This is a genomic window from Mycobacterium sp. E3298 (assembly GCF_001666895.1).
GTDB lineage: Bacteria > Actinomycetota > Actinomycetes > Mycobacteriales > Mycobacteriaceae > Mycobacterium.
The window spans coordinates 1-41,735 of sequence record NZ_LZJB01000373.1; the positions used below are offsets into that span (position 1 = coordinate 1).

The following is a 41,735-nucleotide window of genomic DNA, read 5'->3' on the forward strand; positions in this document are numbered from 1 at the left end:
CGGGCGGCGGCGTTGCTGGGCACCGCCGGGGCGCCGGTGCGCGTCGGCTTCCGGCTCGGCGAGCCGGCGGTGGGCGAACTCGGCGTGCGCGACGGCCGGCTGGTCGACCGCGCCTTCGCCGACGACCTCGCGCTCCTGCCGGTCGACTCGATCCCGGTGCCCGGGCCCGTCGGCGTCCTCGACGCCCTGGCTGCGGCCGCGCTGGCCCGCAGCGTCGACGTGCCCGCCGAGGCGATCGCGGAGGCGGTCGCGTCCTTCCGGGTGGGCCGGCACCGGGCGGAGGTGGTCGCGGTGGCCGACGGCATCACCTACGTCGACGACTCCAAGGCCACCAATCCGCACGCCGCCGAGGCGTCCGTGCTCGCCTACCCCCGCGTGGTGTGGGTGGCGGGCGGATTGCTCAAGGGCGCGTCGGTGGACGCCGAGGTCGCCCACCGCCGGCTCGCCGAGCCGGAAGCCGACGCGCACCGGCGCCCCGGCGGTGCCCAGCAACGCCGCCGCCCGGGCGTCGTCGAGCCCCACCACCGCCACCCGGCCGCCCAGCACGCGCGCCTTGGCCGCCGTGTAGTCGGCCATGGTCGAATGCCAATCCAGGTGGTCCTCCGCGATGTTGAGCACGACGCCCGCCTCGGGCCGCACCGAGGGCGCCCAGTGCAGCTGAAAGCTGGACAGCTCAACGGCCAGCAGGTCGGCCGGCTGCTCGAGCACGTCGAGCACCGGGTCGCCGATATTGCCGCACAGCACGCTGCGCCGGCCCGCGGCGGTCAGCATGGCATGCAGCATCGACGTCGTGGTCGTCTTGCCGTTCGTGCCGGTCACCACCAGCCAGCGGCGCGGTGGCCCGTAGTAACCCGCCGTGTCCAGCCGCCAGGCCAGCTCCACGTCGCCCCAGATCGGCACGCCCTCCGTCGCGGCGGCGGCCAGCAGCGGCGTGTCCGGCGAGAACCCGGGGCTGGTGACCACCAGGGCGTACTGCGCAAGGCGCTCCGCGGACGTCGACGTCGTCATCGTCGCCACGCCGCTCTCGGCGTAGCGCCGCAACGTGGCCGGGTCGTCGTCGCACAGGGTCGGCACCGCGCCGAACCGGATCAGCGCGGACAGCACCGCCTTGCCGGTCACCCCGCCGCCGGCCACCAGCACCGGCGCGCCCGGCACCAGAGGCTCGAGTCCGGGCACGTCAGGCACCGATCGCGCCCAGCCACTCACCGTAGAAGAGGGCCACGCCCAGCCCACACGTGATCGCCGTGAGCAGCCAGAAGCGAATGATCACCGTGGTTTCGGCCCAGCCCGCCAACTCGAAATGGTGGTGGAACGGCGCCATCCGGAACACCCGGCGACCGGTGGTGCGAAACGCCAGGATCTGCAGCACCACCGAGGTGACCTCGGCGACGAACAGCGACCCCAGCACGACGGCGAGGATCTCGGTGCGGCTGGTGACCGACAGGCCCGCGATGATGCCACCCAGCGCCAGCGAGCCGGTGTCCCCCATGAAAATCTTTGCGGGAGCGGCGTTCCACCACAGGAAGCCGATGCAGGCGCCCGCGGTGGCGGCCGCGACGAGCGCCAGGTCCAGCGGGTCGCGCACGTTGTAGCAGCCCAGGCCCGGCGCCGTCACGCACGCGTTGCGGTACTGCCAGAAGGTGATCAACACGTAGGCGGCGGTGACCATGGCCATGCACCCGGCGGCCAGGCCGTCCAGACCGTCGGTGAAATTGACCGCGTTGGACCACGCGCTGACCACGACCACGCAGAACAACACGAACAGCGCCGGAGTCAAAGTGACGGTGGCGATTTCGCGCACATAGGACAGGTCCGAGCTGGCCGGTGTCAATCCGCTGCCGTTGCGGAACTGCAAGACCAGCACCCCGAACAGCACCGCGGCGGCCACCTGCCCGATGGTCTTGGCCGTCTTGTTCAACCCGAGGTTGCGCGACCGGCGGACCTTGATCAGGTCGTCGAGGAAGCCGACGCCGCCGAGCGCGGTCGCCAGGCCCAGCACCAGCAGGCCCGACGCGGAGACGCCCTCGCCGTCGAACGCCAGCCCGGCCAGGTGGGTCCCGAGGTAGCCCGCCCAGATGCCGGCGAGGATCGCCACGCCGCCCATCGACGGCGTGCCCCGCTTGGCGTGGTGGCTGGGCGGCCCGTCCTCGCGGGTGTGATGGCCGAAACCCTGCCTGGTGAACAGGCGAATCAGCGCCGGCGTCAACAGGATTGACACCGCGAGCGCGATGGCGACGGCGATCAGGATCTGCCTCACGAGCCGGTCCCCCCGTCGCCCGATGGTGACGACCCGCTTCGCCCGGCTTCGCCGCCCTCGCGATCGACGCCAGCCAGGGCGTCGGCCAGCGCTCCCAGCCCCGCCGCGTTGGAGGCCTTGACCAGGACCACGTCGCCGGGCTGCAGCTCGGCCCGCAACAGCGCCAGCGCCGCGTCGGCATCGGCCACGTTGACCGCCTCAGCTCCCCACGAGCCCTCCATGACCGCTCCGTGGTGCATGGCGCTCATCGACCTCCCACTTCCCACGACGACGAGTCGAGACACATCTAAGCGCACCGCCAGGCGGCCGATGCGATCGTGTTCGGCCACCGCGTCGTCGCCGAGCTCGGCCATTTCGCCCAGCACCGCCCAGCTCCTGCGCTTCTCGCCTGCGCGGTGGGCGATCCAGGCCAGCGCCTGCAGGCCGGCCCGCATCGAGTCGGGGTTGGCGTTGTAGGCGTCGTCGATCACCGTCACCCCGTCCGCCCGGGTGGTCACGTGCATCCGGTGCCGCGACACCGGCCCCGCCTGCGCCAGCGCGGCGGCGACCTGGTCGACGGTCGCGCCGCACTCCAGCGCGACCGCGGCGGCACACAGCGCGTTGGTGACCTGATGGTCGCCGAACACGCCGAGCTCAACCGCGACCGCGCTGTCCATCGCGTGCAGGGTAAAGCGCGGCCTGGCCAGTTCGTCCAGCGACACTCCGTCCGCCCAGACGTCGCTGGGACCCGCGTCGGTGCGGCTGGACCGGCTGACCCACACCACCCTCGCCCCGGTGACGCGGGCCATCGCCGCCACCACCGGGTCGTCGGCGTTGAGGATGACCACACCGGACGGCGGAACCGATTGCGGCAGTTCGGATTTGGTCCGCGCGATGGCCTCCCGTGAGCCGAACTCGCCCAGGTGGGCGGTGCCGACGTTGAGCACCACCCCGATCGCGGGCGGGGCGATCTCGGCCAGCGCGGCGATGTTGCCGGGATGGCGGGCCGACATCTCGAGAACCAGGTAGTCGGTGTCCCGCGTCGCGCGCAGCACCGTCCAGGGGTGGCCCAGCTCGTTGTTGAACGACCCGGGCGGGGCGATGACCTCGCCCAGCGGCTCGAGCACGGTCTTGACGAGGTCTTTGGTCGACGTCTTCCCCGACGAACCCGTGATGCCGATGATGGTCAGGCCGCCGGCCACCAGCTCGGCGGCCACCGCCTTGGCCAGCCTGGCCAGCGCGGCGAGCACGGCCGCGCCCGAGCCGTCGGTGTCGTGTTCGAGCACCCCGGCCAGGCCGCCGCCGCGGCTCGCCCGCTGCGGGGGCACCACGATCGCCGGCACCCCCACCGGCCGGGCGGCCAGCACGGCCACCGCGCCGGCCGCCGCCGCCGCCCGCGCGTAGTCATGCCCATCGGCGTGCGCCCCCGGCAGCGCGAGGAACAACCCGCCGGGACCCACTGCGCGCGAATCGAATTCGACGGTTCCGGTGACGCGGAGCTCGGCGGCGGCCCGCGGTGAAATGTCGGCCAGCGTGCCGCCCACCAGCTCGGCGATCTGCGCGACGGTGAGGTCGATCATGACCGAGTCTCACGGGGCCGACGGGCCCGCAACGCCTCGGACAGCTCCACCCGGTCGTCGAACGGACGGGTTTCGCCGGCGGCGCGCTGCCCGGTCTCGTGCCCCTTGCCGGCGACCAGCACCACGTCGCCCGGTTGCGCCCAGGCGACGGCGTGCCGGATGGCCGCGCGCCGGTCCCCGATCTCGACGACCTCGGCCGCACCACCGCTTTCGGTCGCACCGGACAGGATCTCGCGGCGGATGGCGGCGGGGTCCTCGCCGCGGGGGTTGTCATCGGTGACGACGACCAGGTCGGCCAGCTCAGCGGCGGTCGCGCCCATCGGCGCCCGCTTGCCCGGGTCGCGCTCGCCGCCGGCGCCGAACACCACCGCCAGCCGGCGACCCGGCCGCGCCAGGGTGGTCAGCACCGCGCGCAGCGCGCCGGGCTTGTGGGCGTAGTCGACCAGCGCGAGGAAATCCTGGCCACCGTCGATGTCTTCCATGCGCCCGGGCACCCGGGTCTCCAGCAGTCCCGGCGCCGCTTGCTCGGGAGACACCCCCACCGCGTCCAGAAGCGCAAGCGCCACAAGGCAATTGGCGACGTTGTAATGCCCCGGCAACCGGATGCCGACCCGGTGGCGCACGCCGGCGGGGTCGATCGCGGTGAACTGCTGTCCCCCCGCACCCATCGGCATCACGTCCATGGCGCGCCAGTGCGCGGGCTCGCCGGCGGCGCTGACGGTGATGGCATCCCCGGCCCGCGCCGCCATGGCGCGCCCGGCTTCGTCGTCGACGCAGACCACCACCCGCCGGGCCCGCAACGGTGACGCGGGGTCGAACAGCTTCGCCTTGGCCTCGAAGTAGTCGGCCATGGTGGGGTGAAAGTCGAGGTGGTCCCGCGAAAGGTTGGTGAAGCCGCCCACCGCGAAGCCGGTGCCGTCCACCCGGCCGAGCGCGAGCGCGTGGCTCGAGACCTCCATGACCACGGTGTCCACCCCGCGCTCGGCCATCGCCGCGAACATGGCCTGCAGCGCGGGCGCCTCCGGCGTGGTCAGCGCGCTCGGGACGTCGGCGCCGTCGATCCGGATGCCGATCGTGCCGATCAGCCCGGCCTTGCGGCCCCCGGCGCGCAGCCCGGATTCGACCAGATACGTCGTGGTGGTCTTGCCCGAGGTTCCGGTGATCCCGATGACCGTCGTACGCTCCGATGGGTTCCCGTACACCGTGGCGGCCAGGGCGCCGAGGACCCCGCGGGGCGCCGGATGCACCAGCGTCGGGACGGTCGAGGCCGACGCACCCATTTCCGCGACGCCGGCGGCGTCGGTGAGGACCGCGACGGCGCCGCGTTCGATCGCCTCGGGGGCGTACCGCGCCCCGTGGGTCGAGGCGCCCGTCAGCGCGGCGAACAGGTCGCCGGGCCGCACGTCCTGGGCGCGCAGCGTGACGCCGGTGACGGGCACGTCGGGCACCGCCGCGCCCCGGTCCGCGGGCACCGCCCCGACCTGGGCCGCCAGCGCGGGCAGGCGCGCGCCCGCCACGGCGCTGGGGCGCAAATCAGTGGGCACGGCACACCTCCCGTCCACGCACGTGGTCCTCATGATCGGCCATGACACCCTACCGAGAGGCGCCTGCCAGCCAGGTGGGCTCATCGATCGAGTGTGCGTTGAGGGCGGGATTTCGGCCCGAATCCCGCCCTGGACGCACACCCGACGTCACTGCACGACAGATTGGCCGGCGGTTTCCGGTTGGCTACGTCGCCTGCAGGGTCAGCGGCGGACCCGGGTCCGGCGACAGCGGCACGTTCTCCCGCTGCATGAGCCAGCCGGCGATGTTGTGGAACAACGGGGCCGCCGAGTGGCCCGGCGTACCGTCGGCGTTGCGATCCGGGTTGTTCATCATGATCCCGATGACATAGCGCGGGTTGTCGACGGTGGCCATGCCGGCGAAGGTTATCCAGTAGACGTTGTCGAAGTAGCAGCCGCAGGCCGGGTTGATCTGCTGAGCGGTGCCCGTCTTGCCGGCCATCTGGTAGCCGGTCACCGCGGCGGAGGGCCCGGTGCCCTGCTGGTAGCCCATCGGGTCGCGCTGCACGACGGCGCGCAGCATGTTGCGCACGGTTTGGGCCGTCTGCGGCGAAACCACCCGCACGCCCTCGGGACGCGCCTCCTCGGTCCGGGTGCCGTCGGGTGCGATGGTGGCCTTGACGATCCGCGGCGGGATGCGCACCCCATCGTTGGCGATCGTCTGATACATGCCGGCCATCTGCAGCAGCGTCATCGAAAGCCCTTGCCCGATAGGCAGGTTGGAGAAGGTGCTGCCCGACCATTGGTCGATCGGCGGCACCAGCCCGGCGCTCTCACCGGGCAGGCCCACGTTGGTGCGCTGCCCGAGCCCGAATTTGCGGACCATGTCGTAGAAGCGTTCCGGCCCGACGCGTTGCGCGAGCATCAAAGTGCCGACGTTGGAGGACTTTCCGAACACGCCGGTCGTGGTGTAGGGCATCACGCCGTGCTCCCACGCGTCGTGCACGTTGACGCCGCCCATGTTGATCGAGCCGGGCACCTGCAGCACCTCGTCGGGGTTGGACAGGCCGTACTCGATGACCGAGGACGCGGTGATGACCTTGTTCACCGAGCCCGGCTCGAACGGCGAGGACACCGCCAGGTTGCCCAGCTGCTTGTCGCCCTGGCGCCCGATGTCCTGGGACGGGTCGAAGGTGTTGTCGTTGGCCATCGCCAGAACCTCGCCGGTCTTCGAATCCAGCACGACCGCCGAAACATCATGTGCGCCGGACAGATTCTTGGCCTGCTGCACCTGCTGCTGCACGTAGAACTGGATGTCGTCGTCGAGCGTCAGCTGGACCATCGAGCCGTTGACCGCCCGGTGCCGGTTGCGGTAACTGCCGGGGATGACGACGCCGTCGGATCCCCGGTCGTAGGTGACCGAGCCATCGGTCCCCGACAGCACCGAGTCCAGCGACTCCTCCAGCCCCAGCAGCCCGTGGCCGTCCCAGTCAATGCCGCCGACGATGTTGGCCGCCAACGACCCGCCGGGGTACTGCCGCAGATCCTGCCGCTCCGAACCGACTTCGGGATACTTGTCGGAGATCGCGCTGGCGACCGCGGGGTCGACGGCGCGCGCCAGATAGACGAAGTTCTCGTCGCTCTGCAGCTTCTTCAACACGGTCGCGGAGTCGGGCTTGTTGCCCAGCCGGGTGGCGACCTCTTTGGCGATGTCCCGCAGCCGCTGCTGCGGGTCGGGGGCCGCCGAGTTCTTGCTCTTGGCCTCGTCGAGTTGTTTGCGAATCCTCTTGGGCTGGAACGTCAACGCGCGCGACTCGGTTGTGAACGCCAGCTGATCCTTGTTGCGGTCGACGATGCTGCCGCGCACGGCCTTCTCGACGTCGGTGACCTTGAGCTGGCTCGCCGCCTGGGCGCGCAGCGTCGGCGCGTTGGTCACCTGCAGGACGAACAGCTGGACCGCCGCCACCACGATCAGGAGCCCGATGGCCGCGTTCCCGGCCCGATGCCGGAATACGAACGACGCGCCGCGGCTGCCCGCCTGAACGAGCTTGCGGGTGCGCCGCTCCCGAGCGGAGTGCTCGGTCGCCGCGGCCTCCGGACGGTCGGCCGCGCGGCCCTGCCTGGCTTCCTTGGCTTTCCGGAATCGCTTCGGCTCCCGGACGTCCTGGGCCTGCTGTTGCTTCCCGCGGCGCTTCGGCTGGCGAACCTCCTTGGCTTCCTGCGCTTTACGGGGACCACGGCTCGGCTGCGACCGGCGGGCGCGCATCGAGTCGCCGCGGCTCACCGGGGCGCACCCGGCGTCACGGCGGGACCGGGAGCCACCGGTTGCGGCGCCAACACGGGGGCTGCGGGCACGACGGGAGCCACCGGCGGGGGAACCGCGGGGGCCCGTTGCACCGGCACCGGAACCTCAGCGGGCAGCGGTGCGGGCACCTGCCCGGGCGGCGGAATCGGCAAGCCGCCCAACGGCACCGGCACCTCGGCGGGCCCCGGAGCGGGCGTGATCACCGCAGGCGCGGGCAGCCCCGGCACCGGCACGCCCGGCACGGGCAGCGCACCCGGCACGGGCAGCGCAGCGGGCGCCTGCCCGGCTGCCGGTGCCCCCGGTATGCCCGGCGGTTGCGGCCCGGTCTGCGCCAGGTGCTGGCCGCCGAGCGTCGACGATCCGTCCGGTGCACGCAGCAGCGCCTCGGGACCGGACCGGGCCGGCGCGGGCGCCGCGGGGTCGGGCTGCAGCCGGACCGGGACCTCGGCGGGCGGCGCCGGCGGTGCGGGGGGCACCGGCGGGCCTTGGTCGGGAAGCTTGCTGTTCAACGGTGGTGGCGGCACCCCGTCAGCCGGCTTGGGCGTGCCGACGACCACCCAGTTCCCGGACGGGTCCTGGACCAGGTGCGCGGTGTCCCGCGTCGGGATCATGCCCTGTTTGCGGGCCGCCTCCGCCAGTGCCGGTGCGGATTCCGCCTCGCGCACATCACGTTCCAGCGCTTCTTTCTGCTGTTGCAGCAGCCGAGTCTTCTCGCGGGCGTGGCTCAATTTGTAGGAGCGCTCCGCGGAGTCCGTGGACAACCACAGGGTGAGACCCAGGCCGAGGCCCAGCGCGCCGATGACCAACACGACGAACGGGACCTTGGCCGCCAGGGTGCGGGGCCGCAGGTCGATCGAGGCCAGCCGGGTCGCCAGGCGCTCGCTCAGGCGTGGGCGAACGACCTTGGGCGCCTTGGCCTTCCGTGCCTTAGCCCGCGCCTTCGCCTGGCTCGTGCTCTTGGGCCGCGCGGGACGCTCGGCGGGCCGGGCGATGGGGCCGGTGAGCGGTCCGGATTTGGGCGCGCGGCTCTCCCGGGTGGGCGCCGCGCTCCGCCCCGGCCGGGTGCGGCGGGCCGAGCCGGGCTCGGCGGCCGAGCGCCTGCTGCGCCGGGCGGAACCGTCGCGCCCGCCGCGGCGATTCGGCGTCTCCCGCTTTGCTTTCATGCGTCGCCCTTTCCGGTTGCCTGCTGGACCCGTTGCACGGCGCGTAGTCGCACCGCGGCGCTGCGCGGATTGCGTTCGACCTCGGCGGCGTCCGCGCGTTCGGCGCCGTGCGTGAGCGACCGGAATCGCGGCTCGTGGCCGGGAAGCTCGACCGGCAGATCCACCGGCGTGCGGGACGCGACCGCTTCGGCGAACAACCGCTTGACGATCCGGTCCTCCAGGGACTGGTAGGCCAGCACCACCATGCGCCCGCCGACGGCGAGCGCGTCCAGCCCGGCCGGGATCGCGCTGCGCAAAGAGTCCAACTCGTCGTTGACCGCGATCCGCAGGGCCTGGAAGGTGCGCTTGGCCGGGTGGCCCCCGGTCCGCCGGGCCGGGGCCGGAATCGCTTGGTAGAGCAGGGCTACCAGCTCCGCGGTCGACGTGAAGGGTGCGCGGGCGCGCTGGCGCACGATCTGCGCGGCGATCCGGCGCGCGAACCGTTCCTCGCCGTAGCGGTGCAGGATGTCCGCCAGCGCGGCTTCGTCGTAGGTGTTGAGGATGTCGGCCGCCGTCAACGGCGACTCGGGATCCATCCGCATGTCCAGCGGCGCGTCCTGCGCGTAGGCGAAGCCCCGCTCGGCGCGGTCGAGCTGCATGGACGACACCCCGAGGTCGAACAGCATCCCGTCGAGCGATCCGACTGTGTCGTAACCGGATTCGGCCAGTGCCGCGGTGAGGCCGTCGTAGCGGCTGTGCACCAGCGTGACGCGGTCGGCGAATCGCGCCAACCGGTCGCCGGCGATTTCCAGCGCGCTGGGGTCGCGGTCGAGTCCGATCAACCGCAGCCCGGGCAGGTCGGTCAGGAACCGCTCGGCATGCCCGCCCGCGCCCAGGGTGGCATCGAGCAGGACGGCCCCCGACCCGTCGGCATGGTGACGGGTCAGCGCGGGGGTCAGCAGTTCGACGCAGCGCTGCAGCAGGACGGGTACGTGTCCGAAGTCGCCCGAATCGTCAGCCACCGCAACGCCTCCCCGGGTCCGGCGAGACGCCCCTGCATCGAGGTCCCTGTCCGAAGGCACGAACCTGGCGTTGGGGAAGTACGCCAGGGTCGGTTCGGGCAGAGGCCACGTTGCACGGGCGTGCGCCTCAGATGATGTCGCCGAGTGCTTCATCGCTGGCCGCGGAGAAGTTCTCTTCGTGGGTCTGCTGGTAGTCCTGCCAGGCTTGCGCATCCCAGATCTCGAGGTAGTCGACCGCTCCGATCACCACGCAATCCTTGGAGAGGTTCGCGTAGCGGCGGTGGTCAGCCGACAGTGTGATGCGGCCCTGCGCGTCGGGATGCTGCTCGTCGGTGCCGGCGGCGAGGTTGCGCAGGAACGCCCTGGCGTCGGGGTTGCTCCTCGACGCCTTGCTCGCCCGGCGCGCGAGCTGCTCGAATTCGCCCCGCGGGTAGACGGCGAGGCTGTGGTCCTGGCTCTTGGTGACCATCAACCCCCCTGCCAGCGCGTCGCGAAATTTGGCGGGCAACGTGAGCCGCCCTTTGTCGTCGAGTTTGGGCGTGTAGGTGCCGAGAAACACCGGCTCACCTCCCACTCGGGGTCACCCAAACACTGTGGCCACCATACCCCACAATCCCCCACTTCGCCCCATTCCGAGAGTGTCGTGGCGGACTTTTCCGGGTTATCCGCCACCCATGGGCGCACATGCCATCGCACCCGGACCCACCGGGCCCCGCCTCGCATTCCAGTAGAAGGTAGGAAACCGCAGCTCAAAGCCGCACAGGCCACGATGTGGGGCGAAGTGGAGGCACTCGGTGGGGCGCGGTGGGGCTCAACTCCTGCGCCAAAGCACGGTTGCGGCTCGATCCGGCCTCAAAACCGCATCACCGGCCCGGCGATACTCAGCCGAGCCGGATCAATCTGTGACGATGACGGCGCGCCCGGCTACGAAACAGACATGAAAAAGGGGGAGCCCGGTGGCTACCCCAGATTCGTTGGCGAGACCGCTAGTCGTCGAAGCGGCGGCGGAACCGGTCTTCCATGCGACTGGTGAACGAACCCCCGCCGCCCTTGTTGCGGCGCTGCCGCAGCGAGCCGGGCGCCGAGCCGGGGTGGTCGGGGCGGCCGGACAACCGTGGACCCGTGATGGCGAACACCACGCCACCGAACATCACGATGAACCCGAAGACGCTGAGAATCGGGAAGTTTCCGATCATGGTGGCCTTGAACGCCACCCCGGAAACCAGCATCGCGAGGCCGATCACGAACAGGGCCGCGCCCTGCAGGCGGCGGCGCGCGGTGGGCGCGCGCAACCCTCCGCCGCGGACGCTCGACGCGAACTTGGGATCTTCGGCGTAGAGAGCGCTCTCGATCTGATCGAGCATCCGCTGCTCATGATCGGAGAGTGGCATTCGTCCCTCCTTGCCGACAGTTGACGCGTATCTATCGATAACACGCGGATGCCCGTTGTAGGGCAACTAACTGAAATGATACGAGGTCAATCTGCGCCATACCACTGGTTCGGTGGCGATTCTATCCTGGCCCCGGCCGTGCCCCCGTCGGAGCCGGAACGGCCGTGCGCTACAACCGGCTTCCCCAGCCGGGATGGGTGGGCGGTTCGTTGCCGCGACCGCCCGCCCGACGGCCTCCCCGCGCGTCCGATAATGGCGGTGGCGGCGCGGGCCGCGCGACAACGTGAACGCCGGCATGCGAGCACAGGGTGAGGAGGACACCGCGAGTGGCGATATTCCTCATCGATCTGCCGCCCACCGATATGGAGCGCCGTCTGGGCGAGGCCCTGAAGGTGTATGTCGACGCGATGCGGTACCCACGCGGCACCGAGAACCAGCGCGCCGCGATGTGGCTCGAGCACATCCGCCGGCGGGGCTGGCAAGGGGTGGGCGTCGTGGACGCCGAGCCGGCCGAGGGCGCGGACGGGGCGGTCCCGTCGGTGGCCGAATTGAGCAACGCCCCGCTGCTCGGCATCGCCTACGGGTACCCCGGGGCACCCGGGCAGTGGTGGCAGCAGCAGGTCGTCCTCGGACTGCAACGGGGCGGCCGGCCGGCGCAGGAGATCGCCGGGCTGATGAACAGTTACTTCGAGTTGACCGAGCTGCACATCCACCCGCGCGCGCAGGGTCGCGGCCTCGGCGAGGCGCTGGCCCGGCGGCTGCTCGCCGGTCGAGCCGAAGAGAACGTCCTGCTGTCCACGCCCGAGACCAACGGCGAACCGAACCGGGCCTGGCGGTTGTACCGCCGGCTGGGCTTCACCGACGTGATCCGCGGCTACCATTTCGCCGGCGACCCGCGCGCATTCGCGATCCTGGGCCGCAAGCTCCCGCTGTGATCGCCGGATCGCGGGCGCGCCCGGGCGGACCCGCGCTGGCGGCGCGCCGAATCTGGCACGATGACCTGGTGCGCGCCAGCCTCTCCCCGCCAAGATCCCGCGGATTCACCGCTCGGCGCCGCCGCCTGGTGGCCATCGCGATGCTGCTCATGCTGGTGCCGCTGGCCACCGGCTGCCTGCGGGTCAGGGCGTCGCTCACCGTCTCCCCCGACGACCTGGTGTCCGGGGAGATCGTCGCCGCCGCTAAACCCAAGACGCCCAAGGACACCGGCCCCCAGCTCGACAGCAACAACCTGCCGTTCAGCCAGAAGGTGGCGGTGTCGAACTACGACAGCGACGGCTACGTGGGATCGCAGGCGGTGTTCTCGGACCTGACGTTCGCCGAGTTGCCGCAGCTGGCCAACATGAACTCCGATGCGCAGGGGGTGAACCTGTCCCTGCGGCGCAGCGGCAACCTGGTCATCCTCGAGGGCCGCGCTGACCTGACCTCGCTGACCGATTCCGAAGCCGACGTCGAGCTGACCGTCGCCTTCCCCGGCGTGGTGACGTCCACCAACGGCGACCGGGTCGAGTCCACGGTGGTGTCCTGGAAGCTCAAGCCGGGCGTCGTGAGCACGATGACGGCTCAGGCCCGCTACACCGACCCGAACACGCGGTCATTCACCGGGGCGGGCGTGTGGCTGGGCATCGCGTCGTTCGCCGCGGCCGGCGTCGTCGCGCTGCTGGCCTGGATGAACCGCGATCGTTCCCCGCGGTTCACCGCACCGCGGGACCAGCCGCCGAGCTAGCTGTACTGGGCGGGCGACCAGTACGCCAGCATCTCCGCGAACGTCTGGAAGGCGGGCGCCGACACCCCGTAGGTGGCCTCGAGGTGGATGCTCAGCGGGAACCCCAGCTCGGCCACCCCGTCGATCACGCGCTTGTAGAGGTCGGTCATGAGCTGACGCTTCTGGGGCGGTTCGCTGGCGGCCAACCGCTTGACGAACTCCTGCTCGTCGGCCACCGCCGCGTTACCCGGGTCCTGAATCAGCCAGTTGATCAGGCCGACCCGGCCCTCCATCTTGGGGACGAAGCCGAAGGACAGCAGGATCTCCGGCCGGTGATCGGTGGTTTCGGCGAATTCGCGCAGGAAGCCGACGATCGCGTCGGAGTACAACAGCTGGGTCATGCCGTAGGTGGCGCCCTGATCGCACTTGAAGTTGAACCGGCCGTGCTCCCCCTCGCGGGTGGGTATCAGGATGACGCCGCGGTTGGGCACGAGCTCACGGTAGATCGACAGGGCGTCCGTGGGCGCGACGCCGGAGCCTTCGCCGTCGTTCATCGTGCGCGGGACGCCGACGAAGACCACGCCTTCCATCCCGGCCGCGCGCAGATCGGTCAGCCGCCGCCGCAAGGTCGGCTCGTCGGAGAAGGCGGTGACCTGGGTGCACAGGCCATGGAATCCCGGCAGCTCGGGCTTGACCATGGACCAGAAGTCCAGCACGTCGAGTTTGGGCTTCATCACGATGGGACGGTCGTCGTCCTCAGCGATGATGCCGGGGATCATCACGTGCCGCAGCCGGCCTGCCAGACCGGTTTCCGCCGAGTACTGCACCACCTTTCGCGCGTCCTCGAGCGCCCGCTCGCGGCCTTCGTCGGCGTTCGGCGGCACCAGCTCGAGCGCAATGGTGTTGAGTGTCACGCGGCTTCTCTCCATCCGACGATGCTTGGGGCGTCTCCCGGCCGCACAGCGGGCGGCTCCGACACCCCGCCAGCATAGGCGTGGGGGTGCCGCCCGCTTGCGGGGGAACAGTGCGGCGGTCGAAGCGATCAGCGCCACGCCAGGTTGCAAAGGTCCCCGGTGCCGCGCCGAATACACTGGTCGGGCCTGCCACACCAAGCACGTCGAGCAGAAGGGGGCGCGGCGCTGAGCTCGAAAGCCCCAGCAGCAGCGGCAACCGTCGAGTTGACCGGCGCGATCACCGATCGGCTCCGGCGGTATCTGCACGACCGGCGCGCGGACACCGCCTACATCGGTAGCGACTACGAGGTGCTGGTCGCCGCCCTGGAGAGCTTCGTGCTCAACGGCGGCAAACGGCTGCGACCCGCCTTCGCCTACTGGGGCTGGCGCGCCGTGGCCAGCGGGGAACCCGATTCCGAAGTGCTGCTGCTGTTTTCCGCGCTGGAGCTGCTGCACGCCTGCGCGCTGGTGCACGACGACGTCATCGACGACTCCTCCACCCGCCGCGGCCGCCCGACCGCCCATGTCCAGTTCGCCGACCTGCACCGCGGCAGGCGCTGGCGGGGTTCGCCGGAGCAGTTCGGCATGTCGGCCGCGATCCTGCTCGGCGACCTCGCGCTGTCGTGGGCCGACGACATCGTGTTCCACGCGGAACTGCCGCCCGACGCCGTGCGGCGGGTACAGCGCGTGTGGGCCGAAATCCGCACCGAGGTACTGGGCGGTCAATTCCTGGACATCGTCGCCGAAGCCAGCGCCGCCGAGTCGATCGCCTCGGCGATGAACGTCGACACCTATAAGACCGCCTGTTACACGGTGTCGCGACCGCTGCAGCTCGGGGCGGCCGCCGCCGCCGACCGGCCCGACGTGCAGGACGTCTTCGGCCGGTTCGGGACGGACATCGGCGTGGCCTTCCAGCTCCGTGACGACGTGCTGGGTGTGTTCGGTGACCCGGCGGTGACCGGCAAGCCGTCGGGTGACGACCTGCGCTCGGGCAAGCGCACCGTGCTGCTGGCCGAGGCGCTGGAGCTGGCCGACGGGTCGGATCCGTTGGCGGCCAAGTTGTTACGCGACTCGATCGGGGCGCAGTTGACCGATGCCGAGGTGGACCGGTTGCGCGGGGTAATCGAGTCGGTGGGCGCCCTGGCCGCGGCGGAGGGCCGCATCGCCGAGCTGACCCAGCGGGCCCTGGCGGCGCTCGCGGCCGCGCCGATCAACGCGGCGGCCAAAGCGGGGCTCTCCGAGCTGGCCAGAATGGCCACCGACCGGTCCGCCTGAGCCGATGACGACGCCGACGCACACCCCACCGTCCGACTCGCCGGAAGCGAAACCGGCTGGCGCCGGGTGGTTTTCACAGCTGCGCGCGTTCGCCGGCGCGGCGGAGTCCGGACCGGCGAAGCTGGGCATGCTCGGTTCGGTGCTGATCCTGGTTGGCGGCCTCGGCGCGGGCAGCACCCGCCAACACGACCCGCTGCTGGAGTCGATCCACATGTCCTGGCTGCGTTTTGGCCACGGGCTGGTGTTGTCGTCCGTGGTGTTGTGGGCGGGCGTGGGCCTGATGCTGATCGCCTGGCTGCGCCTGGGCCGGCGCGTGCTGGCCGGCGAGGTGACCGAGTTCATGATGAAGGCCACCACCGGCTTCTGGCTGGTGCCGTTGCTGCTCTCGGTGCCCGTCTTCAGCCGGGACACCTATTCGTACCTGGCGCAGGGCGCGCTGCTGCGCGACGGCCTCGACCCCTACGCGGTGGGGCCGGTCGCCAACCCGAACAGCTTGCTGGACAACGTAAGTCCCATCTGGACGATCACCACCGCCCCCTACGGCCCGGCATTCATCCTGGTGGCGAAGCTGGTCACCATGGCCGTCGGCAACAACGTGGTGGCCGGAACGGCGCTGCTGCGGCTGTGCATGCTGCCGGGGCTGGCGCTGCTGATCTGGGCCACCCCGCGGCTGGCCCGGCACCTGGGCACCGACGGATCGACGGCGCTGTGGATCTGCGTCCTCAACCCGCTGGTGCTCATCCATCTGATGGGCGGGGTGCACAACGAGATGCTGATGGTGGGCTTGATGGCCGCCGGCATCGCGCTGAGTTTCGCCGGGCGGCACGTGCTGGGCACGACGCTGATCACGGTGGCCATCGCGGTCAAGGCCACCGCCGGAATCGCGCTGCCGTTCATGGTATGGGTCTGGACCCGCCACCTGCGCGACCGCCGCGGATACCGGCCGGCCACGGCGTTCGCGGCGGCCACGGCGATGTCGCTGTTGATCTTCGGCGTCGTGTTCGGCATCCTGTCGGCCGTGGCCGGGGTGGGCCTGGGGTGGCTGACCGCGCTGGCCGGTTCGGTGAAGATCATCAACTGGCTCACGGTGCCGACCGCCGCCGCCAACATCATCCACGCCGTGTTCAACGGGTTCTTCGTGGTGCACTTCTACCCGATGCTGCGCATCACCCGCCTCGTCGGAATCGCGGTCATCGCGGTGTCGCTGCCGTTGCTGTGGTGGCGCTTCCGGCGCGACGACCGCGCCGCGCTGACCGGCATAGCGGTCTCGATGCTCGTCGTGGTGCTGTTCGTGCCCGCGGCCCTGCCGTGGTACTACTCCTGGCCATTGGCGGTGGTCGCCCCGCTGGCGCAATCGCGACGGGCGATCGCGGTCATCGCCGGGCTGTCGACGTGGGTGATGGTGATCTTCAAACCCGATGGCTCGCACGGGATGTACTCGTGGCTGCATTTCTCGCTGGCCACCGTCTGCGCACTGATCGCCTGGTACAGCCTGGACCGCGCGCCGGACCGGCGGGCGGGCGCGGCGGACGACGCGCTGGAAAAGGCGTAGTGCCGGCTCAATAGGCCGGCTCAGTAGGCCCGCTCAGTAGGCCATGGCCTGCGCCCGCCGCACGACCTCGCGCGCCTGGTGCGCGTGCAGGGCGTCGACGGGGCGGGCATTGCTGACGGCATCCCGGCTGCCGTCGCGGGTGATCGTCAGCGACGGGTCGGGGGTGAACAACCACCGCACGATCTCGGTGTCGTGGTAGCCGCCGTCGTGCAGGATCGTCAGCAGCCCCGGCAGGCTCTTGACCACCTCACCGGACTTGGTGAAGAACACCTGCGGCACCACCACGCCGCCGTCCCGCTTCACCGCGACCAGGTGGCCTTCCCGAAGCTGCTGCTGCACCTTGCTGACCGAGATCCGGAGCAATTCGGCGACCCGCGGCAGGTCGTAGGTGGGCTCGTCGGGGTCCAGAACATCGTCGCCGGCAGGAACACTGCTCACGGCGCAAGTGTAGGCCTTGCCACGCGGATTGAACCCAAGTTCCGGCGTCCAATCACACCGCCGCACCTACGATGGCCCCGTGGCCGAAGCTGAATCGCCCGGGTCGTCCGGCCGTCCCGGCCCGCACCGTCGCCCGGCCGACGCCGGCGCCGCAGACCCGCTGGACAACGCGTTGCTGGACGGCCGCTACCTGGTGCAGTCCAAGATCGCCAGCGGAGGCACGTCGACGGTGTACCGCGGCCTCGACACCCGGCTCGACCGCCCGGTGGCGGTGAAGGTGATGGATTCGCGCTACGCGGGCGACGACCAGTTCCTGACCCGCTTCCAGCGCGAAGCCCGCTCGGTCGCTCGGCTGAAGGATCCCGGCCTCGTCGCGGTCTACGACCAGGGCCTGGACTCCCGGCACCCGTTCTTGGTGATGGAGCTGATCGAGGGTGGCACGCTGCGCGAGCTGCTGGCCGAGCGCGGTCCGATGCCGCCGTACGCCGTGGCCGCGGTGTTGCGCCCGGTGCTGAGCGGGCTCGCCGCGGCGCACCGGTCCGGGCTGGTCCACCGCGACGTCAAGCCCGAGAACGTGCTGATCTCCGACCAGGGTGAGGTCAAGATCGCGGACTTCGGCTTGGTCCGCGCCGTCGCGGCCGCCGGAATCACTTCCACGAGCGTCATTTTGGGAACCGCGGCGTACCTGTCGCCCGAGCAGGTGCGCGACGGCGACGCCAGCCCGCGCAGCGACGTGTACGCCGCCGGGATCCTCACCTACGAGCTGCTCACCGGGCGCACCCCGTTCACCGGCGACTCGCCGCTGTCGATCGCCTACCAACGGCTGGACACCGATGTGCCGCCGCCCAGCGCGGCGATCGACGGCGTGCCCCCGCAGTTCGACGAGTTCGTCCTGCGCGCGACGGCGCGCGACCCGGCCAACCGCTACGCCGACGCGATCGAGATGGGCGCCGCCCTCGAGGCGATCGCCGAAGAGCTTGCGCTGCCGGACTTCTCCGTCCCCGCGCCGCGCAACTCCGCGCAGCACCGGTCGGCGGCGCTGCACCACAGCCGCATGAGCCAACGCCCGGTTGCCGCGCCACCGCCGGCGGCGGCTCCGGTCCGCCACCCCACCCGCCAGTTGACCCGCGGCCCCGAGGACTGGTCCGAGCCGCAGCGCGCACCAGTGTCGGACGACGAGCCCGAGGAAGCCTACGAATACCAGCCTGTCACAGGCGAATTCGCGGGCATTCCGATCGGCGAGTTCGCCTACGCCCGCCAGCGCGGGCGGCGCTTGGTGCTGATCTGGGTGGCCCTGGTGCTGGCGCTCACCGGGATGGTCGCCACCGCGGCGTGGACGATCGGGAGCAACCTGAACGGGCTGTTCTAGTCGCGCAACATCTCGGCGACCAGGAACGCCAGCTCCAGCGACTGCTGGGTGTTGAGCCGCGGGTCGCAGGCCGTCTCGTACCGCCCCGCCAGATCCAGGTCCGAAATGTCTTGCGCCCCACCGAGGCATTCCGTGACGTCCTCGCCGGTGATCTCGACGTGGATGCCACCGGGGTGAGTGCCCAGCGCGCGGTGCACCTCGAAGAAGCCCTGCACCTCGTCGACGACGCGGTCGAAGTGCCGCGTCTTGTAGCCGTTGGACGACTCGTGGGTGTTGCCGTGCATGGGGTCGCACTGCCAGATCACCTGATGGCCGGTGGCCTGAACCTTCTCGACGATCGGGGGCAGCAGGTCGCGCACCTTGTTGTTGCCCATCCGGCTCACCAACGTCAACCGGCCCGGCTTGTTGTTCGGGTCAAGCCGTTCCACGTATTCGACGGCCAGCTCCGGGGTCATCGTCGGGCCGATCTTCACGCCGATCGGGTTGGCGATCACTTCCGCGAACGCGATGTGCGCGCCGTCGAGCTGGCGCGTGCGCTCGCCGATCCAGACGGTGTGCGCCGACAGGTCGAACAGCTGCGGTTCGCCGTCCTCGCTCTCCGACAGCCGCAGCATGGCCCGCTCGTAGTCGAGCACCAAAGCCTCATGGCTGGCGTAGATTTCGGCGGTCTGCAGGTTACGGTCGGCCACCCCGCAGGCGCTCATGAACTTCAGGCCGCGGTCGATCTCGTTGGCCAGCGCCTCGTACCGGGCGCCCGCCGGCGACGTCCGGACGAACTCGCGGTTCCAGTCGTGCACCAGGTGCAGCGACGCCAGCCCCGAGGACGTCAGCGCCCGCACCAGGTTCATCGCCGCGCTGGCGTTGGCGTAGGCGCGCACCAGCCGCGACGGGTCGTGCTCGCGGGCGGCCGCATCCGGGGCGAAGCCGTTGATCATGTCGCCGCGGTAGGACCGCAACCCCAGGGCGTCGATGTCCGCCGACCGCGGCTTGGCGTACTGGCCGGCGATGCGGGCCACCTTGACCACCGGCATGCTCGCGCCGTACGTCAGCACCACGGCCATCTGCAGCAACGCGCGGATGTTGCCCCGGATGTGGGGCTCGGTGTTGTCGGTGAAGGTCTCCGCACAGTCGCCGCCCTGCAGCAGGAACGCCTCGCCCCTGGCGACCTGGGCCAGCTGCTCCTGCAGCCGGAGGATCTCCGAGGGCACCGTCACCGGCGGCACGCTCTCGAGGACGGTCCGCATCGCCGTCGCCTGGTCGGCCGGCCAACTGGGTTGCTGGGCGGCCGGCTTGGCCAGTGCGGCGTCCAGCCGGGCCCGCAGGTCGTGCGGCAGCGGCGGCAGCGCCGGTAGCTGGTCGATCGGGATGTCGACGGTCCAGTTCATCGGTCCATGGTAACCGGGCGGCGAGGGTGACTGATCAGGGCGAACGCCGTTCGGACGGGCTCAGGCCGGCTCCCCGGTCGCGTCGCCGCCAGGACCGTCCGCGTCCGCCGCGGTGATGAGCCGGTATCGCCGCAGCTGGTCGCGGGCGTCGACTAGCGCGTCGTGGGCGTCGCGCGACCGCGGCGGCATCGGCGGGCACCCCCGGTCCTCCCACAATTGCCGCAGGTCCCGGGTGAAGCGGGGCAGCGCGCGCGGCAACTCGGGCATCGTGCCCCACAGCTGGCACAGGGCGACGTGGTCGTAGGCGCCGATCCACGCCCACAGCTCGATCGGGTCGGCCCCGTCGACGCCTAAGAAGTCCTCGAGGTCCGCGCGGATCTGCCTGCGTGAGCGCCACAGCTTCGACGCCGGGGACGGCAGCTTGGGCAGCACGTTGGCGCGCACCCAGCCACCGGCGCGCTCGGGATCGAATTCCGTGGACACGGCGTAATACTCGCGCCCGTCCTCGGCCACCACCCCGATCGAGATCAACTCGATGGTGCGGCCGTCCTCGATGAACTCGGTGTCGTAGAAGTACCGCACCTTGAAAGCCTATGAGTAGCCTATCTGCTGATCAGGATGGGCCCGGTCGGCGGCGGCGCGGGGTGCACCTCGTGGTCCAGCTGGGCGTCGACGACCCGCTCGTCGGGCATCCCGGGGGTGCCGGCGATCGCGCACTGCAGGTACAGCTTGGCCCGCACCACGGGGCGACGCAGCGTCCGTTCCCGCTGCAGCGCGCGGCGCATCTTCTCCGGCTGTGCGGTGTATCGCCAGCGGGCCCAGGGCGCGTGCGGGCGCGACAACCGGATCGCGCCGATCACCAGCAGGACGACGATGAACATGCCGAGCAGCCCGGTCCACACCTTGCCCTTGAGCACCACCACCACGGCCAGCGGCAGCGTCAACACCAGGCCGCCGGCCACCGCGGCACGCAGCGGCCACGAATCGGTGCCCTCCCAGATCGGCAGGAAGAACATCAGCGGGTGCAGCCCCATGATCAACAGGCCGGCCACCCCGACCGCGGCGAAGACGGCGTCCACCGACGTCCGACCGTCCTCCGACCAGTAGACGTCCGACAGGTGCAGGATCAGCGCGTACTCGTCGAGCACCAGGGCCGCGCCTATCCCGAAAAATATTGCGGACAGGGTGAATTCGGGCTCGTGACCGTCGATGGACAGGGTGACCAACGTCAGCCCGGACAGCAACACCAACACCACGCCGAACGTCACGTGGTGGATGTGGATGCCGCCGACATGGACGTTGCGCGGGTGCCACCATCGGGCCGGCCGGCCCGCGTCGGCGCGGTGCCGGATGAGCCGCACGAACGTCCGCGTGACGAAGAAGGTCAGGATGAACGCCACCAGGCAGCACAGCAGGGGCAACCGGCCGCCGCCGAGGATGTCGTTCGCGAACCAGTGCGTCACCCGCAGAACGAACCAGTGGAGCACTCTTGAAACGTACGCCTGTGGGCGTCCGCCCCGCGGGAGCCGCGCTGGGCCACCTCGCACGCCCAGGCACCCATTACGCTGTTGTGCGACATGAGTAGATCGCGGACGCCCGGCGCGGGCAGCCACCCCGGGCGCGTCCTGTTGTGGTGCGGGCTCTGGCTGCTGGCGGCGGCGGGGCTGGGCTATGTGGCCTGGCAGCTGTTCGGACACACGCCCTACCGCATCGACATCGACGTGTATCAGATGGGCGCGCAGGCCTGGATGCAGGGGCATTCGCTGTACCACGGCGATGTGTTGTTCCACACACCGATCGGGCTCAACCTGCCGTTCACCTATCCCCCGCTCGCCGCGATCGTGTTCTGCCCGTTCGCCTGGCTGCACATGCCGGCCGCCAGCGTCGCGATCACGGCGCTGACGCTGGTGTTGCTGGTCGTGTCGACGCTGATCGTGCTGACCCGCCTCGACGTCTGGGCCGCGTCGACGGCGCTGCCCGGCCCGGCGTGGCTGCGCCGCTGGTGGCTCGCGGTCGTCATCACCGCGGCGGCGACGATGTGGCTGGAACCGGTCACGTCGAACTTCGCCTTCGGCCAGATCAACGTCGTGCTGATGACCCTGGTGATCGCCGACTGCGTGCCGCGCCGCACACCGTGGCCGCGCGGCCTGTTGCTGGGCCTGGGCATCGCGCTCAAACTCACGCCGGCCGTGTTCCTGCTGTACTTCCTGCTGCGCCGGGACAACCGCGCCGCGGTGACCGCGCTGATGTCCTTCGTGGGGGCGACGGCGCTCGGTTTCGTTCTGGCGTGGAGCGATTCGTGGGAGTACTGGACGCACACGCTGGCCCACACCGACCGGATCGGCGAGGCCGCGTTGAACACCGATCAGAACATCGCCGGGGCGCTGGCCCGCATCGGGCTGGGCGAGCAGCAGCGCTTCCTGCTCTGGGTGGCCGCCTCGCTGCTGGTCCTGGCGCTGACGGTGTGGGCGATGCGCAGGGTGCTGCGGGCCGACGAGCCCGTGCTGGCGGTCGTGTGCGTCGCGCTGTTCGGGTTGGTGGTCTCGCCGGTCTCCTGGTCACACCACTGGGTGTGGGGGCTGCCGACGGTCGTGGTGCTGGCCGTGCTGGCCTGGCGGCGCCGCAACGTGGCGCTGGGCGTGGTCGGCGCGGCGGGGGTGGCGCTGATGCGTTGGTCGACGATCGACCTGCTACCCAAGCATCACGAGGCGGCGGCCGTCTGGTGGCGGCAGCTCGCGGGGATGTCCTACGTCTGGTGGGCGCTGGCGGTCCTCGTCGCGGCCGGGCTGACGGTCACCGCGCGCACGCCCGCGCGGGATTCCGCCCCGCAGCGATTGACGCCGGTGACAGCGGTCGGCTGATCGCGACGGTTCAGCCGACGGCGGTTTCGGGAATCCGCGCGGCCTCGCCGGTCGATCCCTGACCGGACGCCCCGTTGCGGTTTTCCTTGACGCTGGCGGCGTAGATGTCGACGTACTCCTGGCCGGAAAGCCCCATCAGCTCGTAGATCACCTCGTCGATGACGGCGCGCTCGATGAAGCGGTTGCCGGCCAGCCCTTCGAAACGGGAGAAGTCCATCGGCTTGCCGAAGCGGACGGTGACCCGCCCGAAGCGCAGCATGTTCGAGCCGGGCGGGTTCACGACGTTGGTGCCGATCATCGCCACCGGGATCACCGGCACCCCGGTGTGCAGCGCCAGCCGCGCCAGACCGGTCTTGCCCTTGTACAGCCGGCCGTCCGGCGAACGGGTGCCCTCGGGGTACATGCCCAACAACTTGCCCGCCGACAGCAGCCGCTCGGCGGTGTTCAGCGCGGCCTGCGCGCTGTCGGCGTCGGTCCGGTCGATCGGCACCTGGCCCACCGCGGTGAAAAACCAGCGCTGGAACCAGCCCTTCAAGCCGGTTCCGGTGAAGTATTCGGCTTTCGCCAGGAAGGTGATCCGGCGGCGCACCACCAACGGCAGGTAGAAACTGTCCATCACCGCTAGGTGATTACTGGCCAGGATCGCCGGGCCGGAACTCGGAATATGTTCCAGGCCTTCAACTTTCGGCCTACCGAGCAGGGCCAGCAACGGGCCGAGGAGTATGTACTTGAATAGCCAGTACCACATGGCCCTCCCTCTCGCCCGCCCGCCGGTGTTCTGCGCCAACTGTACCCATCGCGTGGGCGGCGGACCACCTCCGGCGCGGCCGGGTCACTCCTCGACGGTGACGGGGATGGGCTGATACCGGGTCCTGGTCGTGGCCTCGGGACTCGCCGGCCCGGCGCCACCGTCGTCGGTCGGCCCGTCGGGCGGCGGTTTGGCCGCGCCGTTGATGTCGTCGAGCATGGCGCGCACGACCTCGAGCAGGGCGATGCTGTGGTCGGCGATGACGGTGATCAGCGGGTGCTGATCACCGGTCGCCAGCGCGGCCAGCGCGCAGACCGGGCACCACACCTGCTGACACTTGCCGGTCCCGACTCCCCGGCCCGCCGTCAGCGCGGCCGCCGTCCGCATCGCCGGATCGATACCGTCCAGGATCGCCTGGGCGAGCCTGCGCAGCTCCGGACCGATTTCGGAATGACCCCCACTCACTTAGGCCACACCTCCGGGTCTGGTCGAAATCGGACTGTCAGCTCGCTACCGCGCAGGTGGGCGTCCAGCACCGTGCACCGTCGCAGCACGGATGCCAGGCGAACCCTGCGCCGCAACCCGCCCGCGCTGATGATCAGGTCGTCATCGACGCGCCCCAACGTCAGCCCCGACGGATCGAGTTGCGGCAACGCTAGCCGCATCCGGTAGATCGAACCAAGTCCCGTGCCGGATTCCAGGTCCACCGTCGGACGCAGCGGTCCCGGCGGGGGCGTTCCGCCACGGCGGCGGGCGTTGTCGAGCAAAGCGCCCAGCGCCTTGGGGCCGATCGGCTCGCCGGACAGATGCGGAGTCATGACCAGGGCCACCTCACCGATGGTGGCGTCGAGCTCGTCGAGAACACCACGTTGTTCGGAAATGCGTTCGGCGTACCAGTAAAACGCGGGGTGCTCCGGCAGGTTGCGGTATTCGTAGGACTCGTCCTCGGCCAGGACCTGGTTGACGATGAGTTCCTCGACGCGCACCCCCATCAGGGCCAGCGACCCGAGCGTCCTTGCCGCCTCGGCCGCAACCACCCGCTCGGGCGTCAACACCAAATGCGCGCTGACTAATTCGCCGTCGGTCAAAAGGGCACCGAGCCCCTCGACGCTTGCGCTGATGCGCTCCAGCAGTTCCACCGCCGCCGCGGACCGCGCGTCGTCGGCGCCGACGGAGAGCCGGCGATGGCGCGGCCACGCCCGCTCGACGTACAGCCCGAAGGTGGCGGGCAAGGTCAACATCCGCAGCGCGTCGGCGGTCGAGGCGCAGTCGACGACGATGCGGTCCCAGGCGCCGGAGCAGGCCAGCTCACCGACGGCGTGCAGGCCGAGCACCTCCTGGACCCCGGGCAGCGCCGAAAGCTCTTCTGGGGCAATGGTACTCAGCTCCGAGTCGGGAAATCGCCGATCCAGCGTGTCGACCACGTCGCGCCACCGCACCTCGAGCAGGACCAACGTGTCCAACGCCAGCGCGTCCAGAAAACCACCGCCGGCCTGGGCGTCATCGGCGAGGACCCGAACCAGTTCGTCCTGGCTGGGCGGGACGGGAACACCGAGCACGTCGCCCAGCGAGTGCGCCTGATCGGTGGAGACCACCAGCACGCGCTGGCCCGCGCTCGCGGCGCTGACGGCCGTGGCGCAGGCCAGCGTGGATTTTCCTACCCCGCCCTTACCAACGAAGAGGCTGATCCGGGCCGGGGTGGGCGCCGGCGATTGGCTGGACTCACTCAGCCCTCGACTCGTTTCTTCAGATCCTTCAACGCGGTGTCGGTCAGCCGGCGTTCGGCCTTGCGCTTGAGCAGGCCGATCATCGGGACGGCGAGGTCGACCGAGAGCTCATAGGTCACCTCGGTGCCAGATCCCTTGGGCGCCAACCGATATGTGCCTTCCAGCGAGCGCAACAGCGAGCTGGAGACCAGTGTCCAACTGACCGATTGCCGGTCCTTGGGCCACTGGTAGGCCATGACCAAGGTGTCCTTGAGCACGGCGGCGTCCAGCACCACCCGCGCGACTTTCGGGTTGCCGTCGGCGTCCGTCTCCTGGACCTCGGCCTCGCGGTACTCCGAGATCCATTGCGGGTAGGAATCGATGTCCGCGATGACGTCCATCACGGTGCCCGGGTCGGCCTCGATGTAGATGGTCTGCGACGTTTTTTCCGCCACCTGGTGCTGCCCTCTCTCCCGCAAGCGGTCGACGCCGCCGGCGGGGAACTACCGTGCGGGTCTGACCCCCCGGGCCTACGGCCCGAAACGGTACTCTCCCTGCAAGCCTGACCCGGCTAAACTACCGGAGAAACTCCGACCGGACGTGACCGTTCCAGTGTCGTCTTGACCTCGAAGGCCATTTTCTTGCCCGCCACCCGACGGCGGTGTGTCATTTTCGCCAGATTGAGCTTGGCCAGCTGCCAGGCCGCCACGCCGGTCGGCTCGGCATGCAGGAAGTAGTGCAGCACAACCCCGTCCAGTGACGGCTCCAGCCAGATCTCCATGGTGCCGGTCAGCGCGCCGGTGATCGCCCACCGGATGCCTTTGTCGGCCCGGTCCTCGACGACCTGCAGCCGCAGGTCCGGCCACCAGCGACGCCAGCACGACCGGTCGGCGACCGCGGCCCCGACCCGCGCACCGTCGGCGGCGATGAACGTCTCGTCCGCGATCTGGATGCTGTTCACCACCCCAGCTTCACACAGCTCTCCCGAGGCCCCGCAGACTGCCACCATTCCTGCATGAACGCGCGGATTAGGCTGGACCACAACCAGCCGTCCCCCCGGACCGTCAGCCAAGCCAAAAAACGAGGTCAGTAAGAGTGCGTGAGTACAGTGTCCCCGCCCGTTTCACCGTCGGCGAGCACGACAACATCGCGGCCATGGTCTTCGAGCACGAGCGATCAGATCCCGGCTTCGTCATCTTCCGCCGTCAGGTCGACGGCGTCTGGACCGACGTCACCTGCGCCGAGGTGGCCACACAGGTTCGCTCCGCGGCGCTGGGCCTGATCGGCCTCGGCGTGCAGGCCGGCGACCGGGTCTCCATCTTCTCGGCCACCCGCTACGAGTGGGCGATCATCGACCTCGCGATCCTGTCCGTGGGCGCCGTCACGGTGCCGATCTACGAGACGTCGTCGGCCGAACAGGTGCGCTGGGTGCTGCAGGACTCCGAGGCGGTGCTGGCCTTCGCCGAAACCGACGCGCACGCCGCGATGGTCACCGAACTCACCGCCGAGCTGCCCGCGCTGCGCCGCGTGCTGCACATCGACGGGTCGGGCCCCAAGGCACTCGACCAGCTCGCGGAGGCCGGCGCGTCGGTGGAGCCCGCCGAGCTCACCGCCCGCCAGGAGGCGCTGCGCGCCGACGACCCGGCGACGCTGATCTACACCTCCGGCACCACCGGACGGCCCAAGGGCTGCCAGCTCACCCACTCCAACCTGCTGTACGAGACGCGGGGCGCCAAGGAGTGCCTGCCGACGCTGCTGGACGAGGGTCAGCGGCTGCTGATCTTCCTGCCGCTGGCCCACGTGCTGGCGCGCTCGCTGACACTTTCGGCGTTCGCCAACAAGGTGACCGTCGGGTTCACCAGCGACATCAAGAACCTGCTGCCGATGTTCGCCGTGTTCAAGCCGACGGTCGTGGTGTCGGTACCGCGGGTGTTCGAGAAGGTCTACAACACCGCCGAGCAGAGCGCGGTCAACGACGGCAAGGGACGCATCTTCGCCGCCGCCGTCCAGACCGCGGTCGACTGGAGCCAGGCGCAGGACCGCGGGCGCACCGGGCTGGTGCTACGCGCCAAGCACGCGCTGTTCGACCGGCTGGTCTATCACAAGCTGCGCGCCGCGCTGGGCGGGGAATGCCACGCGTCGGTCTCGGGCGGCGCCCCGCTGGGCGCGCGGCTGGGCCACTTCTACCGTGGCGTCGGGCTGACCATCCACGAGGGCTACGGCCTGACGGAGACCAGCTCGGCCATCACGGTCAACCAGGTCGGCAACGTGCGGATCGGGACGGTCGGAACGTTGTTGCCGGGCAACAGCATACGCATCGCCGAGGACGGCGAACTGCTGGTCCGCGGCGGCGTGGTGTTCAGCGGCTACTGGCGCAACGAGCAGGCCACCAACGACGCGTTCACCGACGGCTGGTTCAGGACGGGTGACCTCGGCGCGCTCGACGAGGACGGCTTCCTGAAGATCACCGGCCGCAAGAAGGAGATCATCGTGACCGCCGGCGGCAAGAACGTCGCCCCGGCGGTGCTCGAGGACCAGCTGCGGGCGCACGCGCTGATCAGCCAGGCCATGGTGGTGGGCGACGCCAAGCCGTTCATCGGCGCGCTGATCACCATCGACCCCGAGGCGTTCGGCGCGTGGAAGGAGCGCAACCACAAGGCGGCCGGCGCGTCGGTGGCCGACCTGGTCAACGACCCCGACCTGGTCGCCGAGGTGGACGCCGCCGTCAAGCACGCCAATCAGTCCGTGTCGCACGCCGAGTCCATCCGCAAATTCCGCATCCTGCCGGTCGATTTCACCGAGGACACCGGTGAGCTGACGCCGACGATGAAGGTCAAGCGCAACGTGGTGGCCGAGAAGTTCGCCTCCGACATCGACTGGATCTACGAAAAGGAATAGCTAGCCGCGCCCGGCAGCGGTGGGCGACCATCCCGTTCTCTCCGGTTCGAGGTGGCGCACTGCGGACCGCCACCGCTTGCGAGCGTCACGCCAGCATGACGGGGGGCGTCGAGCGTCACGCCAGCGTGACGCTCGAGCGGCTAGGCGCGCAAAAGCTCGGCCAGCCGGGCGGCGAGCGTGTCCCACCGCCAGTGGGCCTGCACCCACTCGCGTCCGGCCGCCCCCATTGCCGCGGCCCGGTCCGGATCGCCGAGTACCTCGGTGACGGCGTCGGCGACGGCGTCCGGCGACCGTCCATCGACCACCAAGCCAGTCTTGTTGTGCTGCACGGCTTCCGGTGCCCCGCCGGAGTCGCCGGCGATCACCGGCTTGCCGGTCGCGGACGCCTCGAGGAACACGATGCCCAGGCCCTCGACGTCCATGCCGGCGCCGCGGGTGCGGCACGGCATCGCGAAGACGTCGGCCAGCGCATGGTGGGCGGGCAGTTCGGCGGCCGGCACACCCCCGGTGAACGTCACGTGCTCGGCGACCCCGCAGTCGCGGGCCAGCTTTCGCAGCGAGTCCAGGTAGGGACCGCCGCCGACGATCACCAGGGCCGCGCCGTCTACGCGTTGCCCGATCGACGGCAGCGCCTTGATCAGGGTGTCCTGGCCCTTGCGCGGCACCAGCCGGGACACGCACACGACCGTCGGCCGCTGGCCCAGCCGATACCGGTCGCGCAGCTCGGCGCCGGCCGCCGGGTCGGGCCGGAACCGGTCGGTGTTGACCCCGGGCGGCAGGTATTCCAGCGAGGCTTTGGGTCCGAACGCCGGCGCGAACCGGGCGCGGGTGTAGCGGCTGACGAACGTGACGACGTCGGTGGTGTCGCCGATGCGGCGAAGCACCGACCGGGCGACCGGGAGCATCGACCAGCCGACCTCGTGGCCGTGCGTGCTGGCCACCACCCGGGTCGCGCCGGCCTGGCGCGCGCGCGACGCCAGCAACGCCAGCGGCGCCGCCGCCCCGAACCAGACGGTGTCGATGTCGTTCTCGGCGATCAGCCGGCGCATCCGAGCGTCCACCGCCGGTCCCGGCAGCATCAGCGTGCCCGGGTGACGGAACACCCGGTAACCGGCCGCCCCGGCCGACTCGTCGAAGGCGTCGGCGCCCTTCCACTGCGGCGCGTACACCGTCACCGAATGCAGCCGGGCATCGACCAGCCGTCCGACGAAGTCGTTCAGGTAGGACTGGATCCCGCCCGGCCGGGGCGGAAAGTCGTTGGTAACCAGCAGGACCCGACTCACCGCGTCAGGCTAGCCTGCGCGCGCACCCGGGCCGTGCGGGGCATCTCCTCAGCCCGGGTGGGTCAGCCAGTCGTGCCAGCGCGCGAGCAGGCCGGCCGAGTCGGTCGCCAGGACGTCGTGGACGGCGGCGGGCACGTCGGTGCGGCGGACACCGCAGACGGCCAGATACAGGTCGCGCAGCTTGGCCGCGCCGTAGGTGTCGGCGACGAAACGCGCGAACCACCAGGCCCGGTCGTAGGCGAGCGAGCGCTGCGACCCGGGCGCGTCCAGGTCGGCGTCCGAGGGCAACGTCAGCGGCACCGGCAACGCGTCGGCGGACACCGGCGTGCGGGGCCGGGCGACGAAGTCGGCCACGCCCTCGGCCAGCCATCGGGGCGCGTCCGCGGCGGTCTCCGCCCGAGCGGCGTAGTGAAAAAGCTCGTGCGCCAACACGATTCGGAGCGCCCCCTCGGTCATGGTGGCCGCGCCTGGCGCAAAGACGATCCGCTCACCCACCGCCGCCCGGTGCGCCGGATCGAGGCGGTCGGCAACCGTTATCGCCGCGATGTCCACCCACTGCGCCGCCGGTCCCCCGCCGGCGTCGGCGCGAAACTCCTCGTCGGTGCGGGCCGCGACCAGCGAGATGTCGCGCGACCATTGCACGCCCCAGAACCCCTCGACGGCGTCGATCGCGGCGCCGGCGTCGGAGGCCAGCCGTGACAGCAGACGATCACTGGCCGGGCCGCCGAAACCGGCCAGCCGAACGGTGCGGTCACCGACGGCCAGCGACTTCGTCGTGGCGCTCGCCTGGGTGCGCGTCGGCGTGACCAGCTGCGCCGGCCGGATCCCGACACCGCGTCCGGCTTCGAGCGGCACGGCCGCCGCGACGATGAGCTCGACCAGGAATACCCAGGCCAGCAGCAGCGTGAGCCGACGGGCGGGGCCTCTAGTAGCGGCGGGCGTCGTGGACCGGGCCTGCGGCATTCATCGGCACCACCCGCACCGGCTGGCCGTAGGTGGAGGAATGGATCACCATGCCGTCACCGACGTAGAGGCCGCTGTGTGACGCGTCGTTGTAGAAGGTGATCACGTCCCCGGGCTGCAGGTCCGACAGCGCCACCGGTTGGCCGCCTGTGGCCTGCGCCTGGCTGGAGTGGGGCAGCGAAATGCCGGCCTGCTGGAACGCCCACATCACCAGCCCGGAGCAGTCGAACCCGCCGGGCGCGGCACCGCCCCACACATAGGGCGAGCCGACCTGGGTCAGCGCCGCCTGCACGACGGTCGCGCGGTCACCGCCGCCGAACGGCCCGGGCATTCCGCCGGGGGGCGGCGCCTCACCGGGTGCCTGCCCCGCGGGCGGCGGCGCGCCCGGGGGCGCGGCCCCCGGCGCGGGCGCGCCGGGTGCCGGGAGACCGGCCGGGATGGGCCCGGGATCGGCGAGCGCCGTGCGCTGCTCGGGCGACAGCGAGACGTACTGCGACTTGACGACCGCGATCTGCACCTGCAGCTGACTTTGCTTGGACTGCAGGCTCGCGCGCACTGCGGCGGCCTGCTCGGCCGCGCTCTTGGCGTCGGCGGCGGACTTGGCGGAATCCCGCTCGGCCTTGGCGGCCTGCTCGCCGGCGACCCGGAAGTTCGTCATCTGGTCGGCCATCTGCGTCGCCATCTGGCGCTGCATGGCCAGCTTGTCGATCAGCCCCTGCGGCGACCCGGCGGTCAACATGGCCGTCATGCCGTCCACGCGGCCGCCCATGTAGGTCGCGGCGGCGAGCTTGTTGACGGCGCTCTGGTAGGACGCCAACCGGGCCCTGGCCGCATCGACGGCGGCCTGGGCGTCGTCGTGCTTCTTCTCCGCCGCACGCTCGGCCACCAACTTGTCGTTCAGGTCGAGCTGCGCGCTGTGCATCGCCTCGGTGGTCTGCTCGGCCTGGCGGGACAACTCGTTGAGTTTCGCCAGCGCGTCGTCGGCCGGGTCGGCCGAGACGTGCGCAGCAAGGACACCCGTTAACACAGTGAAGCCCGCTAGCGTCCCGATGGCAGTTCGTGTGAGGACACGCGCAAACGGGTATCTAGAGTCAAGCCTCAAGATTTTGCTTCCTTAAACGGCCACCGACGCGCCCTCGCGCCGTCGAGCTGGTTTAGGTCTCAAACAGGTTACGAAACGATATCGACGTTTGTCCAAAGCGAGCGGTTAAGAAATTGGATAGATTTCTGTCATTATCGTGTGAACGACGCTGACCCCCTCGTAAGCCTTTGGCACACAAAGCATCCTAGGCGACGCCCGAATCGTGCTCGCGGCGGATGGGCACCAGCCGCAATCGCGGCGCCAGGCCGACATCGGCGAGCACCGCCAATGCAGCGCATTCGTCTTCCAACAAAGTTTCCGGGACCCCGAGTATCACGCTGACTACGCAATCGCGGCACCCGGGCCCGCGCACCGCGCAGTCGTCGCAGTCGATCACCACCGGGGCGCCCGCATCCGGCGCCTTCGCGCCGTAGCCGTCGGGTCTGCTGCTTCGTGCCATCGGGATCGGTCCTCTCGGTCGGGCTGGGTGAACGTCAGGTCGGACTGTCCGAACGGTAACCGCAGCCACCGACAACCAGCCGGCACCGCGTTTCGGCTGGCAACAGGCTCGACTCGCCCCGGCGTGGGAGCCGCGCGGGTGTCGGTGGTCGCGCTTAACCTCGCGGCCATGGGTGCCGGTGGTGCGACTCAGCTCAGCTTCGCCGACTTGGGGTCGCCCTTTGCCACCGCCGACGCCCCGCTGCGCGACACCACATTCGTGGTGGTGGACCTGGAAACCACCGGCGGCCGCACCAAGGGCACGGACGGAAGCGCCCCCGACGCCATCACCGAGATCGGCGCGGTCAAGGTTCGCGGCGGCGTGGTGCTCGGCGAGTTTGCCACGCTCGTCGACCCGGAACGCAGCATCCCGCCGCAGGTCGTGCAGCTGACCGGCATCACCACCGCGATGGTGTCCGACGCTCCGAGGATCGACGCGGTGTTGCCGATGTTCCTCGAGTTCGCCGGGGACGCGGTGCTGGTCGCGCACAACGCCGGGTTCGACATCGGGTTCCTGCGCGCCGCGGCGGCGCGGTGCGACATCGCCTGGCCCCGACCGCGGGTGCTGTGCACGGTGCGGCTGGCCCGCCGGGTGCTCAGCCGCGAGGAAGCCCCCAGCGTGCGGCTGGCCGCCCTGGCGCGGCTGTTCGCCGTCGCCACACAGCCCACCCACCGCGCCCTCGACGACGCGCGCGCCACCGTCGACGTGCTGCACGCCCTCATCGAGCGGGTGGGCAATCAGGGCGTGCACACCTACGCCGACCTGCGCGCCTACCTGCCGGACGTGACGCCGGCCCAGCGGCGCAAGCGGGTCCTCGCCGAGGGCCTGCCCCGCCGGCCTGGCGTCTACCTGTTCCGCGGGCCGTCGGGCGAGGTGCTCTACGTCGGCACCGCCGTCGACCTGCGCCGCCGGGTCGGCCAGTACTTCACCGGCGCGGACCCGCGCGGCCGGATGAAGGAGATGGTCAACCTGGCCACCTCGGTCGACCACGTCGAGTGCGCCCACGCCCTGGAGGCCGGCGTCCGCGAACTGCGGCTGCTGGCCGCGCACGCCCCGCCCTACAACCGCCGGTCGCGGTTCCCGCACCGATGGTGGTGGGTGGCGCTCACCGACGAGGCGTTCCCGCGGCTCGCGGTGGTGCGGGCGCCCCGCCATGACCGCGCCGTCGGCCCGTTCCGCTCGCGTGCCGACGCCGCCGACACGGCCGCCCTGCTGGCCCGCTTCACCGGGCTGCGGACCTGCACCGCCCGGCTGGGGCGCTCGGTCCTGCACGGCCCGGCCTGCGCCGAGGTCGAGGTCTCGCCGTGCCCCGCGGCGCGCGGCGTCACGGCGACCCAATACGCCGCGGCCGTCGCGCACGCCACCGCCTTGATCGACGGCCTGAAGAATGCCGCCCTGGCCGCCGCCGTGGACCAGGTCGCGGCGCTGGCCGAGCGCCGCCACTTCGAGAGCGCCGCCCGCCTGCGCGACCGCACCGCCACAGCCGTCGAGACCCTGTGGCGCGGCCAGCGGCTGCGCGCCCTGGCCGCGCTGCCCGAGCTGATCGCGGCCGCGCCCGACGGACAGGGCGGCTACCACCTCGCCGTCGTCCGGCACGGCCAGCTCGCGGCGGCGGGCTCCGCCCGGCGCGGGGTGCCCCCGATGCCGGTGGTCGACGCGATTGTGGCTGGGGCACAAGCGATTCTGCCGAGCCCGGCCCCGCTCGGCGGTGCGCTGGTGGAGGAGTCCGCCCTCATCGCGCGCTGGCTGGCCGGCCCGGGGGTGCGCATCGTCCGCGTCGACGACTCCCCCGACGCGGCGGGGTGGGCGTCACCGTTGCGCTCCGCCGGCGGGTGGGCGGCGTGGGCGGCCTCGGCGCGCTCGGCCCGGTTGGCGTACGAGCAAGCGGCCCAACGTGATTCAGACCTGCTGGCCGAACCGCACCCATCGCGCCAGCAGCTGTTCGGCCGCACCGGAATCGATCGCCGCGCCGGCGCGCCGCAGCCCGTCCTCCCACGCCGGCAACCATTCAGCGCGGCTGGATAGCCCGGCGTGCGCGACGATCGCACCGGCGGCGTTGAGCACGACGGCGTCCCGGACCGGGCCCTTTCCGCCGGCCAGCACCGCGCGCACCTCCGCCGCGTTGGCTTGCGCGTCGCCGCCCAGCAGATCGCCCAGATCGGCTCGGGCGAAACCGAAGCCGGCCGGATCGAAGGTCAGCCTGTCCACCGTGCCGGCCTGCACGCGCCAAATCGTGCTGGTGGTGGTCGTGGTCAGCTCGTCGAGCCCGTCGTCGCCGTGCACCACCAGCACGCTGGACCGGCGACCGGCGAACACCCCCGCCATCACCTCGGCCAGGTCGGCGAATGCGCAGCCGATCAAGCCCGCCCGCGGCCTGGCCGGATTGGTAAGCGGCCCAAGAAGATTGAACACCGTCGGCACGCCGATCTCGCGGCGCGCCGCGGACGCGTGCCGGTACGACGGGTGAAACAGCGGCGCGAAGCAGAACCCGATGCCCACCTCCGCGAGGCTCCGCGCGACCTGCTCGGGTTCGAGCTCGATGCGCACCCCGAGCGCCTCCAGCGTGTCGGCGCCGCCGGCGAGCGACGACGACGCGCGGTTGCCGTGTTTGACCACCGGCACGCCCGCGGCGGCGACCACGATCGCCGCCATGGTGGACAAGTTGAAGGTGTTGGCGCCGTCACCACCGGTTCCGACGATGTCGACGGCACCGGAGGCGATGTCGCGCACGCCCGCGGGCAGCGGGCGGGCGTGGCTCAGCATGACCTCGGCCAGCTCGCTGACCTCGGCCGAGGTGGGCACCTTCATCTTCATCGCCACCGCGAAGGCGGCGACCTGGGCCGGGCTCGCGTCGCCGGACATGATCTGGGCCATGGCCCAGGCTGCCTGGCCGCGGGGCAGATCGTGGCGGTCGGTCAACCGGCCCAGGATCCGCGGCCACGACGGCGCCGTTCCCGCCGCGCCCGCGGCGGAACCCCCGAGGGATGAAGCCTCAGATGACAGAGCCACGCGCCGATGGTCCCACGAGGACCGAACCTCCCCCAACCGTCGCATACGGCCGCCCGCTCCCGCCGTGGTCGCGACGCGAAAACATCAAATGCCGCCCCGGGTGGAGTTCAACAACTACAAAGCGTCATACTTGCGGATGTGACCAGCGCTGTAGGGACCTCAGGTACTGCAATCACGTCGCGGGTTCATTCGTTGAATCGACCCAACATGGTCAGTGTCGGCACCATCGTTTGGCTCTCCAGCGAGCTGATGTTCTTTGCCGGCCTGTTCGCGATGTACTTCACCGCGCGTGCGCAGTCGGGCGGAAAGTGGCCGCCGCCGCCGACCGAACTCAACCTCTATCAGGCCGTACCGGTGACGCTGGTGCTGATCGCGTCGTCGTTCACCTGCCAGATGGGCGTGTTCGCGGCCGAACGCGGCGACGTCTTCGGGCTGCGCCGGTGGTACGTGATCACCTTCCTGATGGGCCTGTTCTTCGTTTGCGGGCAGGGCTACGAGTACTACCACCTGGCCACCCACGGCACGACGATTCCGGGCAGCGCCTACGGCAGCGTCTTCTACCTGGCGACCGGTTTCCACGGGCTGCACGTCACCGGCGGTCTGATCGCGTTCATCTTCCTGCTGGCCCGCACCGCGATGAGCAAGTTCACTCCGGCGCAGGCCACCGCGAGCATCGTCGTGTCCTACTACTGGCATTTCGTCGACATCGTGTGGATCGCGCTGTTCACCGTGATCTATTTCATCCGATGAGCCGACGGCTCCGAATAACGGAATGAACAGGAGTGCTCGGTTGAAGAAGCTGGGGTCCATGCGAAACCGGAAGCCGCGAAAAGCAGCGAGTGATCGCTCCCGGCGGCGGCTGCGCCGCCGCTTGTCCGGCGGGCTGCTGCTGCTGATCGCGCTGACCATCGCCGGCGGGCTGGCGGCCGTGCTGACGCCGCGCCCGCAGGTGGCCGTCGCCGACGAGTCGTCCTCGGCGCTGCTGCGGACCGGCAAGCAGCTGTTCGAGACGTCGTGCGTCTCTTGCCACGGCGCCAACCTGCAGGGCGTGCCCGACCGCGGCCCCAGCCTGATCGGGGTCGGCGAGGAGGCCGTCTACTTCCAGGTGTCCACCGGCCGGATGCCCGCGATGACGGGCGAGGCCCAGGCGCCGCGCAAGGAGCCGATCTTCGACGAGGCGCAGGTCGACGCCCTGGGCGCCTACGTGCAGGCCAACGGCGGCGGCCCGACCACGGTGCGCAACCCCGACGGCAGCCTGGCCATGAAGTCGCTGCGCGGCGAGGACCTGGGCCGCGGCGGTGACTTGTTCCGGCTGAACTGCTCCTCCTGCCACAACTTCACCGGCAAGGGCGGGGCGCTGTCGTCGGGCAAGTACGCGCCGCCGCTCGAGCCGGCCAACGAGCAGCAGATCCTGGCGGCGATGCGGACCGGCCCGCAGAACATGCCGAAGTTCTCCGACGGCCAGCTGTCCTTCGAAGCCAAGAAGGACATCATCGGCTACATCAAGGCGGTCACCGAGGAGCGCCAGCCCGGCGGCTACGGCCTCGGCGGCTTCGGGCCCGCGCCCGAGGGCATGGCGGCGTGGATCATCGGGATGGTCGCCGCCATCGGTTTGGCACTGTGGATTGGGGCACGAGCATCATGAGCGAAAAGGACGTTCGCGGCTCCGACACCGGCGGAACCGCCCATGGTGTCGGCGAGAGGGAACCCGACGACGCCGCGCTGGCGGCCATGTCGCGCGACGAGCTGGTGGCGCTGGGCGGCAAGCTCGACGGCGTCGAGACGATCGTCAAGGAACCCCGCTGGCCCGTCGAGGGCACCAAGGCCGAGAAGCGCGCCGAGCGTGGGGTCGCCCTGTGGCTGCTGCTCGGCGGCGGCTTCGGCCTGGCGCTGCTGCTGGTCTTCCTGTTCTGGCCGTGGGAGTACAAGCCCAAGAGCGCCGCGGGCAGCCTGCTCTACGACCTGGCCACCCCGCTGTACGGGCTGACCTTCGGGATGTCGATCCTGTCGATCGCGATCGGCACCATCCTCTACCAGAAACGGTTTATCCCGGAAGAGATTTCGATCCAGCAGCGCCACGACGGCGCCTCGCGGGACGTCGACCGCAAGACGGTGGTAGCGAACCTGACCGACGCCCTGGAGGGCTCGACCGTCCGCCGCCGCAAGGTGATCGGGGCGTCGCTGGGGCTGGGCCTCGGCGCGTTCGGCCTGTCGACCCTGGTGGCCTTCGCCGGCGGCCTGATCAAGAACCCGTGGAAACCGGTGGTGCCCACCGCAAACGGGAAGAAGGCGGTGCTGTGGACGTCCGGGTGGACCCCGCGGTACGCGGGCGAGACCATCTTCCTCGCGCGGGCCACCGGCTCCGCAGGCGCGTCGCCGTTCATCAAGATGCGGCCCGAAGACCTCGACGCAGGCGGCATGGAGACCGTGTTCCCGTGGCGGGAATCCGACGGTGACGGCACCACGCCGGAATCGCAGGAGAAGCTGCGGGCGATCAACCAGGGCGTCCGAAACCCCGTGATGCTCATCCGGATCCGGCCCACGGACATGCCGCGGGTGGTCAAGCGCCAGGGCCAGGAGAGCTTCAACTTCGGCGAGTTGTTCGCCTACACCAAGGTCTGCTCGCACCTCGGTTGCCCCGCGTCGCTGTACGAGGAGCAGTCCTACCGAATCCTGTGCCCCTGCCACCAGTCGCAGTTCGACGCCCTGCACTTCGCCAAGCCGATCTTCGGCCCGGCGGCCCGTGCGCTGGCGCAACTGCCCATCACGATCGACTCCAACGGGTATCTGGTCGCCAACGGTGACTTCGTCGAACCCGTCGGACCGGCATTCTGGGAGAGGACGACAACATGAGTCCCAAACTGAGTCCCCCGAAACCGCCGAAGATCGGCGATGTTCTGGCCCGTCAGGGCGAGGACATCGACACTCGCTATCACCCCTCGGCGGCGGTGCGCAGGCAGCTGAACAAGGTCTTCCCGACGCACTGGTCGTTCCTGTTGGGTGAGATCGCGATGTACAGCTTCATCGTGCTGCTGCTCACCGGCGTGTACCTGACGCTGTTCTTCGACCCGTCCATGGCCGAGGTCACCTACAACGGCGCCTACCAGCCGCTGCGCGGCGTGGACATGTCCAAGGCGTTCGCCTCGACCCTGGACATCTCGTTCGAGGTGCGTGGCGGCCTGTTCGTTCGGCAGGTACACCACTGGGCCGCTTTGATTTTCGCCGCCTCCATCATGGTCCACCTGGCCCGCATCTTCTTCACCGGCGCGTTCCGGCGGCCCCGCGAGGCGAACTGGGTGATCGGCTCGCTGCTGCTGATCCTGGCGATGTTCGAGGGGTACTTCGGCTACTCGCTGCCCGACGACCTGTTGTCGGGTATCGGCCTGCGCGCCGCGCTGTCCTCGATCACGCTCGGGATGCCGGTGATCGGCACCTGGCTGCACTGGGCGCTGTTCGGCGGCGACTTCCCCTGCGGCGGCATCGGCAACGAGTGCGCGACGGTGGGCACCATCATCCCGCGGATGTACGCGCTGCACATCCTGCTGCTCCCCGGGATCATCCTGGCGCTGATCGGGCTGCACCTCGCGATGGTCTGGTTCCAGAAGCACACCCAGTTCCCCGGCCCGGGCCGCACGGAGCAGAACGTCGTGGGCGTGCGCGTGATGCCGATCTTCGCGGTGAAATCCGGCGCGTTCTTCGCCGCGATCGTGGGCGTGCTCGGACTGATGGGTGGGCTGTTGCAGATCAACCCGATCTGGAACCTGGGCCCCTACAAGCCATCTCACGTCTCCGCCGGCTCACAGCCCGACTTTTACATGATGTGGACCGAGGGCCTGGCGCGTATCTGGCCGCCGTGGGAGTTCTACTTCTGGCACCACACCATCCCGGCGCCCGTCTGGGTGGCGCTGCTGATGGGCCTGATCTTCGTCCTGCTGATCGTCTACCCCTTCTTGGAGAAGCGGTTCAGCGGCGACTACGCCCACCACAACCTGCTGCAGCGGCCGCGTGACGCCCCGGTGCGCACCGCGATCGGTGCGATGGCGATCGCGTTCTACATGGTGCTGACGCTCAGCGCGATGAACGACATCATCGCGTTGAAGTTCCAGATCTCGCTGAACGCGACGACCTGGATCGGCCGCATCGGAATGGTGGTCCTGCCGCCGGTGGTCTACTTCATCGCCTACCGGTGGTGCGTGGCGCTGCAGCGCAGCGACCGGGAGGTGCTGGCGCACGGCATCGAGACGGGCATCATCAAGCGGCTGCCGCATGGCGCGTACATCGAGCTGCATCAGCCGCTCGGCCCGGTCGACGACCACGGCCACCCGCTACCGCTCGAGTATCAGGGCGCGGCACTGCCGAAGCGGATGAACAAGCTGGGCTCGGCGGGTTCACCCGGGCACGGCAGCTTCCTGTTCGCCGACCCGGTGTCGGAGGATGCGGCGCTGCGCGAGGCGGCACACAGCTCGGAGCAACGCGCCCTCACCGCCCTGCGCGAGCACCAGGAGAGCACCGTCGGTTCAAACGGCAAGAACGGCGAGCACCACTAGCCTCGCGCTGGTTCGGTGACAGCCGTGCCGCACTGTTGGTGCGCGGCCCGCAGGATGGAGCCGGCGGTCAGAAACGCCGGCTTCACCTGGTCGCGCGCCTCGACGGGTAGGTCGGCCGCGCAGCGCAACACCATCAGGGCGAGCGCGCTGTAGGTCGCGTACGGGATGACCAGCAGGTTGACGCGTGCGTCGGCCCCGATGACGGTCATCACGTGCTGACGTTTCCGTTCCCATCCGGACCAGTTCAGGTCGGGCGGCCGCTGCAGCGGTGGCCAGTTGACGTTGATGGACTCGACCTCCCCAAGCAACGGGGTCAGGACGGCGATCAGCTCGGGCAACTCGTTGGTGATGCGGTCCGCGCGTGGCCACCACGCGCCGTCGATCGCCCGCCCGAGCTCACGCCCCACCGACAGCCGGACGGGGTTGGCTCGACGTCGGCGTTCCGGCGCGCTCATCGACGGGCTCGGCGGTCGTGGCCGGTTGTGGCATCCACGGGCGGTTTCCTTCACGTCGGCGTCGTTCGCCCCGGCGGGCGCGGGGCGGACGGAGGAATCGCATTGCCCGTGGGTGGCACCCGCACCGATCGCACGGACCACCGCTGACAACGAAACGGCTCGCCGTCGACGCTACGCCCCCGGTGACCTGTCGGGACGGCCAGGGTGACCCCACCGACGCCGGAATCGCCCCGGTGTCGCGGCAACCGGCTCGGCCCCGCCGGTCCACTAGAGTTGTGGGTGCCTGACCGTGGCGCTGTCCTGGTGAGCGGGGGGCCGAAACGGTGAGGACGGGCGTAATGGCAATACAGGACTGGGCCGACGCGCCAGAGATCCATCCCTCGAAGATCCGCGTCGGTGACATCATCGGCACGCTGCGTCCCACGCAGCTGCGCTACACCGTCAAGATGATCAGCGGACCGCAGACGACCCCGCGGCGCTGGACGTTCTTCGGCCGCGACGCCAACGGCGCGCAACACACCGGCACCTTCGGCGAGGACGAATCGGTTCGCCGGTACGGCAAGGCGTCCTGACCGGCGCCTACCCCGCGTCGACGACCCGGCGCAGCTGGCGAACGTGCAGCCATTCGATCGCCGGCATCCCGGCGGTGACGACACCGGCGACTGCGTACGCGGCCCAGGACGGGCCGTCGTGGCCCACGGCCATCAGGTAGGTGGCCGTCGCCACCGCGACCAGCGCCCCGCCCAGCGCGGTCACCAACAGCACGGTGCCGCGCAACCAGACCCGATCGACGGTCTCACCCGACCAGTCGGAATCTCCCGCCGGAGCCGGCGCCTGGGGCCGCGGTTGCCGCGCCCGCTCGGCCGCGGTGCGCGGCGCCTGCGACATCAGCCGCACCGGCGGCCTGCTGGGCGCGGTCATCCCCCGGGCGGCCGGGTCGGTCTGGGCCATCCGGCGCGCCCGTATCAGCATCGGAATCGCCCCGGCGATGATCAGCGCGGACACGATGATCACGGCATACAGCACCCACGAGGTGGAATGCGTGTTGCTGGCCGCCTTGTGAAAGCCGCGGCCCAAGTCCGCCAGCGCGACGGTCGCGGCCACGCTCACCCCCAGCAACACCAGCCAGACCGCCGCGCACGCACCGATCAGGATGCGGTCGATCACGTCCGGCGAAATGGTGTCGTCGCCGCGGCGGTACGCCGAATACCTGCTGACCATCAGCAGCTCGTCTGCGGTGCGTCGTTGGTGTTCGACGAGAGGACCGTTCCGTCGCTCGTCGTGATCGAGCAGTTGAGCCGGCTGACCCGGAAGAGGCTGGACGCCTCGACGGAGCCCACGTCGGACTGCGAGATCGGCGTGACCGTCATCGACCACGGGATGTACACGTTGTGCTGCGTACGCCGCCGCCCGGACGCGTCGACGTAGGTCACCGAGATGATGTCCCCGGGCGCCTTGGTGCCGGTGACCGAGTAGGTCACCTGCCGCGGGCCGGCCGGGGTGGTCGGCGCCGGGGGCGCCGCGGCGGTCGAGGTGGCCGGCGGCGGCGCGGGCGGCGGCGTCGGCGGTGGCGGCGGCGGTGCAGGCGTCACCGTCACGGTCTGTGTCTCCGTTGCTGTCGGGGGCGGCGGTTCGGTCGTGGGCGGTGGCGGCGGAGGAGGCGGCGGTGGCGGCGGCTTGGTGGTCGTGATCTCGTCTTGCAACGGCGGCGTCGACGGCGCGGTCGTGGTGGTGTTGGGGTTGGCCAGCTTGGTGGTGTAGGTGCGCGCGGAAAGCAGCGCCAACGCCACCACGAGCGCGGTTTGGGCCACAATAGCCGCGACCCCGACCCCG

General features: G+C 70.5%; 38 protein-coding genes and 3 pseudogenes. 14 read left to right on the forward strand and 27 right to left on the reverse strand.

All coding sequences use genetic code 11. The features are described from left to right. A pseudogene (locus A9X05_RS29870) lies at positions 1-432 on the forward strand (glutamate ligase domain-containing protein); the annotation flags it as partial. Here the strand turns inward: A9X05_RS29870 and murD are convergent. The 9 genes and pseudogenes from murD to A9X05_RS17125 form a co-directional block, all read right to left on the reverse strand. Then, positions 418-1,185, reverse strand: a pseudogene (murD, locus tag A9X05_RS17085) (UDP-N-acetylmuramoyl-L-alanine--D-glutamate ligase); the annotation flags it as partial. The pseudogenes A9X05_RS29870 and murD overlap by 15 nt on opposite strands. Beyond that, a complete protein-coding gene (gene mraY, locus A9X05_RS17090; RefSeq protein ID WP_067782913.1) occupies positions 1,178-2,257 on the reverse strand; it encodes a phospho-N-acetylmuramoyl-pentapeptide-transferase in 1,080 nt (359 codons plus the stop codon). The gene mraY and the pseudogene murD, both read right to left, overlap by 8 nt. Further along, entirely contained in the window at positions 2,254-3,816 is a 1,563-nt protein-coding gene (murF, locus tag A9X05_RS17095) for a UDP-N-acetylmuramoyl-tripeptide--D-alanyl-D-alanine ligase (RefSeq protein ID WP_067782916.1), read from the reverse strand. Before murF ends, mraY begins: the two co-directional genes overlap by 4 nt. After that, a complete protein-coding gene (locus A9X05_RS17100) occupies positions 3,813-5,393 on the reverse strand; it encodes a UDP-N-acetylmuramoyl-L-alanyl-D-glutamate--2,6-diaminopimelate ligase (RefSeq protein WP_067782951.1) in 1,581 nt (526 codons plus the stop codon). Before A9X05_RS17100 ends, murF begins: the two co-directional genes overlap by 4 nt. A gap of 151 nt (positions 5,394-5,544) precedes the next feature. Next, positions 5,545-7,584, reverse strand: a complete 2,040-nt coding sequence (locus A9X05_RS17105) for a penicillin-binding protein 2 (RefSeq protein WP_156736796.1) — start codon at positions 7,582-7,584, stop codon at positions 5,545-5,547. A 14-nt stretch (positions 7,585-7,598) separates the two neighbouring features. Next, positions 7,599-8,786, reverse strand: coding sequence for a hypothetical protein (locus A9X05_RS17110; protein WP_067782921.1), 1,188 nt, complete (start codon positions 8,784-8,786; stop codon positions 7,599-7,601). Then, on the reverse strand, positions 8,783-9,940 hold the full coding sequence (gene rsmH, locus A9X05_RS17115; RefSeq protein WP_156675691.1) for a 16S rRNA (cytosine(1402)-N(4))-methyltransferase RsmH: 1,158 nt from the start codon (positions 9,938-9,940) through the stop codon (positions 8,783-8,785). The genes A9X05_RS17110 and rsmH overlap by 4 nt, the downstream gene beginning before the upstream one ends. After that, positions 9,915-10,346, reverse strand: coding sequence for a division/cell wall cluster transcriptional repressor MraZ (gene mraZ, locus A9X05_RS17120; protein WP_007170790.1), 432 nt, complete (start codon positions 10,344-10,346; stop codon positions 9,915-9,917). Before mraZ ends, rsmH begins: the two co-directional genes overlap by 26 nt. Positions 10,347-10,773: 427 nt before the next feature. Next, positions 10,774-11,178, reverse strand: coding sequence for a DUF3040 domain-containing protein (locus A9X05_RS17125; RefSeq protein WP_067274495.1), 405 nt, complete (start codon positions 11,176-11,178; stop codon positions 10,774-10,776). A 326-nt stretch (positions 11,179-11,504) separates the two neighbouring features. On the opposite strand from A9X05_RS17125, the gene A9X05_RS17130 reads away from it, so the two are divergent. After that, entirely contained in the window at positions 11,505-12,113 is a 609-nt protein-coding gene (locus A9X05_RS17130; RefSeq protein ID WP_067758571.1) for an N-acetyltransferase, read from the forward strand. Positions 12,114-12,253: 140 nt separating this feature from the next. Beyond that, positions 12,254-12,901 carry a DUF3153 domain-containing protein gene (locus A9X05_RS17135; protein ID WP_067758674.1) on the forward strand — a complete coding sequence of 216 codons (648 nt, stop codon included), beginning with the start codon at positions 12,254-12,256 and terminating at the stop codon, positions 12,899-12,901. Here A9X05_RS17135 and A9X05_RS17140 read toward each other — a convergent pair. Next, positions 12,898-13,794 (reverse strand): mycobacterial-type methylenetetrahydrofolate reductase, encoded by an 897-nt coding sequence (locus A9X05_RS17140; RefSeq protein WP_067782927.1) that lies wholly within the window; start codon positions 13,792-13,794, stop codon positions 12,898-12,900. The genes A9X05_RS17135 and A9X05_RS17140 overlap by 4 nt on opposite strands. A 264-nt stretch (positions 13,795-14,058) precedes the next feature. Here A9X05_RS17140 and idsA2 point away from each other — a divergent pair, with 264 nt between their 5' ends. Continuing rightward, on the forward strand, positions 14,059-15,108 hold the full coding sequence (gene idsA2 / locus A9X05_RS17145; protein ID WP_067782930.1) for a bifunctional (2E,6E)-farnesyl/geranyl diphosphate synthase: 1,050 nt from the start codon (positions 14,059-14,061) through the stop codon (positions 15,106-15,108). 4 nt (positions 15,109-15,112) lie between these two features. Further along, the gene (locus A9X05_RS17150) at positions 15,113-16,660 is read left to right on the forward strand and encodes an alpha-(1->6)-mannopyranosyltransferase A (RefSeq protein ID WP_067758553.1); all 1,548 of its coding nucleotides are present in this window, start codon (positions 15,113-15,115) and stop codon (positions 16,658-16,660) included. Positions 16,661-16,693: 33 nt separating this feature from the next. Here the strand turns inward: A9X05_RS17150 and A9X05_RS17155 are convergent, their stop codons facing one another. Continuing rightward, a complete protein-coding gene (locus A9X05_RS17155) occupies positions 16,694-17,098 on the reverse strand; it encodes an Rv2175c family DNA-binding protein (RefSeq protein ID WP_067758550.1) in 405 nt (134 codons plus the stop codon). A gap of 79 nt (positions 17,099-17,177) precedes the next feature. Between A9X05_RS17155 and A9X05_RS17160 the strand changes: the two genes are divergently transcribed. Continuing rightward, complete coding sequence (locus A9X05_RS17160; RefSeq protein ID WP_067782933.1) at positions 17,178-18,467, forward strand: protein kinase; 1,290 nt, start codon at positions 17,178-17,180, stop codon at positions 18,465-18,467. Here the strand turns inward: A9X05_RS17160 and A9X05_RS17165 are convergent. From A9X05_RS17165 to A9X05_RS17175, 3 genes are read right to left on the reverse strand one after another with little or no spacing between them, the layout of a single operon-like run. Next, positions 18,464-19,852: a class II 3-deoxy-7-phosphoheptulonate synthase gene (locus tag A9X05_RS17165; protein WP_067758544.1), complete on the reverse strand. Its 1,389-nt coding sequence runs from the start codon at positions 19,850-19,852 to the stop codon at positions 18,464-18,466. The genes A9X05_RS17160 and A9X05_RS17165 overlap by 4 nt on opposite strands. Before the next feature lie 60 nt (positions 19,853-19,912). Further along, positions 19,913-20,434 carry a polyadenylate-specific 3'-exoribonuclease AS gene (locus tag A9X05_RS17170; RefSeq protein WP_067782938.1) on the reverse strand — a complete coding sequence of 174 codons (522 nt, stop codon included), beginning with the start codon at positions 20,432-20,434 and terminating at the stop codon, positions 19,913-19,915. 20 nt (positions 20,435-20,454) lie between these two features. Further along, positions 20,455-21,321, reverse strand: coding sequence for a hypothetical protein (locus tag A9X05_RS17175; protein ID WP_156670200.1), 867 nt, complete (start codon positions 21,319-21,321; stop codon positions 20,455-20,457). A 108-nt stretch (positions 21,322-21,429) separates the two neighbouring features. Between A9X05_RS17175 and A9X05_RS17180 the strand changes: the two genes are divergently transcribed. After that, positions 21,430-22,713 (forward strand): glycosyltransferase 87 family protein, encoded by a 1,284-nt coding sequence (locus tag A9X05_RS17180; RefSeq protein WP_067758535.1) that lies wholly within the window; start codon positions 21,430-21,432, stop codon positions 22,711-22,713. Between the two features lie 10 nt (positions 22,714-22,723). Here A9X05_RS17180 and A9X05_RS17185 read toward each other — a convergent pair whose 3' ends face one another. The 5 genes from A9X05_RS17185 to A9X05_RS17205 form a co-directional block, all read right to left on the reverse strand. Beyond that, complete coding sequence (locus A9X05_RS17185; RefSeq protein WP_067758531.1) at positions 22,724-23,461, reverse strand: 1-acyl-sn-glycerol-3-phosphate acyltransferase; 738 nt, start codon at positions 23,459-23,461, stop codon at positions 22,724-22,726. A gap of 84 nt (positions 23,462-23,545) precedes the next feature. Beyond that, the gene (locus tag A9X05_RS17190; protein WP_067758528.1) at positions 23,546-23,926 is read right to left on the reverse strand and encodes a hypothetical protein; all 381 of its coding nucleotides are present in this window, start codon (positions 23,924-23,926) and stop codon (positions 23,546-23,548) included. Next, on the reverse strand, positions 23,923-25,191 hold the full coding sequence (locus A9X05_RS17195; protein WP_197499102.1) for an ArsA family ATPase: 1,269 nt from the start codon (positions 25,189-25,191) through the stop codon (positions 23,923-23,925). The genes A9X05_RS17190 and A9X05_RS17195 overlap by 4 nt, the downstream gene beginning before the upstream one ends. Continuing rightward, the gene (locus A9X05_RS17200) at positions 25,188-25,622 is read right to left on the reverse strand and encodes an SRPBCC family protein (protein WP_067758522.1); all 435 of its coding nucleotides are present in this window, start codon (positions 25,620-25,622) and stop codon (positions 25,188-25,190) included. The genes A9X05_RS17195 and A9X05_RS17200 overlap by 4 nt, the downstream gene beginning before the upstream one ends. 116 nt (positions 25,623-25,738) lie before the next feature. Next, positions 25,739-26,128: a polyketide cyclase / dehydrase and lipid transport gene (locus A9X05_RS17205; protein ID WP_067758671.1), complete on the reverse strand. Its 390-nt coding sequence runs from the start codon at positions 26,126-26,128 to the stop codon at positions 25,739-25,741. A 134-nt stretch (positions 26,129-26,262) separates the two neighbouring features. Between A9X05_RS17205 and A9X05_RS17210 the strand changes: the two genes are divergently transcribed. After that, complete coding sequence (locus A9X05_RS17210) at positions 26,263-28,065, forward strand: long-chain fatty acid--CoA ligase (protein WP_067782944.1); 1,803 nt, start codon at positions 26,263-26,265, stop codon at positions 28,063-28,065. A gap of 140 nt (positions 28,066-28,205) precedes the next feature. Here A9X05_RS17210 and pimB read toward each other — a convergent pair whose 3' ends face one another. The 4 genes from pimB to A9X05_RS17230 form a co-directional block, all read right to left on the reverse strand. Continuing rightward, the gene (gene pimB, locus A9X05_RS17215) at positions 28,206-29,348 is read right to left on the reverse strand and encodes a GDP-mannose-dependent alpha-(1-6)-phosphatidylinositol monomannoside mannosyltransferase (protein WP_067758516.1); all 1,143 of its coding nucleotides are present in this window, start codon (positions 29,346-29,348) and stop codon (positions 28,206-28,208) included. A 48-nt stretch (positions 29,349-29,396) separates the two neighbouring features. After that, positions 29,397-30,248 carry a hypothetical protein gene (locus A9X05_RS17220; RefSeq protein WP_067758668.1) on the reverse strand — a complete coding sequence of 284 codons (852 nt, stop codon included), beginning with the start codon at positions 30,246-30,248 and terminating at the stop codon, positions 29,397-29,399. Positions 30,249-30,273: 25 nt separating this feature from the next. Then, positions 30,274-31,413, reverse strand: a complete 1,140-nt coding sequence (ripC, locus tag A9X05_RS17225; RefSeq protein ID WP_067782947.1) for a peptidoglycan hydrolase RipC — start codon at positions 31,411-31,413, stop codon at positions 30,274-30,276. A 184-nt stretch (positions 31,414-31,597) separates the two neighbouring features. Continuing rightward, positions 31,598-31,852: a hypothetical protein gene (locus A9X05_RS17230; protein ID WP_067758511.1), complete on the reverse strand. Its 255-nt coding sequence runs from the start codon at positions 31,850-31,852 to the stop codon at positions 31,598-31,600. Positions 31,853-32,020: 168 nt separating this feature from the next. Here A9X05_RS17230 and A9X05_RS17235 point away from each other — a divergent pair. Further along, positions 32,021-33,853 (forward strand): annotated as a pseudogene (locus A9X05_RS17235) (DEDD exonuclease domain-containing protein); the annotation flags it as partial. On the opposite strand, the gene trpD reads toward A9X05_RS17235, so the two are convergent. Continuing rightward, positions 33,791-34,900, reverse strand: a complete 1,110-nt coding sequence (gene trpD / locus A9X05_RS29875; RefSeq protein ID WP_231968675.1) for an anthranilate phosphoribosyltransferase — start codon at positions 34,898-34,900, stop codon at positions 33,791-33,793. The pseudogene A9X05_RS17235 and the gene trpD overlap by 63 nt on opposite strands. A gap of 138 nt (positions 34,901-35,038) precedes the next feature. Here trpD and A9X05_RS17250 point away from each other — a divergent pair, with 138 nt between their 5' ends. The 4 genes from A9X05_RS17250 to A9X05_RS17265 are packed head-to-tail and all read left to right on the forward strand — an operon-like array spanning position 35,039 to position 39,447. Next, positions 35,039-35,650: a heme-copper oxidase subunit III gene (locus tag A9X05_RS17250; RefSeq protein ID WP_067274561.1), complete on the forward strand. Its 612-nt coding sequence runs from the start codon at positions 35,039-35,041 to the stop codon at positions 35,648-35,650. A gap of 58 nt (positions 35,651-35,708) precedes the next feature. Then, positions 35,709-36,545 carry a c-type cytochrome gene (locus A9X05_RS17255; RefSeq protein ID WP_156670195.1) on the forward strand — a complete coding sequence of 279 codons (837 nt, stop codon included), beginning with the start codon at positions 35,709-35,711 and terminating at the stop codon, positions 36,543-36,545. After that, complete coding sequence (locus tag A9X05_RS17260; RefSeq protein ID WP_067758505.1) at positions 36,542-37,753, forward strand: ubiquinol-cytochrome c reductase iron-sulfur subunit; 1,212 nt, start codon at positions 36,542-36,544, stop codon at positions 37,751-37,753. Before A9X05_RS17255 ends, A9X05_RS17260 begins: the two co-directional genes overlap by 4 nt. After that, positions 37,750-39,447: a cytochrome bc complex cytochrome b subunit gene (locus A9X05_RS17265; protein ID WP_067758502.1), complete on the forward strand. Its 1,698-nt coding sequence runs from the start codon at positions 37,750-37,752 to the stop codon at positions 39,445-39,447. The genes A9X05_RS17260 and A9X05_RS17265 overlap by 4 nt, the downstream gene beginning before the upstream one ends. Here the strand turns inward: A9X05_RS17265 and A9X05_RS17270 are convergent. Next, positions 39,444-39,902 (reverse strand): DUF5994 family protein, encoded by a 459-nt coding sequence (locus A9X05_RS17270; RefSeq protein WP_067758662.1) that lies wholly within the window; start codon positions 39,900-39,902, stop codon positions 39,444-39,446. The two genes, A9X05_RS17265 and A9X05_RS17270, sit on opposite strands and share 4 nt — an antisense overlap. 338 nt (positions 39,903-40,240) lie before the next feature. Here A9X05_RS17270 and A9X05_RS17275 point away from each other — a divergent pair, with 338 nt between their 5' ends. Then, positions 40,241-40,474 (forward strand): hypothetical protein, encoded by a 234-nt coding sequence (locus A9X05_RS17275; RefSeq protein ID WP_067758499.1) that lies wholly within the window; start codon positions 40,241-40,243, stop codon positions 40,472-40,474. Between the two features lie 7 nt (positions 40,475-40,481). Here the strand turns inward: A9X05_RS17275 and A9X05_RS17280 are convergent, their stop codons facing one another. Both A9X05_RS17280 and A9X05_RS17285 read right to left on the reverse strand, forming a co-directional pair. Beyond that, positions 40,482-41,123 (reverse strand): DUF2561 family protein, encoded by a 642-nt coding sequence (locus A9X05_RS17280; RefSeq protein ID WP_067758496.1) that lies wholly within the window; start codon positions 41,121-41,123, stop codon positions 40,482-40,484. After that, the coding region (locus A9X05_RS17285) for an MmpS family transport accessory protein (RefSeq protein WP_231978423.1) at positions 41,123-41,735 on the reverse strand (613 nt) is incomplete at its 5' end. The genes A9X05_RS17285 and A9X05_RS17280, both read right to left, overlap by 1 nt.

Excerpts from the sequence above, each read along its gene's own strand:
- murF (WP_067782916.1), bottom strand. The coding sequence starts at position 3,816 with ATGATCGACCTCACCGTCGCGCAGATCGCCGAGCTGGTGGGCGGCACG.
- A9X05_RS17100 (WP_067782951.1), bottom strand. The coding sequence starts at position 5,393 with ATGAGGACCACGTGCGTGGACGGGAGGTGTGCCGTGCCCACTGATTTG.
- A9X05_RS17105 (WP_156736796.1), bottom strand. The coding sequence starts at position 7,584 with ATGCGCGCCCGCCGGTCGCAGCCGAGCCGTGGTCCCCGTAAAGCGCAG.
- A9X05_RS17110 (WP_067782921.1), bottom strand. The coding sequence starts at position 8,786 with ATGAAAGCAAAGCGGGAGACGCCGAATCGCCGCGGCGGGCGCGACGGT.
- rsmH (WP_156675691.1), bottom strand. The coding sequence starts at position 9,940 with ATGAAGCACTCGGCGACATCATCTGAGGCGCACGCCCGTGCAACGTGG.
- A9X05_RS17125 (WP_067274495.1), bottom strand. The coding sequence starts at position 11,178 with ATGCCACTCTCCGATCATGAGCAGCGGATGCTCGATCAGATCGAGAGC.
- A9X05_RS17135 (WP_067758674.1), top strand. The coding sequence starts at position 12,254 with ATGCTGCTCATGCTGGTGCCGCTGGCCACCGGCTGCCTGCGGGTCAGG.
- A9X05_RS17150 (WP_067758553.1), top strand. The coding sequence starts at position 15,113 with ATGACGACGCCGACGCACACCCCACCGTCCGACTCGCCGGAAGCGAAA.
- A9X05_RS17165 (WP_067758544.1), bottom strand. The coding sequence starts at position 19,852 with ATGAACTGGACCGTCGACATCCCGATCGACCAGCTACCGGCGCTGCCG.
- A9X05_RS17180 (WP_067758535.1), top strand. The coding sequence starts at position 21,430 with ATGAGTAGATCGCGGACGCCCGGCGCGGGCAGCCACCCCGGGCGCGTC.
- A9X05_RS17185 (WP_067758531.1), bottom strand. The coding sequence starts at position 23,461 with ATGTGGTACTGGCTATTCAAGTACATACTCCTCGGCCCGTTGCTGGCC.
- A9X05_RS17230 (WP_067758511.1), bottom strand. The coding sequence starts at position 31,852 with ATGGCACGAAGCAGCAGACCCGACGGCTACGGCGCGAAGGCGCCGGAT.
- A9X05_RS17255 (WP_156670195.1), top strand. The coding sequence starts at position 35,709 with ATGCGAAACCGGAAGCCGCGAAAAGCAGCGAGTGATCGCTCCCGGCGG.
- A9X05_RS17260 (WP_067758505.1), top strand. The coding sequence starts at position 36,542 with ATGAGCGAAAAGGACGTTCGCGGCTCCGACACCGGCGGAACCGCCCAT.
- A9X05_RS17265 (WP_067758502.1), top strand. The coding sequence starts at position 37,750 with ATGAGTCCCAAACTGAGTCCCCCGAAACCGCCGAAGATCGGCGATGTT.
- A9X05_RS17270 (WP_067758662.1), bottom strand. The coding sequence starts at position 39,902 with ATGAGCGCGCCGGAACGCCGACGTCGAGCCAACCCCGTCCGGCTGTCG.
- A9X05_RS17275 (WP_067758499.1), top strand. The coding sequence starts at position 40,241 with ATGGCAATACAGGACTGGGCCGACGCGCCAGAGATCCATCCCTCGAAG.
- A9X05_RS17280 (WP_067758496.1), bottom strand. The coding sequence starts at position 41,123 with ATGGTCAGCAGGTATTCGGCGTACCGCCGCGGCGACGACACCATTTCG.